Source organism: Vibrio rotiferianus CAIM 577 = LMG 21460 (assembly GCF_002741985.1).
GTDB classification, from domain to species: Bacteria; Pseudomonadota; Gammaproteobacteria; order Enterobacterales; family Vibrionaceae; genus Vibrio; species Vibrio rotiferianus.
Genome location: NZ_APHW01000111.1, coordinates 115343 through 172081, shown reverse-complemented (window position 1 = coordinate 172081; position 56739 = coordinate 115343). Strand labels below are relative to the sequence as shown.

General features: G+C 45.0%; 60 protein-coding genes and 5 pseudogenes (2 of these 65 only partly in view). 36 read left to right on the top strand and 29 right to left on the bottom strand.

Translation table 11 applies throughout. From position 1 onward, the window contains the following. From B853_RS25495 to B853_RS25455, 9 genes are all read left to right on the top strand, one after another. On the top strand, positions 1-138 hold the 3' end of the coding sequence (locus B853_RS25495) for a methyl-accepting chemotaxis protein (RefSeq protein WP_038885520.1). The gene continues 1413 nt to the left of window position 1, outside the view; only the last 138 of its 1551 coding nucleotides appear in the window; its start codon lies beyond the left edge, outside the window; its stop codon occupies positions 136-138. Between the two features lie 341 nt (positions 139-479). After that, positions 480-809: a hypothetical protein gene (locus B853_RS25490; protein WP_038885522.1), complete on the top strand. Its 330-nt coding sequence runs from the start codon at positions 480-482 to the stop codon at positions 807-809. A gap of 23 nt (positions 810-832) precedes the next feature. Beyond that, positions 833-1285 carry an NUDIX domain-containing protein gene (locus B853_RS25485; RefSeq protein ID WP_038885524.1) on the top strand — a complete coding sequence of 151 codons (453 nt, stop codon included), beginning with the start codon at positions 833-835 and terminating at the stop codon, positions 1283-1285. A gap of 33 nt (positions 1286-1318) precedes the next feature. Next, positions 1319-1813 carry a GNAT family N-acetyltransferase gene (locus B853_RS25480; protein ID WP_038885586.1) on the top strand — a complete coding sequence of 165 codons (495 nt, stop codon included), beginning with the start codon at positions 1319-1321 and terminating at the stop codon, positions 1811-1813. Between the two features lie 39 nt (positions 1814-1852). Further along, a complete protein-coding gene (locus B853_RS25475) occupies positions 1853-2212 on the top strand; it encodes a RidA family protein (protein WP_038885525.1) in 360 nt (119 codons plus the stop codon). Positions 2213-2337: 125 nt separating this feature from the next. Further along, a complete protein-coding gene (locus B853_RS25470) occupies positions 2338-3138 on the top strand; it encodes a PhzF family phenazine biosynthesis protein (RefSeq protein WP_038885526.1) in 801 nt (266 codons plus the stop codon). Between the two features lie 4 nt (positions 3139-3142). Continuing rightward, positions 3143-3562 carry a VOC family protein gene (locus B853_RS25465; protein ID WP_038885527.1) on the top strand — a complete coding sequence of 140 codons (420 nt, stop codon included), beginning with the start codon at positions 3143-3145 and terminating at the stop codon, positions 3560-3562. 201 nt (positions 3563-3763) lie between these two features. Further along, positions 3764-5368: an ABC-F family ATPase gene (locus tag B853_RS25460; RefSeq protein WP_081641207.1), complete on the top strand. Its 1605-nt coding sequence runs from the start codon at positions 3764-3766 to the stop codon at positions 5366-5368. A gap of 171 nt (positions 5369-5539) precedes the next feature. Then, positions 5540-5971, top strand: coding sequence for a VF530 family protein (locus tag B853_RS25455; RefSeq protein WP_038885589.1), 432 nt, complete (start codon positions 5540-5542; stop codon positions 5969-5971). A gap of 116 nt (positions 5972-6087) precedes the next feature. Here B853_RS25455 and B853_RS25450 read toward each other — a convergent pair whose 3' ends face one another. Then, positions 6088-7038 (bottom strand): LysR family transcriptional regulator, encoded by a 951-nt coding sequence (locus tag B853_RS25450; protein ID WP_038885529.1) that lies wholly within the window; start codon positions 7036-7038, stop codon positions 6088-6090. Between the two features lie 149 nt (positions 7039-7187). Between B853_RS25450 and B853_RS25445 the strand changes: the two genes are divergently transcribed. Continuing rightward, complete coding sequence (locus B853_RS25445; protein ID WP_038885531.1) at positions 7188-7727, top strand: NADPH-dependent FMN reductase; 540 nt, start codon at positions 7188-7190, stop codon at positions 7725-7727. Between the two features lie 252 nt (positions 7728-7979). Here the strand turns inward: B853_RS25445 and B853_RS25440 are convergent, their stop codons facing one another. Next, positions 7980-8855, bottom strand: a complete 876-nt coding sequence (locus tag B853_RS25440; RefSeq protein ID WP_038885533.1) for a LysR family transcriptional regulator — start codon at positions 8853-8855, stop codon at positions 7980-7982. A 98-nt stretch (positions 8856-8953) separates the two neighbouring features. Here B853_RS25440 and B853_RS26145 point away from each other — a divergent pair, with 98 nt between their 5' ends. After that, a complete protein-coding gene (locus B853_RS26145) occupies positions 8954-9124 on the top strand; it encodes a hypothetical protein (protein WP_164492041.1) in 171 nt (56 codons plus the stop codon). A 76-nt stretch (positions 9125-9200) separates the two neighbouring features. Here B853_RS26145 and B853_RS25435 read toward each other — a convergent pair whose 3' ends face one another. After that, positions 9201-10016, bottom strand: coding sequence for an enoyl-CoA hydratase/isomerase family protein (locus tag B853_RS25435; protein ID WP_009700909.1), 816 nt, complete (start codon positions 10014-10016; stop codon positions 9201-9203). 189 nt (positions 10017-10205) lie between these two features. Here B853_RS25435 and B853_RS25430 point away from each other — a divergent pair, with 189 nt between their 5' ends. Continuing rightward, positions 10206-11156 carry a LysR family transcriptional regulator gene (locus B853_RS25430; RefSeq protein ID WP_038885535.1) on the top strand — a complete coding sequence of 317 codons (951 nt, stop codon included), beginning with the start codon at positions 10206-10208 and terminating at the stop codon, positions 11154-11156. A gap of 6 nt (positions 11157-11162) precedes the next feature. On the opposite strand, the gene B853_RS25425 is transcribed toward B853_RS25430, so the two are convergent. Next, entirely contained in the window at positions 11163-11876 is a 714-nt protein-coding gene (locus tag B853_RS25425) for a hypothetical protein (protein ID WP_050568978.1), read from the bottom strand. A 130-nt stretch (positions 11877-12006) separates the two neighbouring features. Beyond that, the gene (locus B853_RS25420) at positions 12007-12552 is read right to left on the bottom strand and encodes a TetR/AcrR family transcriptional regulator (RefSeq protein WP_038885537.1); all 546 of its coding nucleotides are present in this window, start codon (positions 12550-12552) and stop codon (positions 12007-12009) included. Positions 12553-12698: 146 nt separating this feature from the next. On the opposite strand from B853_RS25420, the gene B853_RS25415 reads away from it, so the two are divergent. The 3 genes from B853_RS25415 (at position 12699) to B853_RS25405 (ending at position 15384) form a co-directional block, all read left to right on the top strand. Beyond that, positions 12699-13292, top strand: coding sequence for a membrane protein (locus B853_RS25415; RefSeq protein WP_038885538.1), 594 nt, complete (start codon positions 12699-12701; stop codon positions 13290-13292). 11 nt (positions 13293-13303) lie between these two features. Continuing rightward, positions 13304-14173, top strand: coding sequence for an SDR family oxidoreductase (locus B853_RS25410; protein WP_038885539.1), 870 nt, complete (start codon positions 13304-13306; stop codon positions 14171-14173). Positions 14174-14301: 128 nt separating this feature from the next. Next, positions 14302-15384, top strand: coding sequence for a protein kinase family protein (locus B853_RS25405; protein WP_038885540.1), 1083 nt, complete (start codon positions 14302-14304; stop codon positions 15382-15384). A 79-nt stretch (positions 15385-15463) separates the two neighbouring features. Here B853_RS25405 and B853_RS25400 read toward each other — a convergent pair whose 3' ends face one another. Beyond that, positions 15464-15814 (bottom strand): rhodanese-like domain-containing protein, encoded by a 351-nt coding sequence (locus B853_RS25400; RefSeq protein ID WP_038885543.1) that lies wholly within the window; start codon positions 15812-15814, stop codon positions 15464-15466. A 108-nt stretch (positions 15815-15922) separates the two neighbouring features. Next, positions 15923-16534 carry a LysE family translocator gene (locus B853_RS25395; RefSeq protein ID WP_038885545.1) on the bottom strand — a complete coding sequence of 204 codons (612 nt, stop codon included), beginning with the start codon at positions 16532-16534 and terminating at the stop codon, positions 15923-15925. Between the two features lie 103 nt (positions 16535-16637). Between B853_RS25395 and B853_RS25390 the strand changes: the two genes are divergently transcribed. Further along, on the top strand, positions 16638-17504 hold the full coding sequence (locus B853_RS25390) for a LysR family transcriptional regulator (protein ID WP_038885546.1): 867 nt from the start codon (positions 16638-16640) through the stop codon (positions 17502-17504). Between the two features lie 81 nt (positions 17505-17585). Further along, positions 17586-17948, top strand: coding sequence for a VOC family protein (locus B853_RS25385; protein WP_038885548.1), 363 nt, complete (start codon positions 17586-17588; stop codon positions 17946-17948). Between the two features lie 50 nt (positions 17949-17998). Here B853_RS25385 and B853_RS25380 read toward each other — a convergent pair whose 3' ends face one another. Both B853_RS25380 and B853_RS25375 read right to left on the bottom strand, forming a co-directional pair. Next, positions 17999-18307 carry a helix-turn-helix transcriptional regulator gene (locus tag B853_RS25380; protein WP_128827054.1) on the bottom strand — a complete coding sequence of 103 codons (309 nt, stop codon included), beginning with the start codon at positions 18305-18307 and terminating at the stop codon, positions 17999-18001. An 8-nt stretch (positions 18308-18315) separates the two neighbouring features. After that, entirely contained in the window at positions 18316-18996 is a 681-nt protein-coding gene (locus B853_RS25375; protein ID WP_128827053.1) for a hypothetical protein, read from the bottom strand. A 135-nt stretch (positions 18997-19131) separates the two neighbouring features. Between B853_RS25375 and B853_RS25370 the strand changes: the two genes are divergently transcribed. Further along, positions 19132-20733 carry an alpha/beta hydrolase-fold protein gene (locus B853_RS25370; protein WP_227741920.1) on the top strand — a complete coding sequence of 534 codons (1602 nt, stop codon included), beginning with the start codon at positions 19132-19134 and terminating at the stop codon, positions 20731-20733. Between the two features lie 21 nt (positions 20734-20754). Beyond that, positions 20755-22719 carry a TonB-dependent receptor domain-containing protein gene (locus tag B853_RS25365; protein WP_038885551.1) on the top strand — a complete coding sequence of 655 codons (1965 nt, stop codon included), beginning with the start codon at positions 20755-20757 and terminating at the stop codon, positions 22717-22719. A 160-nt stretch (positions 22720-22879) separates the two neighbouring features. Here the strand turns inward: B853_RS25365 and B853_RS25360 are convergent. Then, positions 22880-23116 (bottom strand): annotated as a pseudogene (locus B853_RS25360) (helix-turn-helix domain-containing protein); the annotation flags it as partial. Positions 23117-23174: 58 nt separating this feature from the next. On the opposite strand from B853_RS25360, the pseudogene B853_RS25355 reads away from it, so the two are divergent. Next, positions 23175-23336 (top strand): annotated as a pseudogene (locus B853_RS25355) (VOC family protein); the annotation flags it as partial. A 63-nt stretch (positions 23337-23399) separates the two neighbouring features. Here the strand turns inward: B853_RS25355 and B853_RS25350 are convergent. The 5 genes from B853_RS25350 to B853_RS25325 form a co-directional block, all read right to left on the bottom strand. After that, positions 23400-26108 carry a GH92 family glycosyl hydrolase gene (locus B853_RS25350; protein ID WP_038885554.1) on the bottom strand — a complete coding sequence of 903 codons (2709 nt, stop codon included), beginning with the start codon at positions 26106-26108 and terminating at the stop codon, positions 23400-23402. A 47-nt stretch (positions 26109-26155) separates the two neighbouring features. Continuing rightward, complete coding sequence (locus B853_RS25345; protein WP_038885556.1) at positions 26156-28576, bottom strand: GH92 family glycosyl hydrolase; 2421 nt, start codon at positions 28574-28576, stop codon at positions 26156-26158. Between the two features lie 121 nt (positions 28577-28697). Continuing rightward, entirely contained in the window at positions 28698-30098 is a 1401-nt protein-coding gene (locus tag B853_RS25340; RefSeq protein ID WP_010453114.1) for a PTS fructose transporter subunit IIBC, read from the bottom strand. Positions 30099-30109: 11 nt separating this feature from the next. Further along, positions 30110-30550, bottom strand: coding sequence for a PTS sugar transporter subunit IIA (locus tag B853_RS25335; RefSeq protein WP_038885557.1), 441 nt, complete (start codon positions 30548-30550; stop codon positions 30110-30112). 716 nt (positions 30551-31266) lie between these two features. Beyond that, on the bottom strand, positions 31267-31746 hold the full coding sequence (locus B853_RS25325) for a peptide-methionine (S)-S-oxide reductase (protein WP_038885560.1): 480 nt from the start codon (positions 31744-31746) through the stop codon (positions 31267-31269). A 158-nt stretch (positions 31747-31904) separates the two neighbouring features. Here B853_RS25325 and B853_RS25320 point away from each other — a divergent pair, with 158 nt between their 5' ends. Then, positions 31905-32294, top strand: coding sequence for a VOC family protein (locus B853_RS25320; RefSeq protein WP_038885561.1), 390 nt, complete (start codon positions 31905-31907; stop codon positions 32292-32294). Positions 32295-32385: 91 nt separating this feature from the next. Next, positions 32386-33126, top strand: coding sequence for a DeoR/GlpR family DNA-binding transcription regulator (locus tag B853_RS25315; protein ID WP_005436345.1), 741 nt, complete (start codon positions 32386-32388; stop codon positions 33124-33126). Positions 33127-33131: 5 nt separating this feature from the next. On the opposite strand, the pseudogene B853_RS25310 reads toward B853_RS25315, so the two are convergent. The 4 genes and pseudogenes from B853_RS25310 to B853_RS25295 form a co-directional block, all read right to left on the bottom strand. Continuing rightward, positions 33132-34021, bottom strand: a pseudogene (locus B853_RS25310) (DMT family transporter). A gap of 117 nt (positions 34022-34138) precedes the next feature. Beyond that, positions 34139-34495: a VOC family protein gene (locus B853_RS25305; protein ID WP_038885564.1), complete on the bottom strand. Its 357-nt coding sequence runs from the start codon at positions 34493-34495 to the stop codon at positions 34139-34141. Between the two features lie 212 nt (positions 34496-34707). Next, positions 34708-35361: a nicotinamidase gene (locus B853_RS25300; protein ID WP_010453099.1), complete on the bottom strand. Its 654-nt coding sequence runs from the start codon at positions 35359-35361 to the stop codon at positions 34708-34710. A 31-nt stretch (positions 35362-35392) separates the two neighbouring features. Beyond that, positions 35393-36118, bottom strand: a complete 726-nt coding sequence (locus tag B853_RS25295; protein ID WP_009697909.1) for an NUDIX domain-containing protein — start codon at positions 36116-36118, stop codon at positions 35393-35395. Positions 36119-36508: 390 nt separating this feature from the next. On the opposite strand from B853_RS25295, the gene pncB reads away from it, so the two are divergent. Then, positions 36509-37819, top strand: coding sequence for a nicotinate phosphoribosyltransferase (pncB, locus tag B853_RS25290; protein WP_038885565.1), 1311 nt, complete (start codon positions 36509-36511; stop codon positions 37817-37819). A gap of 42 nt (positions 37820-37861) precedes the next feature. Here pncB and B853_RS26860 read toward each other — a convergent pair whose 3' ends face one another. Continuing rightward, positions 37862-38044, bottom strand: a complete 183-nt coding sequence (locus B853_RS26860; protein WP_005429476.1) for a hypothetical protein — start codon at positions 38042-38044, stop codon at positions 37862-37864. 227 nt (positions 38045-38271) lie between these two features. On the opposite strand from B853_RS26860, the gene B853_RS25280 reads away from it, so the two are divergent. The 3 genes from B853_RS25280 to B853_RS25270 all read left to right on the top strand — a co-directional run bounded on the left by B853_RS25280 (position 38272) and on the right by B853_RS25270 (position 39736). After that, positions 38272-38631 (top strand): hypothetical protein, encoded by a 360-nt coding sequence (locus B853_RS25280; protein ID WP_010453094.1) that lies wholly within the window; start codon positions 38272-38274, stop codon positions 38629-38631. Between the two features lie 18 nt (positions 38632-38649). Then, the gene (locus B853_RS25275) at positions 38650-38997 is read left to right on the top strand and encodes a GlpM family protein (RefSeq protein ID WP_038885567.1); all 348 of its coding nucleotides are present in this window, start codon (positions 38650-38652) and stop codon (positions 38995-38997) included. 220 nt (positions 38998-39217) lie between these two features. Next, the gene (locus B853_RS25270; protein WP_010453090.1) at positions 39218-39736 is read left to right on the top strand and encodes a glycine zipper 2TM domain-containing protein; all 519 of its coding nucleotides are present in this window, start codon (positions 39218-39220) and stop codon (positions 39734-39736) included. Positions 39737-39821: 85 nt separating this feature from the next. On the opposite strand, the pseudogene B853_RS25265 reads toward B853_RS25270, so the two are convergent. After that, a pseudogene (locus B853_RS25265) lies at positions 39822-40912 on the bottom strand (transporter substrate-binding domain-containing protein). Positions 40913-41240: 328 nt separating this feature from the next. Here B853_RS25265 and B853_RS25260 point away from each other — a divergent pair. Together B853_RS25260 and B853_RS25255 are read left to right on the top strand one after the other, a co-directional pair. Then, positions 41241-42923 carry a hypothetical protein gene (locus B853_RS25260; protein ID WP_038885570.1) on the top strand — a complete coding sequence of 561 codons (1683 nt, stop codon included), beginning with the start codon at positions 41241-41243 and terminating at the stop codon, positions 42921-42923. Between the two features lie 130 nt (positions 42924-43053). Then, positions 43054-43833 (top strand): class I SAM-dependent methyltransferase, encoded by a 780-nt coding sequence (locus B853_RS25255; protein ID WP_038885572.1) that lies wholly within the window; start codon positions 43054-43056, stop codon positions 43831-43833. 64 nt (positions 43834-43897) lie between these two features. Here B853_RS25255 and B853_RS25250 read toward each other — a convergent pair whose 3' ends face one another. Beyond that, positions 43898-44806, bottom strand: coding sequence for a DMT family transporter (locus B853_RS25250; RefSeq protein WP_038885574.1), 909 nt, complete (start codon positions 44804-44806; stop codon positions 43898-43900). 94 nt (positions 44807-44900) lie between these two features. Between B853_RS25250 and B853_RS25245 the strand changes: the two genes are divergently transcribed. Both B853_RS25245 and B853_RS25240 read left to right on the top strand, forming a co-directional pair. Further along, a complete protein-coding gene (locus B853_RS25245) occupies positions 44901-45785 on the top strand; it encodes a LysR substrate-binding domain-containing protein (RefSeq protein WP_038885575.1) in 885 nt (294 codons plus the stop codon). A 76-nt stretch (positions 45786-45861) separates the two neighbouring features. Further along, complete coding sequence (locus tag B853_RS25240; protein WP_010453080.1) at positions 45862-46248, top strand: universal stress protein; 387 nt, start codon at positions 45862-45864, stop codon at positions 46246-46248. Between the two features lie 68 nt (positions 46249-46316). On the opposite strand, the gene B853_RS25235 is transcribed toward B853_RS25240, so the two are convergent. Together B853_RS25235 and B853_RS25230 are read right to left on the bottom strand one after the other, a co-directional pair. Beyond that, the gene (locus B853_RS25235) at positions 46317-47129 is read right to left on the bottom strand and encodes a 5'-methylthioadenosine/S-adenosylhomocysteine nucleosidase (RefSeq protein ID WP_038885579.1); all 813 of its coding nucleotides are present in this window, start codon (positions 47127-47129) and stop codon (positions 46317-46319) included. A gap of 192 nt (positions 47130-47321) precedes the next feature. Continuing rightward, on the bottom strand, positions 47322-47834 hold the full coding sequence (locus tag B853_RS25230; protein ID WP_038885581.1) for a copper resistance protein NlpE: 513 nt from the start codon (positions 47832-47834) through the stop codon (positions 47322-47324). Between the two features lie 199 nt (positions 47835-48033). Between B853_RS25230 and B853_RS25225 the strand changes: the two genes are divergently transcribed. Further along, complete coding sequence (locus tag B853_RS25225) at positions 48034-48267, top strand: hypothetical protein (protein ID WP_010453074.1); 234 nt, start codon at positions 48034-48036, stop codon at positions 48265-48267. Positions 48268-48324: 57 nt separating this feature from the next. Here B853_RS25225 and B853_RS25220 read toward each other — a convergent pair whose 3' ends face one another. The 3 genes from B853_RS25220 to B853_RS25210 all read right to left on the bottom strand — a co-directional run bounded on the left by B853_RS25220 (position 48325) and on the right by B853_RS25210 (position 51538). Then, positions 48325-49566, bottom strand: a complete 1242-nt coding sequence (locus tag B853_RS25220; protein ID WP_038885582.1) for a quaternary amine ABC transporter ATP-binding protein — start codon at positions 49564-49566, stop codon at positions 48325-48327. After that, on the bottom strand, positions 49559-50458 hold the full coding sequence (locus tag B853_RS25215) for an ABC transporter permease (RefSeq protein WP_071235175.1): 900 nt from the start codon (positions 50456-50458) through the stop codon (positions 49559-49561). The genes B853_RS25220 and B853_RS25215 overlap by 8 nt, the downstream gene beginning before the upstream one ends. A gap of 87 nt (positions 50459-50545) precedes the next feature. Next, positions 50546-51538: an ABC transporter substrate-binding protein gene (locus B853_RS25210; protein ID WP_038888021.1), complete on the bottom strand. Its 993-nt coding sequence runs from the start codon at positions 51536-51538 to the stop codon at positions 50546-50548. Positions 51539-51879: 341 nt separating this feature from the next. Between B853_RS25210 and B853_RS25205 the strand changes: the two genes are divergently transcribed. From B853_RS25205 to nqrM, 3 genes are read left to right on the top strand one after another with little or no spacing between them, the layout of a single operon-like run. Beyond that, the gene (locus B853_RS25205) at positions 51880-52170 is read left to right on the top strand and encodes a DUF134 domain-containing protein (protein WP_038888023.1); all 291 of its coding nucleotides are present in this window, start codon (positions 51880-51882) and stop codon (positions 52168-52170) included. Next, positions 52167-52664: a NifB/NifX family molybdenum-iron cluster-binding protein gene (locus B853_RS25200; RefSeq protein ID WP_010453064.1), complete on the top strand. Its 498-nt coding sequence runs from the start codon at positions 52167-52169 to the stop codon at positions 52662-52664. Before B853_RS25205 ends, B853_RS25200 begins: the two co-directional genes overlap by 4 nt. After that, positions 52664-52867, top strand: a complete 204-nt coding sequence (gene nqrM / locus B853_RS25195; protein WP_038888025.1) for a (Na+)-NQR maturation NqrM — start codon at positions 52664-52666, stop codon at positions 52865-52867. The genes B853_RS25200 and nqrM overlap by 1 nt, the downstream gene beginning before the upstream one ends. 3 nt (positions 52868-52870) lie before the next feature. Here nqrM and B853_RS25190 read toward each other — a convergent pair. Next, positions 52871-53671 (bottom strand): annotated as a pseudogene (locus tag B853_RS25190) (phosphotransferase). 175 nt (positions 53672-53846) lie between these two features. Here B853_RS25190 and B853_RS25185 point away from each other — a divergent pair. Together B853_RS25185 and B853_RS25180 are read left to right on the top strand one after the other, a co-directional pair. Continuing rightward, complete coding sequence (locus B853_RS25185; protein ID WP_128827052.1) at positions 53847-54461, top strand: sugar O-acetyltransferase; 615 nt, start codon at positions 53847-53849, stop codon at positions 54459-54461. Positions 54462-54555: 94 nt separating this feature from the next. Further along, the gene (locus B853_RS25180) at positions 54556-54750 is read left to right on the top strand and encodes a hypothetical protein (RefSeq protein ID WP_005429524.1); all 195 of its coding nucleotides are present in this window, start codon (positions 54556-54558) and stop codon (positions 54748-54750) included. Positions 54751-54821: 71 nt separating this feature from the next. Here B853_RS25180 and fusA read toward each other — a convergent pair whose 3' ends face one another. Beyond that, positions 54822-56739, bottom strand: the 3' portion of a protein-coding gene (gene fusA / locus B853_RS25175) for an elongation factor G (protein WP_038882851.1). It continues 107 nt past the right edge of the window; only the last 1918 of its 2025 coding nucleotides appear in the window; the start codon falls outside the window, past its right edge — the gene reads right to left on this strand; the stop codon is at positions 54822-54824.

Sequence of the window (56739 nt, the reverse complement as noted above, 5' to 3'; positions counted from 1 at the left end):
GAAATTAATGAAAATATTCAAACCATAAACCTTAAGTACAATGAGTCTTATGAGTTAATGACAGAAACAAACAAAATGAATGAAACAGTAAGAAAAAGTACAGAGGACTTGGCAGAAATGATTCAAAAGTTCGCTTAACTATAGTAGCAAAGGCTAAAAGTAGTGAGGGTATCAATTATCTGGAGTTTGTTGGTTTTATCAACAGACGCAATGATAAAAATGTAGGATTGACTCAGACAAAAAGGCACCGATTGGTGCCTTTTTAGGTTTTGGAGTGCGTCTACTTACCCATATGTTCGTGGCGCATTTAAACGCGCGAATGGCATCACCCCTTTGCAGTGGAAGAAAGCTAATCAATTATCGAGCTAGGTGCTTAGTAAATCTATTTGAGCTTTATCGTATTTAGTTGCATAAGTGATTGATTAGTTGGGTTGTTTCAATAGGGTAGGAGAAAGTTCAAAACAAGGGTAGAAGAACGGATGTTTTTACTCATAGCAATACTTGCAGGGTTAGCGGCGTTCGCGTGGTTTTACCGAGAAGGGCAGGTTATCGGTTTAAACCGAATTCTCGGTATGCTTTATTTCATTGCGTACACTGTGGTGTATTTGTACGTCCCACCATTCCTTGACGCTGGTCATCAATATATAGGTAAAACCTACGAGCTTGTCCCAATCGTTTGTTTTTACTTTATTTTGCAACCGGATCCTGAAGAGGCATCGGTAGAGCAAAAGGCCATGACATTCTTCGCATGGTGTGGATTGCTATTCATCACCTGCTTCTTGTTGTATTTCAAAATGAATGTTTGGTAAAAAGTTATATTCAAGGATGAAAAATGAGTGTCAGTCACTACGTAAAAGAGCTACGCAGCAAAGTTGGTAATCAAGTATTAATGATTCCGGGCGTTGCCGCTGTGATCCTTAATGAAAGTAATAAACTGCTTTTGCAAAAGAAATCTGATGGCAGTTGGAGTTTGCCTGCCGGCATGATTGAGCCAGCCGAATCACCTTCGCAAGCCGTGGTTCGAGAAGTCAGAGAAGAAACCGGACTCAAGATTAAAGTTGAACGTGTGCTAGGTGTTTTCGGTGGAGAGGGGTTTGGTTTTACTTATCCAAACGGCGACCAAGTTGAATACACAGTTGTCTTGTTAAAGTGTCTGCAAACGGAACAATTAGATGACGAGACTATCGAGCTGGCTTGGTTCTCTAAAACAGATATGCCGACACTTGCTTTGCTTTATCCCCTTGAGTGCTTATTTGCAGAAAACATCGAGCCATTGGTTTCGTAACGAATGCTCACTCAAACTAACACAAGGAAGACAATACAAATAGTCAGAGCCAACCTCAGTCATTTAGAGGCGTTTAAGCAGTATGTTGAAAAGTGTGCTCATGCGGGAATGGAAATGTACGTCGCCGCCCAAAGCGACAGTGAAGCGCTGTTGAAAAAACGAATTGGATACGCCAAAGGCGAAGGCTTACCGGAAGGTTGGACGCCGTCTTCGACATACTTCTGTATAGAGGAAGGGGCGATACTTGGGTCGATTCGGGTTCGTGACGGTAACAACGACTACCTTGATAATGTGATTGGACACATTGGTTACGAAACCGAGCCAGATGCTCAAGGTAAAGGCATCGCCACATTCATGTTGAATTGGGTGAAAACCGAAATCATTAAGGACTCTGCTATCGTCACTTGTGATGTGAACAATCGTGCATCAAGACGCGTGATCGAAAAGGCGGGCGGCGAGTTCCTCAATACATTCTATTCAGAACAAGACCAATACGAAGTGCGTCGCTATCGAGTCATAGCTGGGTGATACCTCGTTGTCCCTACTCAACGACTTAAGGATTAAGGAATGATCGAAAGGAAACGCGGTATTTACCAAGGAAGAAATAAATCGTCAGCTTATAAAGACCTAGTTTGGACTGTCGCGACATCTTCTGACACTACTCTTGGCATTGTTGAACAAACTAAACTAACGCTGCGAACTATTGAAGACAATTTGCTTGAATTGGGCTCTGATAAAACGCGCATCGTGAGTGCGCAAGTCTATATCGCGAATATGAAAGATAAGCCCCTTATGGATGCGGTTTGGTGTGAGTGGATGGGAGATAACTCAGACCATTGGCCACAACGAGCGTGTTTGGGCGTTGATTTAGAAGGGGATGTCTTGATTGAAGTGACGGTTACGGCTGTTCGGACAAGGTGTGATTAAAAAGCACTTAGCCTATTAATCCCTGCCTACTCTATTAGAACAATCAGAGCATGCATTGTCGCTTTACCATTAAACCTATAAGCTGTTTGGCACCTTGCCAAAATCGCAATGTTAGGAAGCACATCATGGATCTCGATATCTACCAAGTGGACTCTTTCACCACCGAACCCTTCAAAGGAAACCCTGCCGGAGTTTGCCTCTCAAAAGAACCGTTACCAGAGGCATTGATGTTCTCTATCGCTGAAGAAATGGCGGTATCAGAAACCGCTTTTCTCTGTTTGAAAGACATGCGACTGCGTTGGTTCACACCTAAAGTCGAAGTGGCGCTATGTGGTCATGGCACATTAGCCACAGCGCAAATCTTAAAAGAACAAGGATTAGCGAAGGTTGGCGATACCATTGCCTTTCAAACTCTTTCTGGTGAGCTTCACGCAAAAGTGAACGAATCGACGATTGAGCTCGACTTTCCTTCGACTCGTCTTGAAATGGATGTTGAACAAGACGCTGCGTTGCTAGCGGCACTTGGATTGAAAGCGGAACAAGTGGTTTCTTACGCTCAGTTTGACAGCAAAGGCTTTATTGAAGTCGACAGTGAACAAACCGTGCTGGATCTCGAGCCTAACTTTGACGCATTAAAGAACATTCAAGGGCGCGGCGTGGTGGTAACTGCTCAATCGAAATCTCCTGACATCGACTTCATCTCGCGTTACTTCGCCCCTTGGGTGGGCGTGAATGAAGATCCTGTAACAGGCTCATCCCATTGCGCACTGACTCAGTTTTGGTCGCAAAAACTTGGTCAAAACCAACTCCGCGCTTATCAAGCATCAGCCCGCAGTGGACATTTACAAACCGAACTGCTTGAAAACGGGCGCATTAAACTGATTGGCTCTGCAAAGACGGTAATCAGCGGAAAACTAAAGGTATAACGCGATGAAACAATCCATTATCCATATTGCTTTGGTCGTAAAAGATTACGATGAAGCGATAGACTTTTATGTGAATAAGCTGAAATTTGAGCTGGTGGAAGATACGTACCAACCAGAACAAGATAAGCGCTGGGTTGTGGTTTCTCCTCCTGGTTCTAATGGTGTGACATTATTGCTAGCCAAAGCGTCTAAGCCAGAACAGTATGACTTTATCGGTAATCAAGCCGGTGGACGTGTGTTCCTATTTTTAAACACCGATGACTTCTGGCGTGACTACAACCGAATGGTAGATCATGGCATTAAGTTTGTTCGCCCGCCAGCGGAGCAAGACTACGGCACTGTCGCTGTATTTGAAGATCTCTATGGCAACCTGTGGGACCTACTAGAGATGAGTCCAAGCCACCCAATGGCTTCGCGTTCATAGATTCATACTAATTGATATTAACAGCGTCTTTCGGGGCGCTTTTTTTGATAAAAATCCTTCGCAACATTAGCGTGATCTATATCACCTATTGAGCGAATCAGATAGAATGGCGTCCACTTTCAATATGCCCTTGTCTCACCGTATCTCGAAAGTGAATTAACAACTTGTTATTAAAAAGAAATTTCCTTCGAGGACGCCGCTATCATTAGTACAAACAATATCACCATGCAATTTGGTGCCGAGCCACTGTTCGAAAATATCTCTGCTAAATTTGGCAACGGCAACCGTTATGGTCTGATTGGCGCAAACGGCTGTGGTAAGTCGACATTTATGAAAATCCTGAGCGGAGCACTCGCGCCAAGCTCGGGCAACGTTTCTATTACTCCGGGGCTGAAACTGGGCGTATTGAGCCAAGATCAGTTTGCGTTCGAGCAATACAGCGTAATTGACGCTGTGATCATGGGCGACCGCAAGCTTTGGGAAGTGAAGCAGGAACGTGACCGCATCTACTCATTGCCTGAAATGAGTGAAGAAGATGGTATGAAAGTCGCTGAGCTTGAAAGTGAGTTCGCTGAAATGGACGGCTACACAGCAGAAAGCCGTGCTGGCGATATTTTGCTTCAAGCGGGTATTGAAGAAGAACTGCATTTTGGTTTGATGCAACAAGTTGCTCCGGGCTGGAAACTGCGCGTGCTTTTGGCGCAAGCTCTGTTTGCAAACCCAGATATTTTGCTGCTTGATGAACCAACCAACAACTTGGACATTCACACCATCAACTGGTTGGCAGAAGAGTTGAACCAACGTAAGTGTACTATGATCATCATCTCGCACGACCGTCACTTCTTAAACTCTGTGTGTACTCACATGGCAGACATCGATTACGGCGAACTGCGCATTTACCCTGGTAACTATGAATATTTCCTTGAAGCATCTGGTCTTCGTCGTGAGCAGTTATTGGCTTCTAACGCGAAGAAAACCGCTGAGATCAACGAACTTCAAGAATTCGTAAACCGTTTTGGTGCGAATGCATCGAAAGCGAAACAAGCCAGCTCTCGCGCTAAGAAGATGGAAAAAATCCAACTCGACGAAGTGAAAGCAAGTAGCCGTGTTAGCCCATCGATTGATTTCGGTGAGGGCAAAAAACTGCATCGTTTAGCGTTGGAACTGCAAGACCTTGGCCACTCGTTTGGTGATGAGCTGTTGTTTGAAAAAGGCAACTTGTTACTTGAAGCAGGTACTCGCCTTGCGATCATCGGTGAAAACGGTGTGGGTAAAACGACTTTGCTGCGTTGTCTAGTGAACGAACTAGAGCAAACTCAGGGCGTAGTAAAATGGTCTGAAAACGCTTCGATTGGTTACTGCCCACAGGACAGCAGTGCGGATTTTGATAATGATCTGACCATCTTTGAGTGGATCTCACAATGGCGTACCGTGAAGCACAATGACCTAATGGTGCGAGGCATTCTAGGTCGCTTGCTTTTTACTGCTGACGATGCCAACAAAAAGGCGAAAAACTGCTCGGGTGGTGAGAAGAACCGCCTGCTGTTTGGTAAGCTAATGATGCAAGACATCAACGTGCTGATCATGGATGAGCCAACCAACCACATGGATATGGAAGCGATTGAAGCGTTAAATAGCGCATTAAAAGACTACACTGGTACTTTGATCTTCGTTAGTCATGACCGTGAGTTCGTATCGTCTTTGGCGACGTCGATCATTGATGTGAAAGACAAACAGCTAGTGAGTTTCCAAGGTACGTTTGAAGAGTACATTGCACATCAGCAAAAAGTGTTGAGCGCCGCGTAACCAACGTAGCTAAGCCATATAAGTGTGAACAAGCCAATAAGATATATCTGTTAAACAGAGACTTTGATGGCTTGTTCACTATGATGAATTAATCTAAACCTAATAGAGGTAAGGTGGTGAGTACCATGCTCGCTACCCATAATTAAGGAGCCGTTCATGAGCCATGAATTTATGACCGACGAAGAACGTATTGAACTGCAGAAGAACAACCCTCTGCACGGTCTTAAATTAGAAGACATGTTGCAGCAGCTTGTTGACCATTACGGTTGGGAAATTCTCGACACAGCAATGCGTATGAACTGTTTCAACACCAAGCCAAGCATTGCGAGCAGTGTTAAATACCTGAAGAAAACAGAATGGGCTCGTGAGCGTGTAGAAAACTTCTACCTATACCGCTACAAGCGTATGCCAAAGGCGTCTGAATACGAGTACAACCTGCCACCACGTGCACGTACTTTCCGTCATGGATTGGAACCGCGTGAGCCAATGGAACTGACGGTTGAATCGATTCTGGCTTCACAAGCGAAGGCTGCGTCTGCACACAAAGAGCGTTCGTCTAAACAGCGTGCAGATCGCGCTCGTTTTAACAACCGCCGTCGATAAACTTTTAGTTCTCTTGTTCCTGTAGGCTGGTGCTTAGGTACAAGGATGATCTTGATGAAAAGCCAAACTACCCAGTTTGGCTTTTTTGCTGCCTGTTCTTTGGCTAAATCTTTTGTTCAAGACCCTAGCTTAATAATCGAAGAGTACATCTGCTGTGGATCTGACTGACGCTTAAATCGCGTTTGGAAGCTCTCCACCACATAATCAATAAATGCCCTCAGCTTTTGAGACTGCTCTTTGTGATAAAGGTAAACGATATACAGCGCGTGCTTTTCCATCTGCCATTCAGGGGTAATCTCAACCAATTCACCGGATGCTAACTGAGGCTCAACAAAGAAGTCTGGCAATAGCGCAACCCCATGCCCTGCGCATGCCGCTTGGGTGAGCGCCAAACCGCTGTTGACGATGTAAACACTCGCAGGCAGATCAACTTCCAGTACCTCACTGCCATTTTGAAATGTCCAGCGGCGAGACGTTGAAGAGAGGCTATAGCTAAGTAAACGATGGTGTATAACGTCACTTGGTGATTGAAACGGCTGCGATTCTTCAAGGTATTGAGGGGAAGCGCAAAGTACACGACGAATATCCAATAGTTTGCGCGAGCGTAGGCTAGAGTTACCCAATTCGCCTCCTCCACGAATGGCAATATCGACCCCTTGCTCAATCAAATCAATATGTTCATCACTCATCACCACTTCGATGGACAGTTCTGGATGCAGCTTCATAAACTCGCAGATGATGGGATTCAGCTCAATCAACCCTAATGACATCGGCATGCTGATTTTTAGCGTGCCCTTTAATGTGTGGGAAGACTCAATCACCGAGCGGTCTGCGTTGTTGAGTGCATCGAGAACCTGACACACTTGCTGATAATAGAGCTGACCATTATCGGTAATGTGCAAGTTACGCGTCGTGCGGTTAATCAAAGGGCTTTTCAAATAGCTCTCTAATTCATTGATGTTCTTACTTATTGCTGCTTTAGAGAGGTTTAAATCTTCTGCTGCCGCGACGAAGCTACCTAGCTCCACCACTCGACGAAATACGGTTAATGCTCTGATCTTATCCACGCATTAGTTTCCTCATGTTTTTATTGTTCACTAATGGTGAACTATATAGCCACTATTATAGTGTTTATTCACTAGTGGGAGTTAATTAATATCACCTCATTCACTGAGTGCCCGACATAAGTAGGGGCAAACGTAATTAGGATTCCACTATGAAAAAGATCGTCGCATTTACTGGTAGCAACAACAGCCAATCAATCCATAGCCTATTGGTTCAAGCGTTGGCAAACCAAGCTCAACAAACAGAAGTAAAGACCATTGACCTAAACGGCTTTGAACTACCAATGTACGGTTTGGACGTTGAAGGTCAGGGCATTCCAGAAAACGTACACAAACTGCGTGCAACGTTAAATGAATACGATGCGATCATCATTGCATCACCAGAGCACAATGGCTCAATGCCAGCATTCCTGAAAAATGCGATCGACTGGTTATCACGCGTTGCGCCTCAAGGTACGTCTTTCTTTGGCGACACTAAGAAACCAGTTCTGTTAGTGAGCACATCTCCGGGTGCAAACGGCGGCGCGACTAACATCAAAACTATGGCTGAGTTGATGCCTTGGTGGGGTGGTGATGTAAAAGGCACATACAGCCTAGGCGGCTTCTACGACAAGTTCCAAGAGGGTGAGTTTGATACAGCGACCGCAGCGGAATTGAGTGAGTTAATGACCTCTTTCGAGAAGTCTCTGTAAGTTATCTGTACTCGCATAAGTAGCGATTCATAAGGGTAGCCAATCAAGAAAGGTAGGTAAGGTATGGCGGTATTAGAACAAGGCGTTTGGTATCCAAATAAAGACACAAAAATGAAGTGTGGGCCGAGAATAGGTTTGGTTCGCCAAGTACCATTGATTAGTAATGAGCACAATGTCATCCGAAACGTATCGAGATACGGCTGATGACATTTAAATTTAATCGTAATATTTAGCAGTTAGCTTTCCGATCTATTACTTGGGCTGTACGCTAGGATAAAAATCCAAACAACGCTCAGTAAGCCACTGCATGACAGGACCTGCTTCCTTTGCTTTGCCCGTCACACGGTCAATTTGTAAAAGCCAATCTTTCTCTTCCCCTTGTAGTTTAAGGGGAACGATATCTGAGTGCTTTTGAAACAGGTGGTCAGGTATCAAGCTCCAGTTATTATTCAGTTTAATCAACTCTACTAACGTTTCTAAGTCATTCACTTTGGTCAGTGAATTCGATAAGTTCGCGTTGTAGTGAGCAGGGTAGTCTTTTAATACGATTTGTCGATACGTTTTAAGCGCTTCAAAAGAAACTGATTCCTCAGCCAATAACGGATGTGATTGATGCACCGCGATAGAAAACGGCACGTAACCAATCGAACCTAAAATCACGTTCTTAGGCTGTATGCTGCCCCACAGCATAAAACCGATATCCACTTCATTACTCGCGACGGCATCAGCAATGTCATTGTTTTTCAAGACATTGAGATTGAGCTCGGTGTGCGGAAATTGCTGATAAAACTCATCAATGACGCCAAAAAATTGCGGTGTTAACAAAAGCGCATTGATCCCTATCGAGATCCTATCTTCTACTCCTACATTGAACGTTTGCAGCATATTTTGTACGTGTTGTGCATGCTCTAACAAGGAGATGGCTTGAGCATGCAGTCGCTCGCCTTGTGCCGTTAAGGTAGGCAATCGAGAAGTACGATCAAAGATGGTCAGCCCTGTGTCGATTTCCAAATTTGAAATCGTAGTACTGACCGCAGACTGTGCTTTCCCAAGCTTTCTTGCCGCCGCAGAAAACGAACCACACTCCACGCACATGACTAACGTTTCAAGTTGTTGAAGATTGAACATAACGATGTATCTAATTTTCAGATGGTAGCTAACTATATCTTATAAAAAGTTTAGATGATAATCGCTCCATTAATCGTTAAGTACAAGTAGAGAATAAGATGAGTAACCACCAATCTGCGGAATTATCGGATACACAAAAGGAACTTGAAGCATTGCGTGAACGCTTGCGTCAAAACACTCAAACCATGCAAAGTTCGGCTAAGAAATCAGACGCTAACGAAATGATGTCTGGCGTGATTAAGACCGTGGCGACGTTCGAAAAAGACTAATAGACCTTTTTCCAGAAGGTATAAGTATAAAGGCACCAACGGACTGTCGGTACCTAAGTAGATGATGAACTAAGTTCTATTGTTTGTTTAGCTCAGCCGCGGTATCCACAAAGATGCCTTGGATGTCTTTCGCTTCACGCTCTGTTTGACCACCGTGTTTTAGGAACGCGTCGATGATTGCTGCGGTTTTTTGCTCTTTTGCGCGCTCTAAGAAGTAACGCAATTCTAGCTCTGCACCTGCGTCTTCATCTTTGATAGAGGTTGCGATGATCTCTTTGTACATTACAATGTCACGCACTTCTAGTTGGCTAATCACGCCCAATGTTGCCGCTAAGAACCCATCTAACTCTGCTTTAGGAACAAACTGAGTAATGATGTTTAACTGCTCTGCTTGTTGTGCCGTAAAGTCGTTACCAAGTAGCAGTGCTTGAAGTGCTTTGTTTTTGCCCATGCGACGAGCGAACTGCACCGCACCTTGACCACCCGTTGGGATGTTGACGTGAATCTCTGGCTGAGCAAATGCTGCGTTTTCAGTGCCGTAAGCCAAGTCACACGCCATCACAAACTCATTACCGCCGCCACGAGCCACACCATCAACCACAGCAACCGATACTTGTTTCATCGCTTTGATGTTGGCAATCATGTGGTTGAATTCAATTGATGCTGCCTGACCGCCTTGTGTGCCGTTGATAACGTTCAAATCTAAATGCGCCAAGAAGAAAGACTCATGAAGAGATTTGAATACCACTACTTTCGTATCGCGGTCATCTTTAAGTGATAGGACAAATTCGTTGATTTCATTAATCAAATCGATAGTCAGTACGTTCACTGGTGGGTTGTTGATTTCAACAGTAGCGATGCCATTTTGTTGTGTGATTGATAAAGTTTTCATAGCTGTTTCCTCAGCGTTAGTAAGATCAGCGGACCTCAGTAACGCGAATTTATTGGCTTGGTATTGAGGAGGTTTGTCTCTCTCCCGTTGTGTGCAGCTACTATAGATTTGTTATAAGATGAGAAAAATAAGCTAAATGGCATATAATTGGTGCTATAAAAGCAACAATGGTTTTTTAGGTAAGACGTTATGGATTTCTCTAGTCGTTTATTGCTGTTACTTGAAGTGGTCGAGCTTGGCTCGTTTACCAAGGTATCAGAACAGAAGAATGTGGATCGTTCGGTGATCTCAAAACAGATCAGCCGTTTGGAAGATGAGTTGGGTGTTCGATTGCTCAACCGAACTACGCGCTCTTTATCATTGACGGCGGCCGGGAATGAAATGGTCAACCAAGCCAAATCCCTTCGCACACTTCTCAGTGATACTCACCGTTTGGCGCAGAATTATCACGAAGAGCCTCGTGGTGTCTTGCGCATTACCAGTTCAACCATGTTCGGACGTCAATATGTTCAAGATGCGATTTCGGTGTTTCAACAACAATACCCAGATGTGGAGTTTGAACTACGTTTAGAAGATCGCATGGTGGATATGGTGCAAGAGGGTTTTGATATTGGTTTCCGAATTGGACGACCTAAAAATTCAAGCTTGATTACCCGTAAGATTGCGCGGAGTCGCCTGTTGATTGTTGCTGCCCCTGCGTTTTTAGAAAAGCATGGTGACGTAAACAGTTTGGAGAAATTGGAATCACTACCCGCCACTATCTACGCCGCTCCAGGCTTGTTATTCGATAAATTTGGCTATCAAGATGAGCAAGGTAAACAACAGCACTTTCAGCTTAATGTCGCTTATAAAGTGAATGATGTGGAAATGTTGGCAAGAAGCGCAGCAGGAGGAAATACGCTTGCTGTGGTGACCGCACAAATGGTTCAAGACGAAATCAAACAAGGCAAGTTGGTGCCGATCATGACGCACTTGAATATTGATGATTTCGGCACCTTCTATGCAGTCTATCCACACCGTGATGCGCCGATCAAAACCAAGCTATTCATCGACACACTCAAATCCATTGTGGGAGAAGAGACGCCCATTTGGGAGAAGAACATCCCAAACTTCGACAAGATGTACGGGCGAGGGAAGTAGAGAGCATTAGTAGTACTTATTCTCGGTAAACTCAATCCACTCATCAAACACTTGTTCCAGCGGTTTATCGGTCACTTTAGAGATGTCACCATTGGTTTGAATAAGGGTGATTAACCCATCCGAACCATAACTTTGCTGGATAAACTCACCAATGCTATAACCGATACGGTACACGGCTCCTTGGCTATCCCAACCGTTACCTTCTTTAAGAATTTTTGCGTATTGCCTAAATTCCTCTTTTGTTGATGGTTTACGCCAGCCATATTCTTTTTCGGCTTCATAGCAAGCGATCGCTTCCCAGAGCCATCTTGGATTGTTGATAATATTAGGGTTTATTGCAGTCGTTACTAGATGTACATATTCATGGTATGCGGTGTCCATTGTACTTTGGGAACCTGTATCGCGGAGTAATATTTCATTCTCGCTTATATAGCCCGTAGACCAAGGGTAACTCTGACCTAAAAGATGTTTTTGATAGGCTAAATATTGGTTTCGGTCTTTCCAGATCCTTACCGTAATCACTGGCATTTCTTTTACTTTAAAATCAGTAATTAGCTGAGGAGTTTTACTCGTAAGTCGATGATTAATATGTTCGACAATGGAATCATCTACGCCAGAATAAAGCACATACTTAAACTGGCCTTTATCAATGAAAGACTCTTTTGTTGCAGCGTTAGAGAAAAATGAAAACAGAGCCAAAAGAACGACAATACATCTCATAATCACCCTTCCTTAAGAATTTATAAAACCCTATTGGTAGATGACGTGAGGCATATTTACCAGCAAGAAATCTTAATATGCGACGCTCTTCTAGTTAACACACAAACAGTATGGATTAGTATGTGGAATACTAGCCAAGTATCCGTTCGACCTGCTCAATAACATAATCCACTTCTAGCGCTTTACCCAACATCAACTGATGGTTCAGCAGCCCTAGTATTAGGGTATAAAGCGATTCTTTGTGCTTCGCTGAAACGTAGTTTTCTAGCATCGTTATGTACTTTTGATTCGCAAGCAACATGCATGGATCGGTGGCAATGTTTTCTTGTCCAATCACATCAATGTAATCAGAGACAAGCTTCATTTCTTGGAAGAAACGCGGAGCCATTTGTTGGAAGATCAATACGAAGTTTTCGACTTGTTGCTCTGTACTCGCTTCACTTGAGTTTGGTCTGTCTGCTAGCACTTCTGCGTCAAAGTTGACGATGGCCTCTGTTGCGGCTTTGAACAGTTCATCCTTACTTTTGTAATAGTGATAAACCGCACTTTTGCTCATTCCTAACTGTTCGCACAGCTGTCTCATACCAATATTTTTGTAACCGAACTCAAGGAACACTTCGGTTGCTTTTAAGGCAATTTCTCTACGTCTGCTTTCATGATCGACGATCTTCGGCATGGTTTTCTTCTCAGTTTTTGTTACCGCAATGCCTCGCAGTATAACACAAGATCTTTTATTTAGACCAACTGGACAAAAAAGATCTTTACCTGGTGCTCAAAGCGTACTAATTTAAAAAGACCAGATGGTCGAAATAAGGTTTTAGTATGAAAATTGATTGGAGTGTTCCTCAAGCAAGAGCGGGTTTCTGGGGTGGAGTTGACAAGCTGATTGGTCCGGGCGCAACGAAAGCAGAAAAGAATTTGCAGCTGTATGTTCCTTTTGCTGCTGGCTTTGTCATGGTGGTTTATGCGTACTTTGCACAACTGGGTTGGTCTGTGACTCAATATGTCATCGCGGGTTTGCTCACAGTGGATATTATCGGCGGCATTATTACCAATGCGACGTCTACGGCAAAGCGCTGGTTTCATCGTGAAGGGCAAGGCTTTAAGCAGCACATGAGCTTTATTCTGACTCATTTCGTGCAGCTTTCTCTCTACAGCTGGGCGTTCTTGAACTTCGATATCATGTGGATTGTTGTGATCGGTGGTTACATGGTCTTGGCATGTAGCCTAGTCATGAAAACACCGTTGTATTTACAACGCCCTGTGGCGCTAACCCTGTATTCTCTGAGTGTGATTATTTCGATTTACTGGGCACAAGCACTACAAGGTTTGGAATGGTTTTTACCACTGTTCTACCTAAAGTTATTGGTGAGCCACGTATTGCGTGAAGAGCCATACCGACCAGAGCAAGAATAGGACGTCATGTTATGAAAACGCACCCTCGAATTTTAATTGCGGGCTCAACGGGGTACTTAGGCTCGAATATTGTTGAATCCCTGATGGAGCAGCAAGCCGAATTTAAAGCGTTGGCAAGAAACAAAACCAAGCTCCTTGCGATGGGCCTACAAGAGTCGCAGGCAGTAGAAGCCCAGGTGACTCACCCCGATGAGCTAAAAGGCGTTTGCGAGGGTGTGGACGTTGTTATCTCATGCTTGGGCATTACTCGCCAGCAAGATGGATTAGGTTATTTGGATGTCGACTACCAAGCAAACTTGAACTTGCTTGAAGAAGCAGAGCGAGCCGGTGTTGGTAAATTCATTTACATCTCTGCGTTCAATGCTCAGAAATATCCTCAAGTTCGTCTGCTAGAGGCGAAAGAGCGCTTTGCGAGTCGACTTCTGCAATCAACTAAATTAACCCCTTGTGTGATTCGCCCGAATGGCTTTTTCTCTGATATTACCGAGGTGTACAGCATGGCGAAATCGGGTCGAGTGTTTACTTTTGGCGATGGTGGAAACTTGCTTAATCCCATTCACGGAAAAGACTTGGCGAGGTTTTGTGTAGAAGCGATTGAACGAAATGACACAGAACTAGATGTCGGTGGTCCAGATGTGTTGTCAGTCAATGATATTGCTTGGCTCGCGTTCAAATCTCAACACAAAGTGGAGAAAAATACGCACCTACCGGACTTCCTGCGCACCGCCGGGCTGTCGTTAGTACGTCACTTGCCGGAGAAATGGGGCGGTCCTGCTGAGTTCTTCCTGACCATGTTAGGCGGTGACAATATCGCGCCGACTTATGGTCATCATCGACTGGAAGACTACTTTCGTAAGCTCTCTGAAGATGACAACATCTGAGTCAGTTCATCGATTTAAACGGGACTCCACCCAAGTACTCAACCATGACTTTGGTCAGAAAGGGGGAGGTCATGTGCTTCATTGTCGATAAAGTAAACAATGTCTGAATCGTTAGCAGGGAGCACTTCATGAACCAACGCCAATTACAGCAGCAAGCATTTGACTTAAGTGATCAAAACTTAATTGTCGGCAATGTGGATCAATGTCCATTGCCACCAGAAATCTTGGCGTTAACGACAGCGGACTCAGAGTATGTTGTCGAAACGTTTGAAAGTGGTTTGACGGCGCAGGTATTTCATATTCGTGTCGGCGGACGAGACTATACGCTCAAGAAAAAACGCCCACAGGCGAAAGTGCAAAACCCTGATGGTCAGTACTCCTTTCTGAATGAAGTTCAACGCCGTCTTGATTTTCAAACTCAAAAAGACAATCCGAATTTAACTAAGGATTTTAAACATATTGTTGAGACTGTTTATGCTGATTATCGTTTAGGGATCATTGTTTCAGATTGGATTGAGGGTTCGTCAATTCAAGCCCTAACTGAGGACTTATTAGGGCAGCTATTCTCGACTCTATTTGTCTGTGAGCGAAGTGGGTTGTTTGAATGGGATTTGTGTTCAGGGAACTTGCTGGTGGATAAACAAGGTCAGCTAAAGTTGTTCGATTTTGGTTATATGTATCGGTTTGACCCGTTAAGAGAGTTCAACAGCAATGGTATGCATGACCCTCTGTTTGATGCTTGTGAGCGATTCGAAACGCGCTTTCTCTCTGGTTGGTTATTGGAGCAAGATTATTCCCGAAAAGAGGCAATGCAGCTATTCAAAAACGTGAAACAACAAGGCTTTAAGATGCTTGAATACAAGCGGGACTGGTTAGTTCAAAACGATGCCGTGCCAGAAATCGTAGAGCGAGTGCAAACGTCGATGGAAAAGATACAAACATCGCTAAAGTCTGATGCTGAGTTGGAACATCTTTTCACGCTTGAGATGTTTCGTTCGCATGTGCTCGATATTGAAGATGATTTGGATGGTAAAAGTTGCACGCCAACCACAATTAAACGTGTGCAGTTTGTTTTAGATATGCTGCAGCAACATTATGGTTTGTTGGTTAAAGGAGGTGCGTTGTTTTATCAAAATACCGCTAAGAGTAAAGCCGAACTGATTCAAATCTACCAAGAGAAACACGAATTGGTGCTGCAGTACCAACTTTAGTTTTCGGCGTCGAGAAAACAAAAAAGCACACGAGAGGTGTGCTTTTCCATGCCATTGCGTAGGCAGGTGCTAAGTGGCATTACTTCGCTTGTTGCATCTCAACTAAACCACCTGCGTTATGAAGGTTGGTAAACCCTTGCGATTGTAGGTACTGATACGCTTGCCCTGAGCGATTCCCACTGCGGCAGTAAAGCACGATTTGCGTATCTTTATCGACATTAGCAAAATGTTTACCTAACTCTGAGAGCGGGAAGTTAACTGCGTTGTCTAAGTGACCATCGGCAAACTCTTGTGGCGTACGCACATCGACAATCATTGCGCCTTGCTCAATCCATTGCCAACCCTGCTCTGCACGTTCAGAAGCCAATACCGATGGCGCGCTGAAAGCTAAGCTCAAACAAGTGAATACAATCGGAAGTAGTTTTTTCATTGAGTTCCTTTCCTCAAGGTCAATTGCCCTAAACAGTTTTGACGAGGATTATACGTGTGATTATCAAACTTCGATGTGGCATTGGTCGAAATGTCGTAACTCAGCGTGTTATGACTTTAACCCTAACATGGCACCAAACACCAATAAGCCAGCGCCACAAGCTTGATTCAACCTATGTTTCACGCGCAGTAATAAGCTCTGTAGTCGCGGTGAGGTAAACAAGATGGCAACCATAGAAAACCAAATCCCGTGTAGCGCAATCATGTAGACACCGTAACCCAAAGCAAGGTGTTGCGATGCCGCATTTGGGTCGATGACTTGGCTAAAGATACTCAAGAAGAACAACATGGTTTTTGGGTTAAGTACGTTGCACAAAAAGCCTTGGAAAAAGAACTGCCAAATGGAGATGCTTTCTTGTGTTTCCCCCTCTATCTTCTGCTGAGAATCAGCCCCAAAAATACCTTTCAATCCGAGATAGATCAGATAAGCCGCGCCTAGGTAGCGAATCAAACTGAACAACCATTCGTTCTGTGAAATTAAGTAACTGATACCAAGCAAGGAATAGGTAATGTGTACCGAAATCGCAAGACTAATGCCCATAGCACTCCAAATTCCCGCTTGTCTGCCTCTGTTGAGGCTGTTTCTAAGAACTAATACAAAATCGGCTCCGGGACTGATGACAATGAGTATGCCTAATAAGGCAAGGCTGAAAAGCTCCATAGTGTTTCCTGTTTCTTTGTTGTTATGAATGGGGCAATTGTAGGTCGAGAGTTAGGAGACTATAATCGAAACAAATTCCGCTAAGTGTGAGAAAAAGTCACAGATGAGGCATCTTAAATCATTCCATGTTTTCCATGTCGCAGCATCGTCTGCGAGTTTTAGTGACGCAGCAAACAAGCTCAATATTACGCATGGCGCAGTGAGTAAGCAGATTAAAGTGTTGGAAACCTATCTAGCTCAGCCTCTGTTCTACAAACAGGGGCGCAATATGCTGCTCACTAAAGAAGGTGAGATGCTGAAAAGTTATACCGAGCAAGCATTCCAAGCGTTGGAAACTGGCGTGAACAAGCTAGTGCAGGAGAAGCATCAATACCTTGAAGTCTCTTGTGAGCCAACGCTAACCATGCGTTGGTTGATGCCAAGGCTTTCCGCGTTTAATGATGGTTGTGACGCAGACGTTCGGCTTTCGACTGCGGGAGGACCTGTAACGCTCGGCTCGACAGGGCTTGCTATGGCAATTCGTCGAGATGACTTTGAACCTTTGTATCACTACCCAAAAACCAAGTTAGTGGAAGAGTGGGTAGGTCCAGTGTTTTCACCTGACTACTGGCAGCAAGTGAAAAGTGATTTGAACTCCGTGAAGCTATTACACAGCCAAACCAGGCCTGAAGCTTGGAAAGAATGGATTCAGCGCTCTGGTGAAGCGTCGATGAACGGAAAAGCAGAACAGTCTTTCGCTCACTTCTATTTCTGCATTCAAGCTGCGGTGGATGGCTTAGGTGCGGCGATGGGCTCTTATCCTCTGGTGATGGATGACCTCAAACGTGGCAACCTCGTCGCGCCATTTGGTTTTGTGCCGTCAGGGCATGACTATGTTTTATTGACTCAAGATAAGGCTCGCTCTGAACTGGAGCATAAATTTGTCCTTTGGCTGCAAAACCAAATGGCGGAGTGTGTGCCTTGCACCTAAGAAATAAAGAGAGCCCCTAGTCAGGGCGCGCTGAGTTACTTAAAGTGGTTGAATACGTGCTACACAATGGAAACTTAGGAAATGGAAAACCTCAATATTGTAGAAATTAAATCTTTTGTTCCAGCGAAAGATTATGAGCTATCAAAGCGTTTTTATCAGGCGTTGGGTTTTGAGATGCCTTCGGATTTTGGTGGTGTGGCGTACTTCTTCAAGGACAGTTGCTCATTCTTGCTGCAAGATTTTTATGAGCCAAAACACGGCAATAATTTCATGATGCATTTGCTGGTGGAAGATGTTGCCAGTTGGCATGAACATGTTTCGAGTGTCGCTCTGGCGTCATTCGGAGCCAAGATGACGGAACTGGTTGATCAACCTTGGAAGATGCGAGAGTTCTGTTTGCACGATCCTAGCGGCGTGCTGTGGCGCATTGGTCAGAATATCTAGCGTAGAATTAAAGCCCATTGGGAGTCATCTAAACGTGACACCATATTGCATCAGTTTCTTTTTCCTCCGCGCTGAACATTTACTTCGGCAGGAGGGTAACCGAATGTTTTTTTGAATGCATTGGTAAAGTTGGAAGGGTGTTTATAGCCCGCATTGTAAGCTGCTTCCGTAATCGTTGCCGCACCGATTTCTAGATTCAAACGGGCAACCTCCAATTTTCTTCTCCTAATATAGCTTTGAACACTGCAGCCGAGCGTGGTCTTGAATTTGCGCTGTAGGTTAGATTCGCTCATGGCTGCAAATTCAATGAGCTCTTTAGCTGATAATTCCCTATCGAGATTTGCTTCAATATAGCTCACTAAGTGGTCTAGTGCGTGATCACCTTGAGAGTTTCCTTTGGCACCTTTTTCCGAGAGCCCCCCCCTTCATTCGGCAAAGAGCAGAGGACTTGCTCAAATACGTTGAGCAATAATCTTTGGGTCAAAGTTTCAATGTGAAGTTTTTCTAATAAACCTTCTGGCGTGCCCCTATTCGTTATGTCGTAAGCGAGTTGAAGGATCGCTTTATTAATTTCTATCGGGCAATTCGCCATATGTTGCCCCGTGAACGCTTCTATAACCGAGTTTTTCTCTGACCTTTCTGCTACCCATGTAACTGGAGTGACGATATTGAGTTTAGTTACGGTGTTGTTTTTATGAAGTATTCGCCTAAAAGTGACCGGTTTAGTGAGATTAACAAGGACACCTTGCGGTGAATGAGTTGCATCAAGGGTAAATCTCAAGTTGTCGTAGCCAAAATTCAGTTTCCCTTCAAGCAAAAGGACCAATATTAAAGACTTTCTAGCAGTTGAGATGACTTGATAGTCCGCGAGTTCTGTCGTCGTCCCTCCATTGATAGAAAAGCCATCTTTAACTTTGTAACGGGTACACTCTCCTTCGATCAAATGCTCTGAAGAGGTCGCAGTATCAGACACCAGTACGTGGGTACGATCGTAATTCTTCCAACGAATCAAAGCGTTCTTGGGAAAAGAAGAAAGTCGTTTAGCCATGTTTTCTACCAATTTTTCATAAAAATACGTTGGTGATGAATAACAGAATGACTGTTTTGCATAACCAAATTTGCTGTTACAAAGTTCAAAAAAACTTATCATTAATGAGAATCAATATCATTAGAAATATGGCGCATGATGAACTTTATTGTATTGGCCGCACTGCTATCTACATCAAATACATTGGAAAGTAATGAGACTCTGAGCATAAATTCAGAGCAGCGATTAACCGTAGAACGTCAGGATACTTTTCCCTTACGCGTTGAAAAAACGAGTTATTTTCGCGGGTACATTAAAAGTGAAAAAGCGCTCGATAGTGTCGTTGTTAAGGACGAAAACGGAGAGGTAGTCAAAACTCTGATTAGTGTTCCAACTGCAGAGTTAGACCTGTTTTGGTATGTAGAGAAACCGGGGATCTACCATATCGAGATCGTTGCTGCTGAGAAGTGTGCGGTGGGAGTATCAATATTGCTGAACGCCTTGGCTCTAAAAGACAATCAGTATGTTTCTCCGGATATCCCTATTATCAGTCCAATAATCGCGCATACCTCAAAGCAGTTAGAGCAGGGGAACCCTGCAGCTGAACAAGAGTTCTGGCAACAAGTTTTTCAGCAAGGCGGTGCTCCTTTGATTGAGCACAGCGATGACGATTCTACTCTGATTACATTTTTGTACAGAGGCCATGTTAATAACGTTAGAGTACTGGGGACACCCTATGGTGGGCACGCTCATTTGAGTCAACTCGGCGATACAGATATCTGGTTTCGCTCTTATCAAGTTCCTAATAGCACTCGCTTATCTTATCGAATTGCCCCTAATGTTCCCCAATTGTTGGATGGTGAAAGCAGAGAGCAGCGACGTGCCGTTCTAGCGACAATAAAACCAGATCCATTGAACTTTAAGCCAATGCTTGGAAAAGGCGATAATTTATCCAGCTCCGCGTCGACAGTAACTCTTAAGACTTGGAGTAATGATGTGTTTACCCAACAGAGTGGGAATCCAAAGGGGACGATTGCCGATCATACATATGTAAGTCCGGAAAATGCTCGCACTAGAAAGATCAGCATATATCAACCAAACGAAATCTATTCAATCAGTCGTGATTCTCCAGTCTTAATTTTGTTTGATGGCGATGCTTATTTAGAACGAGTACCAACGCCTCTCATTCTCGATAATTTGATTGCTAATGAGAAGGTTCCCGCGATGAGAGCGATCTTTGTTAATACCCCGATGCCGAGTATGCGTGCGGCAGAGCTCACACCTAACAAAGCCTACGCTGATTTTCTCGCTGATGAGCTTATGCCATGGCTTTGTGATACCCAGAATATCTGTCCTGATGCCAAAAATACGGTGCTTTCAGGATCAAGCTTCGGAGGTTTAGCCTCTATGTACATTGCACTCCAGCACCCTGACCGTTTTGGCAAAGTATTGAGCCAATCTGGTTCTTTCTGGTGGGTTCCTCAAGCGACTGAAATACAAAGTAGCCATAGCAACTGGATGGCGGATGTTGTCGGGGCAGAAGCCCAAAAAGATCTTGAGATATACCTAACAGTTGGGCTATTCGAAGTCGAACCTGAGTCAAACAGTATTCTCGCTACTAACCAACAGCTTTATCAGGCACTTAAGAGTAAGGGATACAAGGTTGCTATTGAGAAAGGAGCAAGTGGACACGATTACTTTAGCTGGCGCGCGATGCTAGCTGGTGGGCTGATAGCCCTGTTTAACACAGAAAAATAGAAACCTATAAAAGGACTAATAATGAGACGTTATAATTTAAGCCTCGCAGTGGCGTTAGCGCTATCCACAGCGCCATCACTTACGCACGCCAATGATAATGACATGGAAGTGATGGTAGTCACCGCAGCTCAGCATGAGACATCGGTCAAGGATGCTCCCGCTTCTATTTCTGTCATTACCTCAGAGGAACTGAACCGAATTCCAGCGACAGATATTACGACTGCGTTAGAAAATGTCGCTGGTGTGCATATATTAAGAAATACGGGTAGCGAGCCTAAAGTTGTTATTCGTGGTTTGCATAACCAAAACTCTTCAAATGGCAATTACACACTGTTCTTAATCAATGGTCGTCGTACGAGTTCAAGTGAGACAGTGATTCGCGGTGCTTCTTTTGATTTATCAAGCATACCTTTAAGTGCGATTGAACAAGTTGAAGTTGTTCGAGGCCCTATGTCATCTCTGTATGGTAGCGAAGCTATTGGTGGTGTGGTCAACGTAATTCTAAAGAAACCGGAAGAAGAGACTACGGTCTCTGGTAGCCTTTCTTACAGCCTTCCACAGGATAACAATGCCTCCTCTTTGGTTAACGACGCCGATGGTGAACTCGCGATTGGTAATGTGTTTGCCAGAGGAGCTCTCGTTCCCAATTCGTTGTTTTACACGCTCTCATTGGATATGAGTAAAAAGAATGCGTGGTTCCCTGATGATGCAGGCGATAATTTCTCGCCCCAAGCTGAGCAAGATAGAAAAACTGTTCGTGGTGGTTTAAGTTGGCTCCCGACCGAGCACGATGAGGTTTACTTCGATGTCGCATATGCTTTGGATGATAGAGTTGAATACAGTTACTTTAGTCAAAGAAACGCGGTGTATAAGAGCCAGTATGATCGTGAAAAGCTAACCTCTACATTGGGCCATAATCGTAATTGGAGCTGGGGACAGTCAGATTTTTCTTATTTCTATGAAACATCAAAAGTAAATGAGGACAACTTCCATCCACTGGTTAAAAAAGCGGAAATGACACAAGATAACCACACGGTCGATGGTCGTTTCGTTCTAGAAAACGTAGAGAATCAACTTATCTCAGTGGGTGGTCAATTTTCTTACACGAGTGTAGAGAACAAACGTGACTATTCTAGTGACCGCTCCGTCACGCAAAGCGCTGTTTATGTGCAAGACGAATACTCAGTGAATGATGATTTAATAGCGACAATTAGTGGTCGTTTAACGCACAACAACCAGTTTGGTAATAACTTTAGTCCGAGAGCGTATTTGGTTTACAACGGTATCGAGAACTTTACTTTTAAAGGTGGATATGGGGAAGGATTTAAAGCTCCAACTATTTTCCAGTCTTCAGAAGATTTTTCGCTAGTGAGCTGTGGTGGGCGATGTACTTTAGTCGGTAACCCTGATCTTAAACCTCAAACGTCGAAAACTTATGAATTCTCGACGCTTTACTATGCGACTCGTGGCTACGTACAAGCAACGATATTCTTCAATGATGTTAAGAATCTAATTGATCGCGATTTAGACCCTTTCTTCAACGGGACTTCAAACATCATCAAGTATGAAAACATCGATAGAGTCGAAACTAAAGGAGTTGAGTTAGAAGGTGAGTTAGATATCTTTGATAGCTTATCTTTGGTCTCGAATGCTACCTATACCGACTCAAAAAACAAAGAAAATGGCATGGATATTTCGTATACACCAGAGTGGTTGGCGAATGTGAATCTAAACTGGCAAGGTACTGAAAATCTGCTGCTATTTGCGACAGTGAACTACACGGGCAAGCAAAAGGATGGCCAAGACAACACGCTAGATGATTACTCTATCTTATCTCTTGGTGGGGCGTACACGATTAATGATAACTTCACCATCAAGACTGGTGTGACAAACTTGACGGATGAACGTCTAGATAAAACAGACTTAGATTATGAAGATACAGAAATGGGACGTACTTACTATCTAACCGTTGACTTTGAATTCTGATCACAGGTTTTACGCTTGTGTCTTGAAAGCTTTCTAAAACTTCTCAAATAGACATACCAATGGAATCGAGCGCGTAAGTATGACATTCAACCTCTTACGCGCTTTATTTTGCTGGAGTGTCTTAGCGGCAAATTCTATGCTCTCTTCAGTGCCCCCAACTTCAAACGATGTATTTCCCCCTAAATATTTGGCGAGTTTCGCTGGGGGACTCTCCAAATAAGTTTTTGTATAAACGGCTAAATTGACTCAAGTGAAAGAAACCGAAGGCAAACGCGATTTCAGAGATGGTTTTGTCCAATTCAGAGTTCTGTAGCATTCTGCGTACTTGGTTAAGCCGAATGTTTAATAAAAACTGTTTTGGTGATAAGTCGCAGCAAGCTTCAAATACATATTGTAATCGCTCGTGGAGCTTATGGTAAAAGCGACCCCTGAGCGTTCGGGTAATGTATTAGCCGATGAAAGGTGTTGCCAGTTGGCATGAACACGTCTCGAACGTAGATCTGGAGTCATTCGGAGCCAAGATGACGGAACTGGTTGATCAACCTTGGAAGATGCGAGAGTTCTGTTTGCACGATCCTAGTGGCGTGCTGTGGCGCATTGGTCAGAACATCAATTGATTTGTGTATGAAAAAGGCCAGCTCTCGCGAACTGACCTTTGAAGAGGGAAGAGTGATAGAGGTTTATTGAGGTGCTTTCATCGCTTCAGATTTGTCTGAAGTCATGACGAAATGCAGTTCACCACCATCTTTCAAATCGCTGTGCGCGAAGCTGAAGTTGTCACTCAATTGTTTGCCGTTGATGGTCACCGACTTCACGTAGATGCTCTCTTGGCTGTTGTTTTCTGAGGTGATGGTGAATTTACCGTCCGCGACTGGAATCACGGCTTTGTCGAACAGAGGACGACCGATGGTGTAGCTTGCATCGCCCGGTGTGACTTGGTAGAAGCCCAATGCAGACATCACGTACCACGCCGACATTTGACCAACGTCTTCGTTACCAATCAGACCTTCATGGGTTGGGTGGTAGAACTCGTTCATCGCTTGATCGACAATTTCTTGTGTATTCCAAGGCTCAGCCGTCCAGTTGTAAAGGTAAGGCACGTGGTGATCAGGCTCGTTACCCATCACGAACTGACCGATGTAGCCCGACATATCGTGTGATTGGCTCGTATCGGCGTTGGAGTCCGCATTAAACAGCGCATTCAAGTTAGCGAGGAATGCCGCTTTGCCTTTTTCGGTTACGTTTTCAGGAAGAGAGAAGTCAGTGCGGTCGATGTGCTCGCCACCCATCACGTTAGCCAGACCGTTCAAGTTGTGCGGTGCAAACCATGTCCATTGCCATGTGTTGCCTTCGGTGAAGTCTTCACCACGGTGCTCGGCGCGGTAAGGCCAGAACACGTCACTTTCGTTGAGTGCTTTGCGGTCTTTACACGCGTTGTAGTCCATACCGTCTGGGATAGACAGCGCCATGTTCTCGTCCAAACATTCGGCTTTCAGGTTGTTTGCCCAAACCTTGCTGCCGCTGTTCATGTAAGCCGGACGCATAAAGCCCGTTGCACCCAATGCGTTGCCTTTGGTGTCTTGCAGTTTGCCGTATTGTTCTGGGTTGTAATCGAAGTAGTTCTTGAACGATTCAGAACGTGCCATGTAGCGGTCGTACTGTTGGTCGTTGCCCGCAAGTTTAGCGATCTGAGCGATACACCAGTCGTAGTAAGCGTTCTCAAGACCGTAAGACACCGACTCGTTCACGAGCTCGTCGTATTTATCGACTTTTAAGCCTTCAACGTAACCCGGTTTGTCACCAGAATCCGGCGCCCATTTGGTGTTAGCTGGAATAAAGCCGATGTCTTCTTGGTAGTCGTTGTGACGCGTCATTACCGTGAAGCGTTTGTCACCGTTCCAAGCATCTTGGTAAGGCACCCAGCTTTCGGTTTTATCAAGGTTGAAGTTGACTGTTTCGTCAGCGGCTTTCAGTGCCAAATCAAACTCAGCAGCGGTAAAGGCTTCTGGGTGTTTTACCATGATATCGGCAATAACCGAGACCGCAGGATGACCGACCATTTCACCAGTGTAATCCGAGTGCAGTTCCCATTTTGGCAGCACGCCGCCCGTTTGGTATTTGTTCAATAGATCGCGTGCGTGTTCAATCGCGCGGTCTTTATCGATGATGGTTTTCAATGGGTGTGCAGCGCGGAAGGTATCCCACATTGAGTACACTGAATAGTTCACTAAGCCATCTTCTGCTTGGTGCACTTTGCCATCCATGCCACGGTATTTGCCATCCACATCTTGGTATAGGAATGGAGCAACAAACGTACGGTAGAGGGAGGTGTAGAACATGGTCTTGTCAGCTTTATTGCCGCCTTCCAGCTCAAACTCGCCAAGGATGTTTTCCCAAGCCACGCGGTTTTGTTGTACGACATTGTCGAAATCCCAGCCGTTAGTGTCTGCTTCTAGGTTTTTCAATGCGCCGTCAACGCCAGTGCCAGAAATCGCTACTTTGACCACCAATGGCTCATCGCTCTTACCAAAGTTCAAGTGAGTCAGGACATCGTTTGCGCGTTTTGCCAAACGTTCTGGGTCAGGTTCTGGTTCGCCCGGCATTGGTTTGTGCTCTGCGTAGCCGCGGTAATCTTCCAAGCCGACTTCCGTAGCGTCGGTTGGAGTGAGTTTGCTTTCAGAAGCCAGCTTGGTGTACAGGTTCTCTTCAATGATTGGATCAGAGAATTCTGCCGCGAAGAACACGGTTTGCCATTGACCCCATTCGTTTGAGGTGCGCGCGCCTACGACGGTGGTGTCATTAACGCGTTTGTAGTAGATGCTGCGAGAGTGGTTGCCGTATTGCTCCAACAATTCGTGTTGCAGGTCGATACGCACTTTACGGTCTTCACCCGGCTTGAAAGTGTAACGTTGGAACGCCACGCGGTCGGTTGCTGACAGCTCAGCTTTTACGCCTGTTTCTACAAGGTCAACCGAGTAGTAACCAACCTCCGCCACTTCCGAGCTTTTATCCATGGTCACGGCATCAGTATTGAAGCCTGTGTATGGCAAGAAGGCGAAGTCGTTTAGGTCACCTTTACCTGCGCCGGAAATGTGAGTCATTGAGAAGCCAGAAAGCAGGCTGTGCACAGGATCGTATTCGACAGGTGAGCCTTTGCCATTCCAACCGTTTGGATCGAAGTTATCTGGTGACGGTTGAATCATACCTTCTGGCATGACTGGAGATGGGTTGACGTTGCCAAGACCTTTAGTGCCGATCAAGGTATCAACGAATTCCAAAGTAGGGGTAGAGATAACCGGAGTTTCTGGGTCAGAGTCGCTGCCACAACCAGCAAGACCAAGCATGGCGGTTAACACTGCAGTAGAGAGTAGGGTTCTTTTTAGTTTCATTGTTTTTATTCCACGAGAAAAGGGGACACGAGGTCCCCTCAAAATCATTATTCGCCTAGGTTGGCTTGCATTGCTTCAGACTTGTCAGCTGTCATCACGAAGTGCAGTTCGCCGCCTGCTTTGAATTCGCTGTGCTGGAAGGTGTTGTACACATCCAGAGGCTTACCGTTTATGGTCACTTCTTTGATGTACATGTTGTCTGGACCGTTGTTCTCAGCCGTTACCGTGAACGTGCCAGAACCAATGTCTACCGTCGCTTTGTCGAAGATTGGACGACCGATGCTGTAGGTTGGATCGGTTGGCGAGATTTGGTAGAAGCCCAGTGCCGACATCAAGTACCACGCCGACATTTGACCCACGTCTTCGTTACCGATGATGCCGTCTGGCGTCGGTTTGTAGAACTGGTCGTAAACTTGGTCTAGGTATTCCTGCGCCTTGTAAGACTCTTCAGTACGGTTGTACAAGTAGATGACGTGGTGCGAAGGTTCGTTACCGTGAATGTACTGACCGATGTAGCCTGTCATGTCTTGGTGCGCTTCGCCGCCATTTGGATCGGCAGTAAATAGGTTGTTCAGCTTGTCGTTCAGACCTTGCGTGCCGCCCATGATTTCAGTCAGCTTGTCTAAGTCTTGCATGAACGCCCATTGCCACTGCCACGCGTTACCTTCTGTGTAGTAGAACGCGTCAGATTTGTAAGGGTCGAAGTCAGTTGAAGCGTATTTCAGTGCACATGGGTCGCCTTCTTTCAGCTCTGTTGGTACGAAGAAGCCTGTGCCGTCTGCGTTACCTGCTTTTGCATCCCAGTGTTTCAAAGAGTTGTAAGAACGAGCTTTGAACTCTTCATACGCGTCCATATCGCCGGCGGCTTTTGCCATTTCTGCGATCGTCCAATCGTAGAAGGAGAATTCTAACGAGTACGACACTGAGTTCCAGTTCGGGTAACGAACACACTGTTCTTTCTCGTGGTAATTCAGCTGACCTGCCATGAGTGAGCTTAGGATGTCGTCATGAATCTGTGGGTATTCATGCGGTGTGTAACGCGCTGATTTCACCGACGCCGTGTAAGCCTGCTCTGCATCAATCAAGCCTTTTGTTACCGCATCGCCCAGAATCGCTGCCGATGGGTAGCCGATCATGGTGCCAGTTTCTGAACCGTGACCTTCCCATTTCGGCAATAAACCAAACTCGTCGTTAGATTTACGAATCAAGTCTTTCACGTATAGCGTTGCTTGATCTGGGTCGATGATGGTCCACATTGGGTGAACGGCGCGGAACGTATCCCACGTTGAGTAAATCGAGTAGTTTGGTGTGTCGCCATCTTTCAGTGTGCGCACTGTGCCAAGCATATCCACGTATTGACCATCCACATCGTAGAACTCGATTGGTGCGATCATCATGTGGTACATGCCAGTGTAGAAGTTGGTTTTCTCTGCGTCTGTGCCGCCTTCTACTTTGATTTTTGCTAGCTTCTCAGCCCACGCGTATTCTGCGTCTTCTTTTACTTTTGCTAGGTCGAAACTTGGTGCTTCCGCTTCTAAGTTTTTCTGTGCGCCTTGCCAGTTAACTGGAGAGATACCCACGCGGATCTCAATTGACTCTTCGCCTGTGCCGAAGTTTAGGTAAGCCGTCAGATCATCGCCTGAGTAAACCGCACCATCACGCATTTCGCGCGTTGGTTCTAGATCTTGTTCGCCCAACATTGCTTTGGCGATTGGCTGGTTGAATTTCGCGTAGAAGAAGATGTCCTGACCTTGGTGATCTTGCCCTTGGAACCAGCCTGTTGATGTTTTACGACCGCGAATGGTGTATTCGTCCACCACTTCTACTTTGTTCTTCAAAGATTTGCCGTTGTTGTTCATTAGGGTATGGCCCAAATCGAACTTCACGTTGCGGTCTGCGCCATCAGCAAAGGTGTATTTGTGCAAGCCAACGCGTTTGGTTGCGCTTAGTTCTACTTCGATTTGACCTTGGTTTAGCTTGGTTTTGTAATAGCCTGCACTTGCTTCTTCATTGGCTTTGTCGAAAGAGTTCAGTTGTGTGTTCGCCATGTCTGCGTATGGCAGAACCAAGATGTCGCCTAAGTCCGTTGCGCCTGTACCTGAAAGGTGAGTATGGGAGAAGCCGTACAGCGGAACGTCAGTGTTAACTACTTCGCCAGTTTCGTAGTTGGATGAATCCCAGTAGCCAGAAGCCGAGTGCCAAGGGTTAAGTCCAGATTCGTGGTCTGTGTTAGAGCCGATGAAGGTATCTGGAGACAGTTGAACCATACCTGCCGGTACCGTCGCGCCCGGGAATGTATGACCAGAAGCTGCTGTGCCGATCATTGGATCGACGTATTTCAACACCGCGAGATCAACAATTGGATCGCCAGGCAGTGAAGAGGAAGAATCGTTGTCGCTGTTACAGCCTGTTAGACCGACTAGACCACTGAGAACTGCGCAAGCGAGTAGGGAAGGTTTGAATTTCATTTTTAAGACCTTGTGATATGTAGGGTTATATGGTTATTAAAAATCACGGGTATTGCTAAAACTTGAAAACTTGAAATAGAGCCCTTAGGGGGAAAGGGCTCTTAGGGGAGGAGCTTAAGGTTTAAGCTTTCACAAGAGTCGCTGCGTTACGCATCGCTTCTTTCGTTGAACACTCAACAACGTTTGCTTTTGCAAAGCGGTGAGCGTCTTTTACTTGGATATCGTGAGCTAGAATAACCAGCTTCGCGTTTGCTACATCTAGGTCAGTGATGCGGTTCTGGATACCGTTTTGACCTTGAGTTTCTACTTTGATTTTCAGACCCGCTGCTGCACCTGCTTTCTCTAGTGCTTTCGCTGCCATGAATGTGTGTGCTACGCCAGATGGGCAACATGTTACTGCTACGATGTCGTACTCGCCTTCGCCTGCTGCTGGAGCCGCTTGAGCTTGTGCAGGTGCTGCTTCTGCGATTTCGTCTTCTGCTTCTTCTTCAGCTACTGGTTTCCAGAAGCCAACGATAACTGCTGTTGTTAGTGAGCCTAGTGCGATACCCACAACGTACATTGGGATGTTGCTTGATACAGGAGCTGTGATTAGACCGCCCCATGGTGCGTGTAGTAGAACGTCTGTTAGGAAGCCGAACACACAGCCAACGATACCACCAGCAACGATTGAAGGAAGAACGCGTACAGGGTCGTTTGCTGCGAATGGGATAGCACCTTCAGAGATACCGATAGAACCCATGATTGCTGCTGCTTTACCTGCTTCTTGCTCTTGCTTAGTGAACTTCTTCTTGAATAGGAATGTTGCTAGTGCCATACCTAGAGGAGGCGTACAGATTGCGATACCAACACCACCCATTAGCCATGGCTGTGTATCAACTTGAGTTTGAGCGAATAGCGTTGCTACTTTGTTGATTGGACCGCCCATATCGAATGCAGTCATACCACCAAGAATCGTACCTAGAACCACTTTAGAAGCGCCAGCCATAGAAGCTAGGAATTCGTTCATAGAAGCCATGAAGATCTTGATTGGTTCACCGATACCCCATAGAACGATACCTGCAGAGATAAGCGTACCTAGTAGAGGGTAGATGAAGTAAGCGCCCAACGCAGTCATGTTAGCAGAAAGAGGGATCTTCTTAAGTTGGAATACCACACCACCTGCGATGAAGCCCGCTACGATACAACCAAGGAAGCCGCCGCCCATGTCAGCCATGATGCCAGAAGAGATCATCGCTGGTGCTAGAGCTGGTTTGTCTGCAATTGAGTAACCGATGAAGCCACCAAGAATAATTGGGAACAGCACCAGACCTTTAATACCGATATTAGAAATATCAGCTAATAAACCGTCCGCAGGAACCGCACCTTTACCTGATGCCATTACCGCTAGCGCCAGTAGTACACCACCCGCAACGATAAATGGAAGCATGTGAGAAGTACCGAATAAAAGGTGACCTTTCATGGTACTTAGGATTTTTTTGAAATCGCTATTATTACTAGCTTGAGCTGTGATAGTACTCATAATTTCACGCCTTATGAATTAATTAAAATATTTAGTATTTGGTTTTCGTCTTTTGCGTTATGAATATCTTCAGTAAACTCTTCGCTAAATTTACCGAACAATTCTTGAAGAACATAAATATGGTGGTCGGCACCGTTATCTGGTGAAGCAATCATGAAGAATACGGTCGGTTTGACTCCCTCTTCGTCGCCATACTCGATGCCTTCGCGCTTTACGCCAACAGCGATTGCAGGCTCTGTAACCGCTTTGCTTTTTGCGTGTGGGTAAGCGATGCCGTCCATTGAAGTCACGCTTAATGCTTCACGTGCTTCGATGTCGGTTAAAAAAGCCTCTTTGCTGCTGATTCGATTATTTTCGAATAGCATCTGTGCTAGCTCTTCAAAGACTTCTTTTTTATTATTTGCTTGAAGGTTGCCTTTAATTAAATTGACGTTTGTTAGTTCTGTAATCATTTTTTGACTCGTTGGTACTGAAGTAATGAGGCAAATTTAATTAATGTTACGGTTTTCTGAAATAGTAAAAAAAATCCAATAACTATACTTTTGTATCACTGAGAGCTAAGTGTGATAGAAGTCATTAATATCAATGAGCTAGAAGGGAATTAGTATTGTGACTTATATTCCATTTATTTTGAAACTAGTAATGAAGCTTGAAAATAAACGAGAAGGGAATCAAATATGGTTCAATTTTGCTATAAAAAAGAGGCTTTGTGCTAAAGGCTATATATACCCAAGTAACCTCGAGATGCTAGGTTCAGCGAGAATGACTTGGTTTGTAGACGCGGCGGCGATTTAAAGGTCTAGTGGGTCTAAATCAAGAATCGACAACAAAGTATACAAGCCAAGACAACTCGCCCTTTGGGAGCGTGTCATTGACTCGACTTCTGCGTCAAACAACTTGGAAAGAGCTGGCTATTACGCTGCGTTGTTTTCCTTCACCTCGAATCAATGACAACGCTCTGAATCCTGCATCTTGAAGTCACTTGGGTATAGTAACCCTTTTATTAACGTAATTTTCTATCTCTTTGAGAAAAGAAATAAAGCGCTTAGGAGAGCTGATAGTGAACTGAGCTAGTTCCTCCCCTTGATACACATTGGCGAATGTAAGCTCCGAATTTGAAGCCAAGAGGAGGTTAGGAGGGGTTGTTACGCTGGATTTAGCTAGTCCATTAAGACGGATTCTTGTACTTATGCAGCAAATCTAACGGGATATGGCAGTAGTCGTTTGGAAAGCGTGTGAGTCGGTCTTGATGCTCATCATCACTTGGCACATAGTTTGTAAGTGGCAGTACTTCTACGGCGATCTTCTCAGCATCCGGTCTTGCTGCGATAAACGCTTTAGCGATGGCTAGGTGTTGTTCGTTTTGGCTATAGACACCAGTACGGTACTTCTCACCTACGTCTTCACCTTGCTTGTTAACACTGTGCGGGTCGATGATCTCAAACAGATACCCCATTAAAGTTTCAACCGAAACCTGCTCAGGGTCGAACTGGGTTTTCACGCATTCTGCGTAGCCATCGTATTCAGATTGAGTGCTATCCGTTGAGCCATTTGCTCGTCCTGCTTCGGTGCTGATTACGCCCGGAAGGTGGCGCATAAATTCTTGAACGCCCCAAAGGCAGCCGCCTGCGAAGTAAATTTCTTCCATCATTCTGTCCTGAAAAACTTTGCGCCATTATGGGCATCACTTTCATTCAAACACAACTCCAACCATAAAACAGGAACAACTCAGAAGTGATTTGCTCTCTTTTTTGTGCTGCGTTTCCTCGTTAGATTGAACGCAGTTAAGAGCTAGGGGGAATCCTAATGAAAATTGAACATATCGCGATTTGGACTGAACGTTTGGAAGAGCTAAAAGCCTTCTATGAGAAATACTTTAACGCGGTTTCTAACGATAAATACCACAACCCAACTAAACAGTTTTCATCTTACTTTCTTTCGTTTGAAAGTGGCGCACGATTGGAGTTGATGTCGATGGAAGTTGTGACCGCTTGTGAAAAATCTCATGCGATGCAGGTAACAGGGTTGGCACACTTTGCCTTCGCTCTAGGATCAGAACAGGCAGTGGATCAATTGACCAAAACCTTAGTGGATGATGGCTACCAATGGATCGACGGTCCGAGACAAACGGGTGACGGTTATTATGAAAGCTGCGTGTTAGATCCGGATGGCAACCGTCTTGAGCTTACGGTGTAACGCGACTTAGCTTATTTCTATCGTTCACAGGCTGCTTTCATATGAAAGTGTTCGGGCGTATACTGCAAGCTCATTAATAAGGAGCGAGCCTGTGAACTCAAGACAAAATGAAATCCTGCAATTGGTTAATGACCGCAAACGCGTTCAAGTAACGGAGCTTTCTGACATCATTGGCGTGTCGGGCGTGACCATCAGGCAGGATTTGAATTTCCTTGAGCAACAAGGCTACTTGAAGCGTGTACATGGCGCTGCGACGGCGCTACAAAGTGACGATATTGATACGCGACTCGAAGTGCGCTTCGACATCAAACAAGCGTTAGCCAACAAAGCGGCAGACTTGGTATCACCAAACGAAACCGTATTGATCGAAGGCGGCAGTGCTAATGCGCTATTGGCTCGCACGCTGGCTGAACGTGGTGACGTGACCATCATTACCCCATCGGCGTACATCGCCCACCTCATCCGTAACACCTCAGCTAATATCATCTTGCTTGGTGGTGTGTATCAGCATCAAGGCGAGAGCTTAGTTGGACCGTTAACCAAGCTGTGTATTGAGAATATTCACTTCAGCACGGCTTTCTTGGGTATTGACGGCTTCCATCAAGATACTGGCTTTACTAGCCGAGATATGATGCGCGCAGAAATCGCCGAAACCATCATTGCGAAAAAGCGCCGTAATATCGTGCTGACGGACTCAAGCAAGTTTGGACAAATCTACCCATCTTCAATTGGTAAAACGAGTGAAATCTCGGTGCTGTTAACCGACGAAGCCGCTCCGAAAAGCGACCTCGAACAGTTGAGAAAGCAAGGTGTGGAAGTGGTGTTGGGCTAACTAATCTACTTTGCCCTTCTCTTAGCAAGCACGGCGGAAGGGGAGAAGCCCGTCACCAACATCGTTCCACTCAGCACCAGAATGGTACCTATGATGGTATTGAAGCCGATCGGCTCGCCCAGAATTAAATAGCCCCATAGGATACCAAAAACAGGGACAAGGAACGTGACCGTGAGGGCTGAAGTCGGGCCAATTTCAGAGACTAAGTGGAAGTAAAGTAAGTAGGCTAAGCCAGTACATAGTACACCGAGTGTAATCACAGAGCCCCATTCAAAGGTGCTTGGTTCTGCCCGCATTGGCAAGAATGGCAGCAAAGGAAGTACCCAAATCACCGCTGCCCACATGCTGCCGTGAGCATTATCAAAGGCAGAGACTTGTCGCGCATTCTTGGTGTAGTTGGTTGCAATACCGTAGCTGAATGAAGCCATTAAACTCGCCCCGATAGGAAATATTGCCTCATTGCCCATAGTTGAAGAATCCAAGCCAACAAGAACGGCGACACCGCCAATACCTATCATCATGCCAAGAATCGCTTTTGCGCTTAACGGGCTGCGATACCAAACAAAGCCAATTAAAGCCCCCCCCATATCGGTGCCGTTGAGTTGAGAATAGCTAACGTTGATGCATTCAGTGTCTGTGCTGCATACGCGAAAAGCACAAAGGGTACGGCACTATTAAACAGGCCAATAATGAAAAAGTGTTTAATGTGTTTGAAGAAGACAACTCTCTTTCTGAGGTAGAGGGCAATCATCAATAATGCTACTGCTGCGAAGGCTACCCGAAACTCAATTAAGTAAGCGGGTCCAAATGTATTGGCGGCGACTCGCATAAATAGAAACGAACCTCCCCAAATAGCAGCGAGACAAAGTAAGCGAAAAAAACTGGCTGCACTCATGTTACACCCTTGGTCGAGGTCTAGCGCCTCATTGATTAATTGTTGCGCTAACAGTGACTTAAACCAAAGGTGAGATCAACCAGTAATCCAATGTCAGTTCCGATTGTGGCTTATAAATTAATGGCTTTCAGACCAGACCGCGAACTCATTGCCACTCGGTTCGGTGAAATGGAAACGACAACCTCCGGGGAACTCAAAAATCGGGCGGATGACTTGACCACCGAACTCCTCAACTTTGGCTAACGTGGCGTGAATATCTGAGCTATAAAACACCAGCAACGCAGCCCCATTTGTTGTTTGGCTGACTTGCTCCGCTACATAAAAGCCACCGTCTAAACCTTGACCTGTAAATGCGCTGTACTCAGGACCGTAATCAACGAAGCTCCACCCAAAAGCTTGCTCGAAAAACTGTTTAGTTGCACTGATGTTGGTTGTCCCAAACTCAACGTAGTTTAATTTTTCATGTTGGTGCATCATGGCGTCCTTTCTGCTCAGATCATTACTATTAGTGTAATAATTCCTGAGGTGATGTTCTCCAATCCAGCACTCGTTTTTGCTGTTTCTGAATGCAAATATCACAAACGAAAAACGGTCCAGATAAGCTGGACCGTTTTGTTTTATTGACTATACCCAAGTAACCTCGAGACGCTTGGTTCAGCGAGAATATCTTGGTTTGTAGACGCAAATTACGCGAAGTTTTCTACGATGATGTCATCTGCGTTGTTAACAAACACTGCGCCTTTCTCTTCCATCTCGGCAATCACTGCATCGATAGTATCTGGCAAGACTGCGCGGCTAGATGCTAGGTTCACAATCACTTTGAAACCTAAATCGAGTGCTTGAGTGACGGACTTTTTCACACAAAAATCGAGTGCCAAGCCACCAACCACCACCGTATCGATGTGGTTGAATTTTAGGAACTCATTTGCACCTGTGGTTTTGGTGTCAGCCACGTCGTGGAAAAAGATGCCGTAAGGGTGTGCGTCTGGGTCCATGCCTTTATTCACTTGGAAATCGTACTCCAGAACAGGTGGTAGACCATCCAACAGTTCAACGCCCGTAGTACCAAGTACGCAGTGGCGGTTCCACTTAATATCCACGTTTGGTAGGCCTACTGGTTCAAGCATGTTCGCAGGCGTTTCTGCATCCCAAGCTGCTTTTGGTGGGTGCAAGTCGCGGCTGACTAATTTCAAACGACCTTTCGTGTGATTCTTTAGAAGCTCTGGAACGATGTCTAATGCGCCAGTGACTGGCAGTTCGTCAGGGCAAAGTTCGGTAAACCCTTTCTCTGGATCGACGTCGATCACAGCGGTGGTTTGGTAATTAACTCGAACTGTCATGGCAGACTCCTTGTCTGTCTTTATGCTTACGTTAGCCACGCAAGCAGTTTTGGAAAAAGGTCACTTCGTCGCTTGCTAGGGTGTACACCATGGCTGGCTTACCGCCTTTGCCTTTATTGGTGGAAGCGACTTTGTTGGTTGGCTTGAGCACACCCGAATCAATCAAGCGTCGTTTGATCGTCATGCGGCTGATGTCGATGCCAAATTCTTGATAGGCCGCGATGATGTCTGCAACTAGAAACTCTTTATCAAGTGCGAACAGCAGGACAGAGGTGTATTCGATAGAGGCGCGCAGCTTCTGCCATGCTTTTTCAATCATTTTTTGGTGATCAAAAGCGAGGGTTTCTTCACCATCAAGGATTGCTTGTAGTGGGAACCACTTTAGATGACATTCTGGTACGCCAGCGTTATCGATTTGCTCTTTGTTGTTGCGGTCAACCAAGGCATAGTGAGTGATGTTCAGGCTCCAATCTTCAGGATCGCGCTTTGGGTCCCCATCGACAAAGGCTTCACTAAAGTGACGAGGGTAGGTGTGGATTTTTTCACGGCAAATACGGCGTCGTGCCGCTTCGAAGTTCTCGTCTGCTGGGCGTCCACCTTCGTGGGTCATGTCTTTATCAAATACAAATCCGCCGGGTAGAGCCCATACGCCATGGTAAGGGCGCTCTGGATTTGAACGTTTGATCAGCAACACTTCCAACCCTTTATCGGCGCAGCCAGATAGTCTGAATGGAATGATGTCGACGGTTACGATCATGATTTGGTCCTGAGAATAATTTGTAAGTAATCTAGCGCATAACAAGTAGTCAATCAATGGGTAAGTAACCGATTGTTAGAAACATGGCGGCCACCACAGAATAATTGGCCTTAGGTATGGATGCGCTTATTTATTTGGGTTATCCACAATAACTGTCGGAATTTTGCGCGTAAAAACCTTATAAAAATGAGTGGTTAGTAACAAAAGTTGACAAACTATAAGCGGGTGTTTATTGTTTACGCAATTTAGTTAGTAACAACAAGTTATATACCCAAGTTTACCTTGTGGAAAACTTCCCGCCAACTTCGTTGGAAAAACAATAAGATGCGGTTTACACCGTACTGAGGGAATTTGGGTATAAACGAAAAAGGGCATGTAGAAGGGCTCCGAATGACCACCAATTTATTTTCGTCTCGCATCATCCAAAGTGCGTTAGATTTTGACGTATACAAAGTGAATATGATGAGTGCTGCTGCTGCGCTCTATCCTGATGCGATGGTGTCCTACAAATTCATCGTGCGTAGTGAAGAAGATCTGTCTGAATTAATGCCAGAGGTGAAAGCGGAAGTTCTTAAACTGCAAGACATCACCTTCTCTGCTGAAGAAATTGAATACATGAAGGGCGTTGCGCCTTATCTAAAACCAGAATTTGTTGATGCTCTGCACGCGTTTCGTTTTAACCCTCAACGCGATGTTTCTTTCAATATTAAAACCATGGCGGATGGTACAAGCCAATTACGCATCACCATCAATGGTCTTTGGACAGAAACCATTCTCTACGAAACCATCATCATGAGCATTGTGTCTGAAGTGCGCAGCCGTGCTCGTTGGGCAGATATTCCAGTTGAGCAGTTCCAATCTGTTTTAGAAGAGAAGGTTCGTCATCTCAAAGCAGAACTGAAACGTCGCAATATCACCAACTTTAAGTTTGCCGATATGTCGACCCGTCGTCGTTTCTCGTTCCAAGCACAACGTTCAATGTTGCAGTACCTGAGCAAAGAGTTGCCTGACTGCTTAACAGGAACCAGCAACTACCACTTGGCGAAAGAGCTTGGCTTGACACCGATTGGGACGGTGGCACACGAATGGTTTATGGGGCATCAAGCTCTGGTGAATGTTCGTGATTCGCAAAAGGTGGCTTTGCAGCGTTGGCAAGAGATGTTTAATGGTGCGTTAGGTATTGCGTTAACCGATACCATTGGTATTGATGCTTTCTTAAAAGACTTCGATGAAGAACTCAGTAATGCGTACGTGGGTGTTCGTCATGATAGTGGTTGCCCTTACACATGGGGCGAGAAGATGATCGAGCATTACCAATCACTTGGCATCGATCCAATGACGAAAACCTTAGTGTTTACCGATGGTTTAAACTTCGAGCAAGCACTGGATATTTGTGAGCGCTTCCAAGATCGTGTTCAAGTGAGTTTTGGTATTGGTACGTCACTAGCGAACGACATGGGTGATTACGCAAACGCGCAAGGCATCGCATACAAGCCGCTGTCTATTGTGATTAAGATGGTGTCATGTAATGGCTCACCAGTTGCTAAAATCAGTGATGAGCCAGAGAAAGCGATGTGCGAAGACATATTCTTTTTAATGAATTTGAAGCGTCGTTTTGAGCAGCCACTTGATCTTGACGAGTGCCGTGTACTGATCGACCGTCTAGAGGATGAAGGAGATAATTACCTCATCGACGCCTGATAAGAGAAGTGAATGATTGATAAAAAGAGTGGTGCAAAGGCATCACTCTTTTTGTGCCTCACAAACTTCGTTATATTTGATCTCGCACAGTGCCCCACACTTTGTGCGATAAGGGAGACGTTTACTGCCTGTATTGGCACGAACCCTCTTTACAATAAGCCCCTCTAGGTCGGCACTCTTTAGGTGTTTTTCTCGAACCTTCTTCCAATAATCATCAAAAGCCATACGTCACCGTGTTGTCATTTTTATTTTTATAAATTTGTTATTATTCTATGCAACACATTCCAGTTTCTAATGTCAGAAAAATCCTAAAAATCGTTAAGTAAAAGGCGATTTGTTGTAATGCTCTCGTTTCTTGATTTTTAACTTCTATGGTTTCGACAAATTTATATCGGCAAACCTAGAAGGCGATTTGGTTATAGTACAACCAGTGACTTTCCTAGGGATAAATGATGAATCTGGTTGTGCATCTGCAAAAAAAAGCGATCAACAAACACGGCTATGAGTGGGCAACGCGCCAAGCATGGAAGTGTGGAATAAAAGCAAACCTTGTTAAACGAGTGATTGGCATTTTCAAAGGTCAGATCGTGTGTGTTGTTGAAGGTTGCCGTGCTGAGCTGACGACACCCATTAACAACCCTCTGCATGACGATGAAAAACAAGGCCGTTACGTGTTTGTTGGTGGTATTTTCTGGGAGCCAAACAACATCATTGCTCCGGGTTTTCCTGACTTTATGTTTATGCACTTGCGTAGCCTTAGCCATCGTCATAAGTACCTAACGGATGATGAGCTGTTTCTAAGTTTGGCTTAAGCGCTTTGGCGAAAACTGATGACAAGCCTCTTTCTTAAATCTTTACTCGGTGCAGTTGCGGTGTTGATCATTGCTATGCTATCGAAGTCGAAAAGTTTCTACATCGCGGGTTTGGTGCCATTGTTTCCAACTTTTGCGTTGATCGCTCATTTTATTGTGGGCAGTGAACGAGATATGGAGGCCTTGCGACAAACGGCACTGTTCGGTATCTATTCTCTTATTCCTTATGCCGCGTATTTGATTTCGGTTTTCTATTTTAGTTATCGCTTGAGCTTGGTTGGCACATTAACACCGGCGACGCTTGTTTGGGTAATGTTCGCTTCGATGTTGCTTGCTTTCTGGACGCGATGGATGGTTCCTGCGTAATTATTACTCATCCTAGCAATGTAGTTAGTCGAATACTCATAGCTCACCTTGATGTGATCTAGCTCTGATTTACCTTAGCTTGCTCTTTTGCTGACGTAACTATAATAAAACAACGTTTTTTAACCTGCTAATGACAGAAGGCTCAATTTCGCCTGATGTGAATTTCAGTCCGCGATTTACTATACCGCCAAGCAAAGATAACTGTACTGGGAAGTAATCCATGAATATGAAATCTATCGCAATCGCTACAGCTGTTGTTGCTGTATTAGCAGGCTGTAAAGATAAGACGCCACCAGCACCAACAGAAGCGAACATCACGCTTGTTGAAGCGGTAACTGAAACAGTGAAGAACCCACACCAAGTTTGTAAGGACGTGGTTGTTACTCACCAAGTAGCACCAAAGGATAACAACAAGATCCTTGGTACTGTAGGTGGTGCAGCAGCAGGTGCTGCGCTAGGTAACCAAATTGGTGGTGGTTCAGGTAAAGTGATTGCTACTGCAGCTGGCACAATTGCGGGGGCTATGGCTGGCCGAGAGATTCAAGACAATGTTCAGAAGGGGGACGTTGTGACATCGACTGAGAAGCAATGTCACACTGAATACACGACTTCTGAGAAAGTAGTCGGTTACGATGTCACTTATGAAGTGGCAGGCGCTCCAGCTACTGTGCGTATGAAGAGCAAGCCTGCAGGTAAGACATTCCCAATCCAAGATGGAAAAGTGGTTCTTCCTCAATAATTGCCAACGAATTTGAATACAAAACAAAGCCCTTTTGTTCACTGAACGTAAGGGCTTTTTTAATTTTAGTATTTGTCGTTTAGGGCTACTTATCCGCGAAATAATCAACCAGCGTTTTACGCCATTTTCGTGATTCACGAATTTGCAGTAGAGCACGATTGATCTCTTCTTCGTAAGGATTGTTTTCCGTAATGATAAAGCCGTAGTTCTGCTTTTCTAGTTGGTATGGCAACACCTCCAAATCTTCAAATTTTCCTGATAATTTGCCACTACCAATCATATATTTGAGTACCACGTCGTCAGCAACGATAGCTTCGACTTCGCCATTATCTAACGCGGTTAAAAGTGTCGTCATATCTGGATAGTCTTTGTGACGAATACCAAAGCTGGTAAGCAGTAAAGAAGAGGTGGTTGCGGTTTTGGTACCGACTTCAACATTGGCAAGATCATTGATGCCCTTAATTTGTGAGGAACCTTGGCTAAGGGTGAGTTTACTGGCTAGTACTGCAGTAATACTGGCGATGAAAAGCATGCTGAAAACGCCAATAAATACTGTAGCGATTCGTCCCGTTAAGCTCTTAAATTCGAAGTAGTTGAAAGGCCCCCGAGTGATGAAGAGCAGGCCAAGAATAAAACTTTCAATCCAGCGACCAGTTTTGCTTTTCATTGAATAGAGCTTTTCATTTTTGCCTTCTTCTATCGCATAGAAAAACGCCCCGACTAACCCAGCTACCAGCACTATAGCAGCAACGATAAACCACAATGCGGGGTTCAAAAAGATAGATTGCAAAGTATGCAGATAACCTTGATTTTTTACAGCTATCGCGAGGTGGGTTTCAAAGAAAGAATGAGAAAAGTCGGCAAACAGCTCACGTTCAGGGGTGATTGAGATGCAAGAAACACCAATATCGATTGTTTCTGTTTCTATCGCATTGAGTAGGTCACCCAAAGGGTGATTTTCAAAACTAAATTCGACATCCATTTCTTTGGCGATCTGCTCCCACAACTCAATACTGAGGCCGTTTAGGTTATTATCGGCAGAGCTATAACGAAGGGAGGGCATGAGTAAGTGCCCACTTTAAGTGTAGAAGCGTTTGAGGGAGTGCTGAGTAAGGAAAGGAGAAAAAATATTGAAATTACAAAAGATTGAAGATTCGATTTAAAACTACTTAGCATGCGCAGATCCTCAAAAAGAGGCAGCGGTGAATTGAATCGATAGCGAAGACTCGCTAGAAATTGCAGAGTGTTTAGAACTTTCGAGAGGTGATGACGAATTCAATACTGCCCTAATTTTATTATTTACTGTTTTAACTATAGCAGTTGATGTCCAGTGCACTTCTTAACCTTGGTACTTATGAGCTTCGTTCTGTGCTGCTTGCTTACAAAAGTAAAGAAAATGATGGTTTCTTAAGCCTCTGTAAGCGCACGTAAGAACCAACATAAAACGGGATTTTTTTGTTTATCATTCCTAGTAATTTTGAACGGCGTTTTATTGAGGTAAGGAATGAAGAAACAAATATTAACCATGAGTATTCTAATCGCGTTAACAGGCTGTGGCTCCGAAGGAAAGAGCAACGACTCGACGGTAACGAATAACTCGAGCGTGTTCACTTCTCAATGCGGAGATCAGCTTTCGTCACAAGAGCCCGGTTTATCATTCGTAGTAAAGGGGGATGTCGCGGAACTGAAAGGGGTTATTTGTCAGGGGTCACCAAAGGCATTTGAACAAATGATGGCAAAGCATCGCAATATCAAGCTGCTCAAGTTTGTGAGCATTGATGGCTCTGTTGATGATGAGTCAAACCTTGAACTGGCGTATCAAGTGCGCGCTAAACAGCTAGATTCTTACATTGCCGCGAATGGGTCAATTGCCTCGGGAGGTACGGACTTATTCTTGGCGGGAGCAAACCGAACTATTGAAAGGGGCGCAACGATAGGTGTTCATTCATGGGCAACCGAAGACCAAGTTGCAACGGATTTCCCTGTTGGCCACAAATACCATCAACCATACATTGATTACTACAAGAAGATGGGTTTACCTGATCCAGAAGGTTTCTATTACTTCACCATTCATGCCGCACCTGCTGAAGGTATGCATAATATGACTGAGCAAGAAATTACGGCTTATGGGCTTGGAAAGGTGGTTTCTTCTGGTGAAACGGCTTTAGCAAGTGAAGTTGATAGTCAGCTTTTTGTACAATTCAATTCGTCTTTGAATGCTCTCAAGGTTCAATCAATTTGGGGAGGTTATGGTAACTACCTGAGTAAAGCTCCGACTTATATGTTGCGTTTGGACGAGAAAAGCAGCACGCCAGTTACTGCTTTTCTGGTTAATCCAAATAGAGCTCCTGATGGCGCGCAAAAGTTGGGGATGAACGAAAGCGGCGCGTTGAATATCTACAAGTATGAACCCAATATGCACATCTTCCATGATGCGATAAATAGAGGTAACGGAGCATACGAAAGGCAATATACGTTTAATGGAGCGAAGTACTATCTACAAGTGTATAAGCCATCAGAGACCTTTATAAAAGGCGAGCATCAACGTAATACTATTGCATTAGCCGTGCATGAAATGTTCCATGATTATCAGGATGAACACTTTAAATATCCTGCCAACCACTTCAATGAGCTTACTGGCTATCCAGTGAATGTAGAGCAGATTACATATAAGCTTGCGGTACTCAATTTGTTCAAGTCTTTGCCTAAAGTTATGACGCAAGATGAAGCCAAATCCATGCTCAAACAATACATTGCCCTAACTCAAGAGCAGATCAATATTGATAACAGCAGCAAGCAATATGCGAAGAATATGGGGTTAGGGCAAGAGCTGTTTGAAGGTAGCGCTTGGTATGTTGAAGTGATGGCTTTGAGAAATGCGTTGCCAAACTTTTCCGACTTAAAATTTGTAGAGCCCTATGCATTTACCACAAATTACCAGAATCGAGAGAGTGTGGAATCTCAATTTGGGTGGGGCTATTTTTACCCAAGTGGTGGAGCAGCAATTTATGCGTTAAAAGCGGCAGGCTACGACATTCTTCAATTAGAAAAAGGCGTGACTCCCTTTGAGGCAGCGAAGCAGGTGGTTGGGACGTTCGATCTAACAGACACCTTGAATCAGATTAAGCAGAGCGATGAGTTTAAAACCATGGAACAGAGTGCGGCTACCATCAATGCGATCAGGTAGTAGCGAGAGGTTGTTAGCGAGGGACGATGTTCGTCTCTCGTTGCATTCTTTTGCCTCCAAAAACTGTGCACTCTAATCGGACAGAGTTAGTTTGGCTAGATAAAATTGCCCGCCTTTGGAAGGAGAATGTATGGAAGATTTCTATCTCAATCAACGAGGGCTAGCGAGTTACTATGAGGTTCAGTGGCTTGATCATCTTTTAGAAAAAGGACTGATTGGAGAGCTGACTAGTCAATCAAAGAAAGTGCCTTTTTCATTTATTCAGTCTTCGCACTGTATTGAAGTTGCTAGCTTTATTGAACATGCTGTGAGAAAAGCGGGAATAATGCCGAAAAGCCTGCTTGAGGTTGGCGCAGCATTAGGCCGAAACTTTTATGAGACCACCGCTAGACTGAACTCTATCCAAAAAGCGACGTTGGTTGAGCCTTCCAATTTGTTGCTGTCAGGGTTAAAGCAAATATTATTTACCCCTCCACTGGCGGCTTTCAATTACATCTATAGCTTAGATGAGATGAAGTCGTTCGAGTTCGAGAATCAACATTTGGTAGGAGATTGTCAGCGTTTAGATGTTGAGTTTGTGGATCAGCCGTTTAGTAGCGGGACGATCAATACTAAACATGACTTAGTGGTTTGTTTAAACGTACTCGATCAGTGCGACTCTCCACTAGAAATGGTGAATGCGCTAAAAAGTGCAACGAATGTTGGCGGAATACTGGTTGCTTCTTGTACCTACCAGTGGAACAAAAAACACATCCAGAACATGGACGAAGCTGTAGATGATATCAATGATTACTTTGACCAGAATTGGCAGCGAGTTTCAGAAGCTAATCACGAGTATCGGATTCGCTTCAATGATCGCTTTTCTCGTCTGTTTCTATCTCATGCGGTAGCGTACATTAGAAAAGCTTAGAGCTTGAATTTTTGACTTTAAAATACAAAAGCCGAGCGATGAGTGCTCGGCTTCTTTAGATGACTTACGCAGCTGGCGCTTGATGGTGCTGTTGCTCTTCTGCAAGTTTTGCGGCTTGCGCTTGTTTTTGCTTTCTGCGCTCGCGTTTAGATAGCCAAATCAGAGGCACGACAATCATCACGGTACCAATTGCCATAAAGATATCCGGCACTTCACCAAACCAAATCAAACCAACGATTACTGCACCAATCAAGCCGCTGTATTCTGCGCTGGCAATCTTATTGCTGTCGATAGAACGATAAGCTAATACACAGGTAGCTGCGTAAATCATGATGAACAAGCTTGAACCGGCCGCTACAGGGAATGAGCTCCAATCCCATGCCTCACCTTCAATAAATACTAACAACAGTGATACCGGCATACCTGCTAAGTTGGTCATCAAAAGCGTGTGTGGTACGGATTGATTCTTTGGCAGCTTACGGATCAACAGGTTGTTGATCGCGAGCGTTAGCGCCACGACTAATGCAGACAACGCGGCCCAATCAATTTGGTCTGGGCGTATAATCACCAGCACACCAGCAAAGCCCATTACCGCTGCTGCGATTGATTGAGTGGAGAGTTTTTCTCCGAAGAAGATCGCCGCCAGTGGCAGCATGATTAAAGGCGCGGCATAGAAGATTGCGTTCGCGGTGGCGAGTGGCATCGACGAGATGGCAAACACCATGAAAATTGCGCCTGTTAGCCAGACATGCGCACGAACTGCATGCCACTTAAAACCTTCCATTAATGGCGCTTGTTTTGTGAACAGGTATACGGGTAACAACATCATCACAGCTGAAAGTTGTCGGTAGAACACAAACTGAAAAACTGGCACCTCATTACCGACACTTTTGATCAAAGCGTCTGAGAGCACCGCAACTAGGTTACCAACAATTAATAGCAGCATCGCTGCACCGACAGATGTGACTTTCACGTTATTCCTCTCCTCATTCTTTGCCAAAGAGTAGGTGATGTCATAGGATGAAGTGAAATGATATTTATTAGTTTAAGTATGAGTTTTTTAGATAATGAAGTTACCACCTCTTAGAGCGGTCCACTGTTTTGAATCCGTTGCGCGTAATTTGAGCTTTTCCCTTGCTGCGGAAGAGCTCAATGTAACCCAAAGTGCAGTGAGCCATCAGATTCGAGTATTAGAAGACTATCTTGGTGAAGCCTTGTTTATTCGTCAGGGGCGTAAGTTGTCACTCTCAGATACCGGCTTTCGTTACCTCGAAGATATCAGCCCTGCTATTAGTGCCATTGCTATGGCCAGTCAGAAGGTACGTGAAGGAGAAAAGGGCAGTCTACGTTTGGCGATTTACAGTTCGCTAGCCGTGAAATGGTTGATACCTAGATTGGCAGACTTTAAGCGTCAACACCCCGAAATCGATCTAACGCTTAACATGGTTGCTGGAGATCCAGAGCAAACTGACAGTGTGGGTGATTGCTTTATCACGGTACAAAAGCCAAAGCGCAACTACATGGCGGTTCGCCTGTATGATGAGACGTTGTATCCGGTGTGCAGCCTCAACATCTGGAAGGAAATTCAGGACCAGCCTATGCCCGATGCACTTTGGCATTATCCAATTCTTTCCACTGATTCTATTTATCGTGAGCGGGGTAAAGATTGGGCGGAATGGTGTAAAGCCGGAGGGTTTGAGTTGCCGAAAGACATCGATATGCAACACTTCAGCCATATGCTTCTGGCGATCGAAGCAGCGCGCTACGACCAAGGCATCACATTCGCCAATGACTTTATGTTGAATGAACGCGACAAGGCTCAGGATCTGGTTTATATCCCCTCCCACGGATTGGAAACCGGGGACAGTTTTTACTTTGTGCATAAGAAGAATCGAGCACGCCAACCAGAAATCATAAAGTTGACCAACTGGCTTAAACAACAATGTCTGTAGGGTAATTGGGGTGATTTCAGTAAGACTCTCCCTGCGGTGCTAGACTTAATTTAGGCAGGTCAGTTGGGAGAGTATCATGAGCTACGCGCACATTTTAGTTGCAGTAGATTTATCAGATTCGAGTCGAGCAGTCATCGACAAAGCCATTTCGATGGCAAAAGATGCAAATAGCAAGGTGTCCTTTGTTTTCGTTGATCACGATAGAGTGGCGCTGGAATCGAAGGACGAACAAAAACTCATGCAAGAGCTTAAAGCCTTAGCTGAACAAAGTGATTATCCGATTACCGAGACCATGGTGGTGGTTGGTGATCTGCATATCAAGCTTGCTGGTGTAGCGAAGGAGCACAACATCGATTTAGTGGTCTGTGGCCATCATCATAAGTTTATGAGCCGCTTATTCTCCTCAATCCCGAAGCTCGCCAATGCCATTGAGGCCGATTTGTTGGTTGTGTATTTGGAATGAGCCCTAATTCAACATTCAAAGTAAAAGGGAGGCTATGCTAAGCCTCCCTTTGCTGTTCTATTACGGCGTTACTGCTTTTTGATCAACGCCTTGATCACGTCAATTGTGTACAGCTGACAATCCACCGCAGTTTGCGGATCGAAGTCTTGTTTGTGTTGGTCTGTGTTCGACAAAATACGAATGCCGACAAACGGTACTTGGTAAGCTTGAGCAACCAATGCTGCTGATGACGTTTCCATCTCTTCAACAGACGTACCATAGGTTTCATGGAACCAGTTGATACGGTCTACTTCGCGGTTCCATTCGTCCGCTGAACCAATCAAGCCTTTCACAACTTGGCCTTTTTTGTATCCTTCAGACAAAGAAAGAGCAGTTTCAACCAATGCTGGATCCGCTTTGAACTGTTTATGTTCAACAAACTCACCGTTTTCACGTAGACGCATGGTTACGTCGAAGTTCTGCCACTTGGTTGGATCGATGCCTTTGCCTTTTTCAGCAAATTCAGACTTGTAAGAGCCCATGTTAAAACTTACTTCACCAATAACAATGTCACCACGGTATAGCTTAGGATCGTGGCCGCCAGATGTGCCCTGGTTGATGACGTATTTCGGGTTGAAATGCTCAATCGCTAGCGTTGTAGAAGCAGCAGCGTTCGCCAATCCTACTTCAGTGCGAGATACCACCACTGGGTAACCGTCGATGTCACCCTGCCAAAACGTCCAAGAGCCAACGGTGGTTTCTTTCGCATCATTTAAAGCTTCAACTAGTGTGCTGGTTTCAATATCCATCGCACCTTGAACAAGGATTGGTTGAGTTTGAGCGAAAACAGAGAAGGAAAGTACTGCAGGAATAAGTGCAGCGAAACGTTTAAATATTTGCATACGACATACTTACAAATGAAAAAGATGGCGCAATCTACCAATGGCAATCGTTTGCGTCAATTGGTGCCATTGTTATTTTTCTCAATAAATGAAGATTCTTGATTGTCGTTCTAATGAACGAGAATAAAAAATCCGAGCGGGGGAGGCTCGGATTGGGTCCTTATCAGGATTAGATGAAATCGCTACTCAGCATTAAGGCATCTTGCTTAGGTTGTAGAATGACGCTAGCTCGCCTGTCGCTTTTTCGCCGTTCATATCCAGCTTCATTAACATGTTTTCACCAACGAAGTATTGGTTTGGTGCGGCTTCGTCAACCAGTGTGATAGTGTTACCTGACTCGTTCCAAGTGAACTGACCTTCAGATTTAAATTCACCATCCTCTTTGCCTTTATATACTTGAACCAATGTATAGCTGCCATCTGGGTTTAAGGTTAGAGTTGTGTCAATACTCGCACAATCGGCACATGGCAATTTACCTGTGTACGTGCCATTCCAATCTAATGCATTTTGCGCGTTGTGTGCTGAGTCAACAAATGTTTCTGTTGTGATCACTTGCTCTTCTTCAATCGGTGTCGCATCAATGGTTGTTTCAACTTCTGTTGCTTGAGGTACATCAGTCGCGGTGCTCTCCTTTGGTTTCTCATCCTGACAGCCCGCCAAAGTAAATACAGCAGCCATTGTTATTGCTAGTAATGTCTTGTTCATTTGATTCCTCTTTAAATCAACGAGTTGATATACCAAAATGATCTCGTCGCATGTATGCTAAGGTCACTTGGGTATACCGTGATAATAATAGACTTGTTTCCTAGACCTGCGTCAGAACAAAGCAAACCATTGAACAGCTTTTGTTAGAAAAATTCTTTAACGTCAGTGATTTGCAAAGAAGAAGGAATAGGAAAAGAAAATGGAAGAATTCTACATAGGAGCCCTTCGGGTATTAGGGGCGCTTGTCCGTTGGATTATTATCGACTTTGTCCTCGAAATAGTGAGCTATTACCTTGGGTATCTTGGTGTGTCTATTCTCACTTTGGGCAAACGTCCACACAAACCGGTATCGGACGCGATGCGTTTACGTATCAGCTATTTTGGTATTTTGTTGTTGGTTTTGATCTTTGCATTTATGATTTGGCTTTCGTAGTGCGATTTTAAAGCGTCACCAGAAAAAAGGCTCATCCGATGATGAGCCTTTTGCGTATTAGGATGCCTTATCCATTGCTGGAGGCGTTTTTACCTCCTTTGGCGGCGACGCCTCTTCAGAGTTATCAGTGAAGATTTCAGCGACGGCGCTGCGTTCTAGTTCGCCTTGCAGATTACCTTCATCATCCACAACTGGCAGTGAGTAGTCACAAGACATGGTGTCTGGAAGCACTTCTTCAATGACAGAATCGGGCGAAACAACCGGCACTTCTTCATAGATCTCTTCTGCCAGCTCTTGCGCAGCATCCATCTTCGCGGCATCTAGTAAGCTTTCTTTGGTGACGACACCTTGGTAGCCTTCGTCCGTTACGTGGTATGCATAGTCTTGCTTCACGCGTTTCATTTCGATAAGAGCTTCTTCAATGGTCGTAGCGGTAATACGATACGCTGGTGGTTGCATTACGGTTTCTACCGTCAGAGCCCTTGCTCGGTTTACGTCCTTAACGAAGGCTTCTACATAGTCATCGGCAGGGTGGAGCAGAATCTCGTCTGGAGAACCTTGCTGAACTAATTCGCCATCTTTCAAGATAGCGATACGGTCACCCAAACGAAGTGCTTCGTCCAAGTCGTGAGTAATGAAGATGATGGTTTTGTGTAGCTTCTCTTGCAGTTCGATAAGCTGATCTTGCATCTCACTACGGATCAATGGATCGAGTGCGGAGAAAGCTTCATCCATTAGTAGGATTTCGGCATCAGTAGCTAAAGCGCGAGCCAAGCCGACACGCTGTTGCTGGCCGCCAGAAAGCTGTGCAGGGTATTGATTCTCGTAACCTTTAAGACCAACCGTTTCCAACCACTCATTAGCTTTCGCAAGACGCGCTTCTTTTTTGATACCTTGGATTTCCAAGCCGTAAGCGACGTTGTCAACCACAGTGCGGTGAGGCAATAGACCAAAACGTTGGAATACCATCGACATCTTATGACGACGAAACTCCTCCAGTTCGGTCGCTGAAAGCTGCATTACATCCACGCCCTCAACCAATATTTGCCCCATGGTCGGGTCAATCAGACGGTTGAAGTGGCGAATCATGGTTGACTTACCAGAGCCTGACAGCCCCATAATGACAAAGATTTCGCCTTTGTTAATTTGCAGATTGATGTCTTTCAAACCAACAGTATGTCCCGTATCAGCAAGAATCTGGTCTTTACTCTGCCCTTGCTTTACTCGCTCAATAACGGTTTTTGGCTTTGGTCCGAAGATCTTATACAGCCCGCTGATTTCAATAAGTGGCTTAGTCATGTTTCAGATCTCCTAAGTGCGCTTGCGTTCGTTTCGCGTAAGCTTGCGATGCACGGTCAAACAGAATAGCCAATGCAACGATCGCTAAGCCGTTAAGCAGACCAAGCGTGAAGTACTGGTTGGTGATTGACTTTAATACAGGCTGACCTAAGCCTTTCACGCCAATCATAGAAGCAATAACAACCATAGAAAGCGCCATCATGATGGTTTGGTTAATTCCAGCCATGATGGTTGGCATTGCCAAAGGTAATTGCACGCCAACTAAGCGCTGTTTTTTACTGGCACCAAAGGCGGTAGCAGCTTCAAGTACTTCTTTATCTACCAGTCGAATGCCTAAGTTGGTCAAACGAATCACAGGTGGGATTGCGTAGATAACAACCGCAATTAAGCCAGGGATCTTACCGATACCAAGAAGCATAACGACAGGTATTAAATAGACAAACGCGGGCATGGTTTGCATCACGTCAAGCAGTGGTGTCACGACCGATTGCACGCGATTCGAGCGGGCCATGGCAATACCAATCGGAATGCCGAGTGCAATGGCGAGCATGGTACACACAGTGATGATGCTGAGTGTCCGCATCGTGTCTTCCCACATACCGAAATAGCCGATCAGTATCAAAGAGCCAAAGCAGGCAACAGCCAGCTTCCAGGAACGACTCGCTGCATATACTAAGGCGACGCAGACGCCAAGGATGATCATCCATGGTGTTGAAATGAGTAGTTTTTCGAACCAAACGAGAAATGAGAGAAGAGGGTCGAAGAATGATTCAATGAGGTCGCCGTATTCACGAGAAAAATCGCGGTAGGCGCCATCTAAGGTTTTGCGGATGGCTCTAAGATCTGAGCGATCCATTTCTGGGAATTCGCTAAGCCAATTCGAGTCAGACATGTTTACTTCCTTTTCTTGCCGAGACTCAAGCGAGTCTCGGCATACAACAATGCGGTATTCCTATACCGTTTACGAAACGTCTAAGTCTTACAGTGCACTTTGCACTTTTTTAGCTACGTCTTGAGGAACCCATGCAGTCCAGATCTGTGGGTAGTTTTCTAGGAAATGGAACATGGTTTCTTCACCGTCGGCTTGGTTGTCTTCCATCCATGCCAATAGCTGGTTCATGTCCGCGTTGGTGAAACCACGTTTAGTGAAGTAGTTGTAAGCGGCTGGAGAGCGTGAAGCAAACTCTTCAGTCGTAATCGTATGAACTGGTGAAGGTGGGTACATAGTTGGTTTTGGCGCATCACACTCTGCTTGAGTGGTACAGTTTACAAACTCATCCAAGTTTACACCGCTACCGAAATCCACTTTTACCATGTCGTACTTACCTAGAACCGCAGTTGGTGCCCAGTAGTAACCGAACCACGCTTCTTCACGCTCGTAAGCTTTTGCAATCGAGCCTGACAGACCGGCACTTGAGCCTGGATCAATGATGTCAAAACCTGAGTCAGCAAGATCCATTGCTTTGAACAGGTTGCCAGCACTGATTTGACAGTTCCAACCGGCAGGGCAGCTGTAAAATGCCGATTTTGCTTTGTCTTCTGGGTGAGAGAACAGCTTCGCGTGTTTTTTCACACCTTCGATGGTTTTCATTTCAGGGTATTGCTTAACAAGGTAGGCTGGGATCCAGAAACCCTCTTCGCCACCATCGACTAACGCTTTGCCTGCAAAACGAAGGCGTTTTTCTTCAACACCTTTGTCTAGCGCATCTTTGAGGCTGTTACTCCAAAGTTCTGGTGCCACATCTGGTTGCCCTTTTTCGATCATTGAGGTGCCAGTTGGCATGGTGTCGCCAGGGATGAGTTCGGCATCACAGCCGTAGCCGTGCTCAAGAATAAAACGGTCCACATTGGCAATCAGTGTTGCAGAATTCCAGTTCATATCTGCAATGGTAACCGTTCCACACTCACTTGCGTTTGCGTTGGTCGCTGCTAGCGCACCAATCGCTAGTAGTAAGGGAGTTTTGTACGTCATATTGAGTTTCCTTTCTCTAAATAGCTCACTTAGGGTAACGAATTAATCATTAGTGTTCAAATTAATGTATTAGATGAATTATAGCTTTATTTGTTAACGGGTGTGAAAACGATGGTGAATATTTGATGAAAATGCCCTCATAAATGAGAGGTTTTTTATCGATGTATGTCAATGAATCGTATGGTGGTTTGTATGTGTTGTTGCATTATTATTAGATGTCTAACGAATATTTCGCTGTAAACGTTATTTTTGCAAACTAAGATATTGTCATATGCCAAAAACTATAATTGGCATATGCCATAAATGGGCGTAAGGTGAAGGCGTTTTGTAGAGAGGATGTGATGGCGAGACCAAAAATAGAAAGACGCATATGTGGACGTGCAGCACACCATTGTTTTAAGCCCAATGGCGTGCCGTTTTATGAATTAGAGAAAGTCGACATATTGCCAGAAGAACTGGAAGCATTGCGTTTGGCGGATCTAGAAGGTTTAAGCCAACAGCAAGCTGCCGACCAAATGGGAGTCTCTCGCCAGACCTTTGGTAATACGGTTAAGAGCGCGCGTTTTAAAGTTGCGAAAAGCCTAGTTGAGGGTCATGCACTTGTTTTTCCTGACCAGGAGTCAAACTCATGATTTATGCCATTCCAAATGACGGCGAACGCGTCGCCAATCACTTTGTTAAAGCCCCATATATTGCTATTTACTCCGATACGGAAGGGTTGTTGAAGAACCTCGCTAATATTGCTGCTATGCCGCAAGCTGGCTGCAAAGCCAAGTCACAACTCATTCAATCTCTACAAGAGTATAAAGTCGATGCGGTGTTGGTTCGTAATATAGGCGAGCGTGCGCTTGGCAAGCTTCTAAGTAGCGGTAAGCAGGTGTTTAAGCTCTCAACACGCAGTTCACTGGATGATGTGATGGGTGTTCCTCGTTCAGCGTTAACTGTAGCGACACAAGGGCGTCCTTCTATCAACCATGCCAAAAAAGGTGGTTGCGGCGGTTGTGGTAGTAAAAAAGCGCCTTCGGTATTGCTAAATCCCAAATCTCAATCAAAAAACGCGCTTATGACGCTTCGCCCGACTAAGCTTAAAGCATTAGTTTCTTCTTACGTAAAAGAGGTGAAGTAATGGTTTGGCTGTTCACTTTTGTTGGGTTCTTAGCCATCATTTTGTTGATGTCGCTCGGTGTGATCTTTCATAACAAGCGCATTCAAGGCAGTTGCGGTGGCTTGAACAATGTAGGCGTCGATAAAGTGTGTAATTGCGAGACCACTTGTGCAGAGAACGAACGCCGCTTTTATCAGATCCAAGAGCCAAGCCCAAAAAGATAACGCTTAGCTCAAACTATCCTCTAACGCCACTGGCTCACACCAGTTTGGTAATGTTTGTCGAAACCATTCTATGTATTTGCTGGCTTGCGGATTGTTTCTGGAAACCAGCAGATTTGTTACCTCAATTACGATCTAGGCTTTTGCTAACAAGATAGCAGTAGCGAGCTCTGACTCTATGCCATTACCGCCAAGCTCTATATATCGTTTTGCTACTTGTTCATAGTCTTTGAGAGTACCCATTCCCGCAACTAACGGCGAAAGATCAATCGCCGGATGCCCGATAGAAAAACGTTCCCAATCGAAAAGTACCAAGTCACCATTGTCCCTTAGCCCCCAGTTGCCAGCATTACTGTCTCCGGAGAGTAGCGTTTGGGACTTGAATAGGTATTGTGCTTTGGTTTGAAAATGGCGCAAGCAAGCCTCGGTGCGCGCATCTAGTTGGAGAGTTTCAAGTGCAGAGGTGGTTGCTTGTTCTGTCCAGTTATGGGCTTTAAATATTGCGTTATCGCTTGGTGGTGATGTCTGATGAATTTGCACAAGGCGGCTTAGGATTCTTGGATCTTGCAGGAGGAAGTCTTGCTCGATTTGGTGAGGAATATACTCAATCCACAATGTATCTTGCTCAGTATCAAACCCAACAAACTCGGGAACAAGAATGCCTAGCTGGTTGAACGTTGCAGAATGTTGTTGATAAAAGGCCACTTCAACTTGTGTCGGGTTGCGCTTCTCAATGACTTTGCGACCTTCCATTTCGACCAGATAAACTTGGGCACTGCCCATTTGGTTGAGCTCTTTTCGTGACATCAATCTGCTTTCCTTGCTGAGTGAAACTCCAAGATAAACATGGGGAAGCCAATTGCCAACTTCAAAATGCGCTATTGCTCGCAAATACATCTTGAACTGATGCGAATAGTTAGCACTTAACTGGCTGAATTTAGGATCATTTATTGACGTACTCTATGTTCCTAAGAGGTTGTCGATGAGCAGTAAACTGGTTGATTTTTCGGTGCATATTCCCATTACTCCTGAGCTGTTTGAGTTTCAAACTGAAGTAAAGGAGAAGCTGTATGACTTTAATCATGCACGACCTTCCGAGCATTTGAAGAAGGCTGAGATCATCAAGTCACTGCTTGGCAGTGCGAACGGTGTGAATATTGTGCCGCCTTTCTATTGTGACATGGGTAACAACATCCACTTTACTCAAGGTGGCTTTCTGAATGCAGGTGTCACTATTCTCGATCTTGCGCCTGTTCACATTGGTGAGTACGTGCAAATTGGTCCGAATGTCGTGATCAGTACGGCGGGGCACCCATTTGAGCTTGCGGAGCGTGTTCGTCCAATCGCAACGGGCAACCCGATTAGTATTGGTGACAGCGTCTGGATTGGCGCGGGTGCTATCATTCTTGACGGTGTGGCAATCGGTGACCGAGCAATTATTGGTGCTGGAAGTGTAGTGACCAAAGACATTCCTGCAGACAGCGTTGCAGTCGGTAATCCATGTCGTGTAGTGAAGACCATTAAGCAAAGTGAAATGCCATCCGAAGAAGAGATCATCGAAATGTGGCGACCTTTGATGGAAATGAAGTTGGATTGATATTGTCAAGAAGATCAAATTTTCAATGGTTAGCTTTTGCGCATTTTTTGTTCGCTTCTACACTTAAGGTTCGTCTTAATAAAGGAGAACTAAAATGGCATTTATGAAGCAGGATATCCCAAACCGTGTAACGGTGTACCATGACAATGTCGATCAGGAACAAGAACTAAAGAATGCGATGTTGCCAGAGAAGCCACGCTACTTTAACGGTTCTCCTACCTATAAAGCCGACAGTGTAGAACAGTTTCAAACGAAGCTCGATCAGATTGGTATGTCTTTAGACAAATAAAGACCAAGAGAATACAACAACGCCCCCAAGCTTTGAGGGCGTTTGTTTTTTTAGGGGATAAATGAGAGAGGTTAGTTTTGCTGCGTCGCTTCATTGCACACTTGTTTTTGCACCGCTGGTGGTGCTGGTTCGTAGTGGCTGAGCGTCATATTAAAGCTGCCTTCACCGCCAGTAATTGATCGTAGACGACGAGCATAATCTTGTAACTCGTTCACTGGAGATTTCGCTCTTAGCATAGTGAAGTTAGCATCGATTGGCTCAGTCCCTTCAATCAGTCCACGATTGCCAGATAGGTCGCCGGAGACATCACCCACATTCGCAGTTGGAATGTGAAGCTCCATTTGAACAATCGGTTCGAGCACAATAGGATCTGCATTGTTGATCGCATCTAAGAAGGCTTTCTTACCGGCGATGACAAACGCGATTTCTTTTGAGTCGACCGAATGATACTTCCCGTCGTAAACCGTAACTTCCACATCTTTGATTGGATTACCAGAAATTGCCCCTTCTTCTAGCGCTTGAACAATACCTTTTTCTACGGCTGGTATCAGTGCAGTAGGAATGGAGCCGCCCACTACTTTATTTATGAATTTAAAGCCTGAACCACGCTCAAGTGGACGCACCTTTAGTTGCACTTCGCCAAACTGTCCCGCCCCACCGCTTTGTTTTTTATGGCGGTAGTGACCTTCTGCTGGCTTGGTAATGGTCTCAAAATATTCAACGCTTGGTTGGCTGGTTTCCACTTCCAGTTTGTAGACCGAAGACATTTTCTCAAGCGCGACTTTTAGATGGAATTCCCCCTGACCACTGATGATGGTTTCATTAGTGCGTGCGCGATGTTCGATTCGAAGAGAAGGATCTTCACTGGCAATTTTGTTCAGTACGTCACCGAGTTTTTGTTCGTCCCCACGTTTGACTGGTTTGAGGCATAGCGAGTACATCGAGTCTGGGAAGTTGAGGGTTTTGAGTTGTACGCCATCTTCTTCATGAGAGTCATGAACAATGGAATCAAACTCTAGCTCATCGACTTTAGCGAGTACGCAGAAATCGCCAGCAAGCGCTCTTGGGATTTCAGTTCTATCTTTGCCTTGCAATTGGTAGAGATGACCGACTTTAAATGCTTTGTTGCTTTCACCAATGTAGAGCTGGCTGCCTGCGTTGATTTCGCCTTGGTAAACACGTAAATAGGCGAGCTTGCCCATGTAGGGGTCGACGCTGATCTTGTACACATGCGCCACGCTGTGCTCAAGTGCTTCACAGTTTACTTTGACCTTCTTGCCGTTTTTCTCCAACAGTGGTGGGTTGCCTTCATTTGGCATCGGCATGATTTCCGCTAGGGTTCTCAGCAGCAGTTCTACCCCTGCGCCTGTTTCGGACGACACAAAGCAGATTGGGATCACGTGCCCGGTTCTTAATGCTTCTTCAAATGGATCATGCAGCTGCTCTGGTGTCAGTTCGGAACCTTGTTCGAGGTACAGTTCCATCAACTCTTCATCGACTTCGATGACTTGGTCAATCAAGGTTTCATGAGTTTCATCGACTTGAGAAAGTAAGGTTTCGCGCTCAATTTCTGGCTCAAAGTAGCAATCTACAACCGATTGACCATCGGCAGCAGGTAAGTTGATCGGTAAGCAGTTATCCCCGAAATGCTCGATGATGTTTTCCATCACAGCCTCGAGTTGGTTACCGTGATTGTCGAGTTTGTTAATGATGATCATCTGGCACTTTTGCTGCTCTTTGGCAAAGGCGAATAAACGGTCAGAAGTTTGGTTGATGGGCATTTGTGGGTCGATGATCAGCGCTGAGGTTTCAACGGCAGGGAACACGCTGAGCGTGCGTCCGAGCAGTTCACTCTGTCCGGGAGTGTCGATGATATTGAGGCGGTGTTTGTTCCAGCTGAGGGTGACTGGAGTGGCTTCGATGCTGTGTTGATATTGGATGGATTGTTGGTCGAAATCGGTGACGGTATCGCCTTTTTCCACACAACCT

Coding starts and splice junctions, on each gene's coding strand:
- nqrM (WP_038888025.1), top strand. CDS start 52,664: ATGGTTTGGCTGTTCACTTTTGTTGGGTTCTTAGCCATCATTTTGTTG.
- B853_RS25485 (WP_038885524.1), top strand. CDS start 833: ATGAGTGTCAGTCACTACGTAAAAGAGCTACGCAGCAAAGTTGGTAAT.
- B853_RS25260 (WP_038885570.1), top strand. CDS start 41,241: ATGAAGAAACAAATATTAACCATGAGTATTCTAATCGCGTTAACAGGC.
- B853_RS25325 (WP_038885560.1), bottom strand. CDS start 31,746: ATGGAAGAAATTTACTTCGCAGGCGGCTGCCTTTGGGGCGTTCAAGAA.
- B853_RS25420 (WP_038885537.1), bottom strand. CDS start 12,552: ATGCCGAAGATCGTCGATCATGAAAGCAGACGTAGAGAAATTGCCTTA.
- B853_RS25230 (WP_038885581.1), bottom strand. CDS start 47,834: ATGAACAAGACATTACTAGCAATAACAATGGCTGCTGTATTTACTTTG.
- B853_RS25245 (WP_038885575.1), top strand. CDS start 44,901: ATGAAGTTACCACCTCTTAGAGCGGTCCACTGTTTTGAATCCGTTGCG.
- B853_RS25280 (WP_010453094.1), top strand. CDS start 38,272: ATGAATCTGGTTGTGCATCTGCAAAAAAAAGCGATCAACAAACACGGC.
- B853_RS25385 (WP_038885548.1), top strand. CDS start 17,586: ATGGAAAACCTCAATATTGTAGAAATTAAATCTTTTGTTCCAGCGAAA.
- B853_RS25455 (WP_038885589.1), top strand. CDS start 5,540: ATGACCGACGAAGAACGTATTGAACTGCAGAAGAACAACCCTCTGCAC.
- B853_RS25375 (WP_128827053.1), bottom strand. CDS start 18,996: ATGGCTAAACGACTTTCTTCTTTTCCCAAGAACGCTTTGATTCGTTGG.
- B853_RS25430 (WP_038885535.1), top strand. CDS start 10,206: ATGGATTTCTCTAGTCGTTTATTGCTGTTACTTGAAGTGGTCGAGCTT.
- B853_RS25275 (WP_038885567.1), top strand. CDS start 38,650: ATGACAAGCCTCTTTCTTAAATCTTTACTCGGTGCAGTTGCGGTGTTG.
- B853_RS25215 (WP_071235175.1), bottom strand. CDS start 50,458: ATGTCTGACTCGAATTGGCTTAGCGAATTCCCAGAAATGGATCGCTCA.
- B853_RS25320 (WP_038885561.1), top strand. CDS start 31,905: ATGAAAATTGAACATATCGCGATTTGGACTGAACGTTTGGAAGAGCTA.
- B853_RS25465 (WP_038885527.1), top strand. CDS start 3,143: ATGAAACAATCCATTATCCATATTGCTTTGGTCGTAAAAGATTACGAT.
- B853_RS25365 (WP_038885551.1), top strand. CDS start 20,755: ATGAGACGTTATAATTTAAGCCTCGCAGTGGCGTTAGCGCTATCCACA.
- B853_RS25235 (WP_038885579.1), bottom strand. CDS start 47,129: ATGCAAATATTTAAACGTTTCGCTGCACTTATTCCTGCAGTACTTTCC.
- B853_RS25440 (WP_038885533.1), bottom strand. CDS start 8,855: ATGTTCAATCTTCAACAACTTGAAACGTTAGTCATGTGCGTGGAGTGT.
- B853_RS25225 (WP_010453074.1), top strand. CDS start 48,034: ATGGAAGAATTCTACATAGGAGCCCTTCGGGTATTAGGGGCGCTTGTC.
- B853_RS25335 (WP_038885557.1), bottom strand. CDS start 30,550: ATGATTACAGAACTAACAAACGTCAATTTAATTAAAGGCAACCTTCAA.
- B853_RS25220 (WP_038885582.1), bottom strand. CDS start 49,566: ATGACTAAGCCACTTATTGAAATCAGCGGGCTGTATAAGATCTTCGGA.
- B853_RS25395 (WP_038885545.1), bottom strand. CDS start 16,534: ATGGAGCTTTTCAGCCTTGCCTTATTAGGCATACTCATTGTCATCAGT.
- B853_RS25410 (WP_038885539.1), top strand. CDS start 13,304: ATGAAAACGCACCCTCGAATTTTAATTGCGGGCTCAACGGGGTACTTA.
- B853_RS25435 (WP_009700909.1), bottom strand. CDS start 10,016: ATGAAAACTTTATCAATCACACAACAAAATGGCATCGCTACTGTTGAA.
- B853_RS25240 (WP_010453080.1), top strand. CDS start 45,862: ATGAGCTACGCGCACATTTTAGTTGCAGTAGATTTATCAGATTCGAGT.
- B853_RS25210 (WP_038888021.1), bottom strand. CDS start 51,538: ATGACGTACAAAACTCCCTTACTACTAGCGATTGGTGCGCTAGCAGCG.
- pncB (WP_038885565.1), top strand. CDS start 36,509: ATGACCACCAATTTATTTTCGTCTCGCATCATCCAAAGTGCGTTAGAT.
- B853_RS25300 (WP_010453099.1), bottom strand. CDS start 35,361: ATGACAGTTCGAGTTAATTACCAAACCACCGCTGTGATCGACGTCGAT.
- B853_RS25340 (WP_010453114.1), bottom strand. CDS start 30,098: ATGAGTACTATCACAGCTCAAGCTAGTAATAATAGCGATTTCAAAAAA.
- B853_RS25390 (WP_038885546.1), top strand. CDS start 16,638: ATGAGGCATCTTAAATCATTCCATGTTTTCCATGTCGCAGCATCGTCT.
- B853_RS25270 (WP_010453090.1), top strand. CDS start 39,218: ATGAATATGAAATCTATCGCAATCGCTACAGCTGTTGTTGCTGTATTA.
- B853_RS25425 (WP_050568978.1), bottom strand. CDS start 11,876: ATGAGATGTATTGTCGTTCTTTTGGCTCTGTTTTCATTTTTCTCTAAC.
- B853_RS25370 (WP_227741920.1), top strand. CDS start 19,132: ATGATGAACTTTATTGTATTGGCCGCACTGCTATCTACATCAAATACA.
- B853_RS25405 (WP_038885540.1), top strand. CDS start 14,302: ATGAACCAACGCCAATTACAGCAGCAAGCATTTGACTTAAGTGATCAA.
- B853_RS25475 (WP_038885525.1), top strand. CDS start 1,853: ATGATCGAAAGGAAACGCGGTATTTACCAAGGAAGAAATAAATCGTCA.
- B853_RS25255 (WP_038885572.1), top strand. CDS start 43,054: ATGGAAGATTTCTATCTCAATCAACGAGGGCTAGCGAGTTACTATGAG.
- B853_RS25350 (WP_038885554.1), bottom strand. CDS start 26,108: ATGAAACTAAAAAGAACCCTACTCTCTACTGCAGTGTTAACCGCCATG.
- B853_RS25400 (WP_038885543.1), bottom strand. CDS start 15,814: ATGAAAAAACTACTTCCGATTGTATTCACTTGTTTGAGCTTAGCTTTC.
- B853_RS25490 (WP_038885522.1), top strand. CDS start 480: ATGTTTTTACTCATAGCAATACTTGCAGGGTTAGCGGCGTTCGCGTGG.
- B853_RS26860 (WP_005429476.1), bottom strand. CDS start 38,044: ATGGCTTTTGATGATTATTGGAAGAAGGTTCGAGAAAAACACCTAAAG.
- B853_RS25445 (WP_038885531.1), top strand. CDS start 7,188: ATGAAAAAGATCGTCGCATTTACTGGTAGCAACAACAGCCAATCAATC.
- B853_RS25295 (WP_009697909.1), bottom strand. CDS start 36,118: ATGATCGTAACCGTCGACATCATTCCATTCAGACTATCTGGCTGCGCC.
- B853_RS25180 (WP_005429524.1), top strand. CDS start 54,556: ATGGCATTTATGAAGCAGGATATCCCAAACCGTGTAACGGTGTACCAT.
- B853_RS25345 (WP_038885556.1), bottom strand. CDS start 28,576: ATGAAATTCAAACCTTCCCTACTCGCTTGCGCAGTTCTCAGTGGTCTA.
- B853_RS25185 (WP_128827052.1), top strand. CDS start 53,847: ATGAGCAGTAAACTGGTTGATTTTTCGGTGCATATTCCCATTACTCCT.
- B853_RS26145 (WP_164492041.1), top strand. CDS start 8,954: ATGAGTAACCACCAATCTGCGGAATTATCGGATACACAAAAGGAACTT.
- B853_RS25470 (WP_038885526.1), top strand. CDS start 2,338: ATGGATCTCGATATCTACCAAGTGGACTCTTTCACCACCGAACCCTTC.
- B853_RS25415 (WP_038885538.1), top strand. CDS start 12,699: ATGAAAATTGATTGGAGTGTTCCTCAAGCAAGAGCGGGTTTCTGGGGT.
- B853_RS25205 (WP_038888023.1), top strand. CDS start 51,880: ATGGCGAGACCAAAAATAGAAAGACGCATATGTGGACGTGCAGCACAC.
- B853_RS25200 (WP_010453064.1), top strand. CDS start 52,167: ATGATTTATGCCATTCCAAATGACGGCGAACGCGTCGCCAATCACTTT.
- B853_RS25305 (WP_038885564.1), bottom strand. CDS start 34,495: ATGCACCAACATGAAAAATTAAACTACGTTGAGTTTGGGACAACCAAC.